General features: G+C 62.8%; 52 protein-coding genes and 3 pseudogenes (1 of these 55 cut by a window edge). 20 read left to right on the plus strand and 35 right to left on the minus strand.

The annotated features are described in order from the left end of the window. Positions 1-528, plus strand: the 3' portion of a protein-coding gene (locus tag NKJ32_RS21840) for a GntR family transcriptional regulator (protein WP_352623164.1). The gene continues 234 nt to the left of window position 1, outside the view; the window shows 528 of its 762 coding nt (coding positions 235-762); its start codon lies off the left edge, out of view; the stop codon is at positions 526-528. On the opposite strand, the gene NKJ32_RS21845 is transcribed toward NKJ32_RS21840, so the two are convergent. From NKJ32_RS21845 to NKJ32_RS21855, 3 genes are read right to left on the minus strand one after another with little or no spacing between them, the layout of a single operon-like run. Then, entirely contained in the window at positions 514-702 is a 189-nt protein-coding gene (locus NKJ32_RS21845; RefSeq protein WP_352623165.1) for a hypothetical protein, read from the minus strand. The genes NKJ32_RS21840 and NKJ32_RS21845 overlap by 15 nt on opposite strands. An 8-nt stretch (positions 703-710) precedes the next feature. Continuing rightward, the gene (locus NKJ32_RS21850; RefSeq protein WP_280952094.1) at positions 711-839 is read right to left on the minus strand and encodes a hypothetical protein; all 129 of its coding nucleotides are present in this window, start codon (positions 837-839) and stop codon (positions 711-713) included. A 5-nt stretch (positions 840-844) separates the two neighbouring features. Continuing rightward, positions 845-1,060, minus strand: coding sequence for a DUF2934 domain-containing protein (locus tag NKJ32_RS21855; RefSeq protein WP_352623166.1), 216 nt, complete (start codon positions 1,058-1,060; stop codon positions 845-847). Between the two features lie 219 nt (positions 1,061-1,279). Here NKJ32_RS21855 and NKJ32_RS21860 point away from each other — a divergent pair, with 219 nt between their 5' ends. From NKJ32_RS21860 to NKJ32_RS21900, 9 genes are all read left to right on the plus strand, one after another. After that, positions 1,280-1,678: a hypothetical protein gene (locus NKJ32_RS21860; RefSeq protein WP_352623167.1), complete on the plus strand. Its 399-nt coding sequence runs from the start codon at positions 1,280-1,282 to the stop codon at positions 1,676-1,678. Then, on the plus strand, positions 1,675-2,895 hold the full coding sequence (locus NKJ32_RS21865) for an Nramp family divalent metal transporter (protein WP_352623168.1): 1,221 nt from the start codon (positions 1,675-1,677) through the stop codon (positions 2,893-2,895). The genes NKJ32_RS21860 and NKJ32_RS21865 overlap by 4 nt, the downstream gene beginning before the upstream one ends. Further along, complete coding sequence (locus NKJ32_RS21870; RefSeq protein WP_352623169.1) at positions 2,895-3,257, plus strand: hypothetical protein; 363 nt, start codon at positions 2,895-2,897, stop codon at positions 3,255-3,257. Before NKJ32_RS21865 ends, NKJ32_RS21870 begins: the two co-directional genes overlap by 1 nt. Next, on the plus strand, positions 3,257-3,595 hold the full coding sequence (locus NKJ32_RS21875) for a hypothetical protein (protein WP_352623170.1): 339 nt from the start codon (positions 3,257-3,259) through the stop codon (positions 3,593-3,595). Before NKJ32_RS21870 ends, NKJ32_RS21875 begins: the two co-directional genes overlap by 1 nt. Positions 3,596-3,629: 34 nt before the next feature. Further along, entirely contained in the window at positions 3,630-4,916 is a 1,287-nt protein-coding gene (locus tag NKJ32_RS21880; protein WP_352593715.1) for an SDR family oxidoreductase, read from the plus strand. Next, positions 4,916-5,389 (plus strand): DUF2269 family protein, encoded by a 474-nt coding sequence (locus NKJ32_RS21885; RefSeq protein WP_352593714.1) that lies wholly within the window; start codon positions 4,916-4,918, stop codon positions 5,387-5,389. The genes NKJ32_RS21880 and NKJ32_RS21885 overlap by 1 nt, the downstream gene beginning before the upstream one ends. Before the next feature lie 268 nt (positions 5,390-5,657). Further along, on the plus strand, positions 5,658-6,386 hold the full coding sequence (locus NKJ32_RS21890) for a hypothetical protein (protein WP_352623171.1): 729 nt from the start codon (positions 5,658-5,660) through the stop codon (positions 6,384-6,386). Next, positions 6,383-6,778, plus strand: coding sequence for a phage holin family protein (locus tag NKJ32_RS21895; RefSeq protein ID WP_352593712.1), 396 nt, complete (start codon positions 6,383-6,385; stop codon positions 6,776-6,778). Before NKJ32_RS21890 ends, NKJ32_RS21895 begins: the two co-directional genes overlap by 4 nt. After that, positions 6,775-7,704 (plus strand): hypothetical protein, encoded by a 930-nt coding sequence (locus tag NKJ32_RS21900; RefSeq protein WP_352593711.1) that lies wholly within the window; start codon positions 6,775-6,777, stop codon positions 7,702-7,704. The genes NKJ32_RS21895 and NKJ32_RS21900 overlap by 4 nt, the downstream gene beginning before the upstream one ends. A gap of 295 nt (positions 7,705-7,999) precedes the next feature. Here the strand turns inward: NKJ32_RS21900 and NKJ32_RS21905 are convergent, their stop codons facing one another. The 10 genes and pseudogenes from NKJ32_RS21905 to NKJ32_RS21950 all read right to left on the minus strand — a co-directional run bounded on the left by NKJ32_RS21905 (position 8,000) and on the right by NKJ32_RS21950 (position 17,016). Next, positions 8,000-8,521, minus strand: a complete 522-nt coding sequence (locus tag NKJ32_RS21905) for a ferritin-like domain-containing protein (RefSeq protein ID WP_352593746.1) — start codon at positions 8,519-8,521, stop codon at positions 8,000-8,002. Between the two features lie 107 nt (positions 8,522-8,628). Next, positions 8,629-8,823: pseudogene (locus NKJ32_RS35535) on the minus strand (c-type cytochrome); the annotation flags it as partial. A gap of 199 nt (positions 8,824-9,022) precedes the next feature. After that, positions 9,023-9,907 carry a cytochrome c oxidase assembly protein gene (locus NKJ32_RS21915; protein ID WP_352828927.1) on the minus strand — a complete coding sequence of 295 codons (885 nt, stop codon included), beginning with the start codon at positions 9,905-9,907 and terminating at the stop codon, positions 9,023-9,025. Continuing rightward, positions 9,904-10,245, minus strand: coding sequence for a hypothetical protein (locus NKJ32_RS21920; protein WP_352593708.1), 342 nt, complete (start codon positions 10,243-10,245; stop codon positions 9,904-9,906). The genes NKJ32_RS21915 and NKJ32_RS21920 overlap by 4 nt, the downstream gene beginning before the upstream one ends. A gap of 1 nt (position 10,246) precedes the next feature. Further along, positions 10,247-10,852: a cytochrome c oxidase subunit 3 gene (locus NKJ32_RS21925; RefSeq protein ID WP_352593707.1), complete on the minus strand. Its 606-nt coding sequence runs from the start codon at positions 10,850-10,852 to the stop codon at positions 10,247-10,249. After that, entirely contained in the window at positions 10,849-12,825 is a 1,977-nt protein-coding gene (gene ctaD, locus NKJ32_RS21930) for a cytochrome c oxidase subunit I (protein WP_352593706.1), read from the minus strand. Before ctaD ends, NKJ32_RS21925 begins: the two co-directional genes overlap by 4 nt. Then, positions 12,822-13,796, minus strand: a complete 975-nt coding sequence (gene coxB / locus NKJ32_RS21935) for a cytochrome c oxidase subunit II (RefSeq protein ID WP_352502165.1) — start codon at positions 13,794-13,796, stop codon at positions 12,822-12,824. Before coxB ends, ctaD begins: the two co-directional genes overlap by 4 nt. Positions 13,797-13,834: 38 nt before the next feature. Next, positions 13,835-14,368 carry a c-type cytochrome gene (locus NKJ32_RS21940; protein ID WP_352593705.1) on the minus strand — a complete coding sequence of 178 codons (534 nt, stop codon included), beginning with the start codon at positions 14,366-14,368 and terminating at the stop codon, positions 13,835-13,837. Between the two features lies 1 nt (position 14,369). Beyond that, on the minus strand, positions 14,370-15,233 hold the full coding sequence (locus NKJ32_RS21945) for a substrate-binding domain-containing protein (RefSeq protein ID WP_352593704.1): 864 nt from the start codon (positions 15,231-15,233) through the stop codon (positions 14,370-14,372). Continuing rightward, positions 15,214-17,016, minus strand: coding sequence for a methanol/ethanol family PQQ-dependent dehydrogenase (locus NKJ32_RS21950; RefSeq protein WP_352593703.1), 1,803 nt, complete (start codon positions 17,014-17,016; stop codon positions 15,214-15,216). Before NKJ32_RS21950 ends, NKJ32_RS21945 begins: the two co-directional genes overlap by 20 nt. Positions 17,017-17,338: 322 nt before the next feature. Here NKJ32_RS21950 and NKJ32_RS21955 point away from each other — a divergent pair, with 322 nt between their 5' ends. From NKJ32_RS21955 to NKJ32_RS21975, 5 genes are all read left to right on the plus strand, one after another. Then, a complete protein-coding gene (locus NKJ32_RS21955; protein WP_502901059.1) occupies positions 17,339-18,169 on the plus strand; it encodes an SIR2 family NAD-dependent protein deacylase in 831 nt (276 codons plus the stop codon). Positions 18,170-18,253: 84 nt separating this feature from the next. After that, on the plus strand, positions 18,254-18,439 hold the full coding sequence (locus tag NKJ32_RS21960; protein ID WP_352623173.1) for a hypothetical protein: 186 nt from the start codon (positions 18,254-18,256) through the stop codon (positions 18,437-18,439). A 49-nt stretch (positions 18,440-18,488) separates the two neighbouring features. Further along, complete coding sequence (locus tag NKJ32_RS21965) at positions 18,489-19,079, plus strand: LysE family translocator (RefSeq protein WP_352641024.1); 591 nt, start codon at positions 18,489-18,491, stop codon at positions 19,077-19,079. Between the two features lie 82 nt (positions 19,080-19,161). After that, positions 19,162-19,659 (plus strand): hypothetical protein, encoded by a 498-nt coding sequence (locus tag NKJ32_RS21970; RefSeq protein ID WP_352623175.1) that lies wholly within the window; start codon positions 19,162-19,164, stop codon positions 19,657-19,659. A gap of 71 nt (positions 19,660-19,730) precedes the next feature. Then, entirely contained in the window at positions 19,731-19,898 is a 168-nt protein-coding gene (locus NKJ32_RS21975) for a hypothetical protein (protein ID WP_352623176.1), read from the plus strand. A gap of 159 nt (positions 19,899-20,057) precedes the next feature. On the opposite strand, the gene NKJ32_RS21980 is transcribed toward NKJ32_RS21975, so the two are convergent. Together NKJ32_RS21980 and NKJ32_RS21985 are read right to left on the minus strand one after the other, a co-directional pair. Next, positions 20,058-20,351 carry a DUF982 domain-containing protein gene (locus tag NKJ32_RS21980; RefSeq protein ID WP_023676145.1) on the minus strand — a complete coding sequence of 98 codons (294 nt, stop codon included), beginning with the start codon at positions 20,349-20,351 and terminating at the stop codon, positions 20,058-20,060. 125 nt (positions 20,352-20,476) lie between these two features. After that, on the minus strand, positions 20,477-20,680 hold the full coding sequence (locus NKJ32_RS21985; RefSeq protein ID WP_023676144.1) for a hypothetical protein: 204 nt from the start codon (positions 20,678-20,680) through the stop codon (positions 20,477-20,479). A 312-nt stretch (positions 20,681-20,992) separates the two neighbouring features. On the opposite strand from NKJ32_RS21985, the gene NKJ32_RS21990 reads away from it, so the two are divergent. Together NKJ32_RS21990 and NKJ32_RS21995 are read left to right on the plus strand one after the other, a co-directional pair. Continuing rightward, positions 20,993-21,556, plus strand: coding sequence for a sigma-70 family RNA polymerase sigma factor (locus tag NKJ32_RS21990; protein WP_023676143.1), 564 nt, complete (start codon positions 20,993-20,995; stop codon positions 21,554-21,556). A gap of 50 nt (positions 21,557-21,606) precedes the next feature. Beyond that, positions 21,607-21,735: a hypothetical protein gene (locus NKJ32_RS21995; RefSeq protein WP_352569237.1), complete on the plus strand. Its 129-nt coding sequence runs from the start codon at positions 21,607-21,609 to the stop codon at positions 21,733-21,735. A 189-nt stretch (positions 21,736-21,924) separates the two neighbouring features. Here NKJ32_RS21995 and NKJ32_RS22000 read toward each other — a convergent pair whose 3' ends face one another. The 10 genes and pseudogenes from NKJ32_RS22000 to NKJ32_RS22045 all read right to left on the minus strand — a co-directional run bounded on the left by NKJ32_RS22000 (position 21,925) and on the right by NKJ32_RS22045 (position 30,515). Beyond that, positions 21,925-22,143, minus strand: a complete 219-nt coding sequence (locus tag NKJ32_RS22000; protein WP_023676213.1) for a hypothetical protein — start codon at positions 22,141-22,143, stop codon at positions 21,925-21,927. Positions 22,144-22,368: 225 nt separating this feature from the next. After that, positions 22,369-23,133 (minus strand): annotated as a pseudogene (locus tag NKJ32_RS22005) (class I SAM-dependent methyltransferase); the annotation flags it as partial. After that, on the minus strand, positions 23,130-24,119 hold the full coding sequence (locus tag NKJ32_RS22010; RefSeq protein WP_031211613.1) for a GNAT family N-acetyltransferase: 990 nt from the start codon (positions 24,117-24,119) through the stop codon (positions 23,130-23,132). The pseudogene NKJ32_RS22005 and the gene NKJ32_RS22010, both read right to left, overlap by 4 nt. 7 nt (positions 24,120-24,126) lie before the next feature. Continuing rightward, the gene (locus NKJ32_RS22015; RefSeq protein ID WP_352784070.1) at positions 24,127-25,191 is read right to left on the minus strand and encodes a glycosyltransferase family 4 protein; all 1,065 of its coding nucleotides are present in this window, start codon (positions 25,189-25,191) and stop codon (positions 24,127-24,129) included. A 20-nt stretch (positions 25,192-25,211) separates the two neighbouring features. Next, on the minus strand, positions 25,212-26,144 hold the full coding sequence (locus NKJ32_RS22020; protein ID WP_352623178.1) for a glycoside hydrolase 5 family protein: 933 nt from the start codon (positions 26,142-26,144) through the stop codon (positions 25,212-25,214). Beyond that, complete coding sequence (locus NKJ32_RS22025) at positions 26,137-26,898, minus strand: TIGR04290 family methyltransferase (protein WP_352623179.1); 762 nt, start codon at positions 26,896-26,898, stop codon at positions 26,137-26,139. Before NKJ32_RS22025 ends, NKJ32_RS22020 begins: the two co-directional genes overlap by 8 nt. A 2-nt stretch (positions 26,899-26,900) precedes the next feature. Then, positions 26,901-27,701 (minus strand): nucleotidyltransferase family protein, encoded by an 801-nt coding sequence (locus NKJ32_RS22030; RefSeq protein WP_352828932.1) that lies wholly within the window; start codon positions 27,699-27,701, stop codon positions 26,901-26,903. After that, positions 27,701-28,804, minus strand: a complete 1,104-nt coding sequence (locus NKJ32_RS22035; protein WP_352623181.1) for a CgeB family protein — start codon at positions 28,802-28,804, stop codon at positions 27,701-27,703. The genes NKJ32_RS22030 and NKJ32_RS22035 overlap by 1 nt, the downstream gene beginning before the upstream one ends. A gap of 14 nt (positions 28,805-28,818) precedes the next feature. Next, complete coding sequence (locus NKJ32_RS22040; protein ID WP_352593693.1) at positions 28,819-29,415, minus strand: histidine phosphatase family protein; 597 nt, start codon at positions 29,413-29,415, stop codon at positions 28,819-28,821. After that, positions 29,412-30,515 carry an inositol-3-phosphate synthase gene (locus tag NKJ32_RS22045; protein ID WP_352593691.1) on the minus strand — a complete coding sequence of 368 codons (1,104 nt, stop codon included), beginning with the start codon at positions 30,513-30,515 and terminating at the stop codon, positions 29,412-29,414. Before NKJ32_RS22045 ends, NKJ32_RS22040 begins: the two co-directional genes overlap by 4 nt. A 159-nt stretch (positions 30,516-30,674) precedes the next feature. On the opposite strand from NKJ32_RS22045, the gene NKJ32_RS22050 reads away from it, so the two are divergent. Further along, on the plus strand, positions 30,675-32,507 hold the full coding sequence (locus NKJ32_RS22050; RefSeq protein WP_352593689.1) for a hypothetical protein: 1,833 nt from the start codon (positions 30,675-30,677) through the stop codon (positions 32,505-32,507). Here the strand turns inward: NKJ32_RS22050 and NKJ32_RS22055 are convergent. The 9 genes from NKJ32_RS22055 to NKJ32_RS22095 are packed head-to-tail and all read right to left on the minus strand — an operon-like array spanning position 32,444 to position 41,721. Continuing rightward, on the minus strand, positions 32,444-32,737 hold the full coding sequence (locus NKJ32_RS22055; RefSeq protein ID WP_031211608.1) for a hypothetical protein: 294 nt from the start codon (positions 32,735-32,737) through the stop codon (positions 32,444-32,446). The two genes, NKJ32_RS22050 and NKJ32_RS22055, sit on opposite strands and share 64 nt — an antisense overlap. Before the next feature lie 24 nt (positions 32,738-32,761). Beyond that, the gene (locus tag NKJ32_RS22060; RefSeq protein WP_352593688.1) at positions 32,762-33,808 is read right to left on the minus strand and encodes a UDP-glucuronic acid decarboxylase family protein; all 1,047 of its coding nucleotides are present in this window, start codon (positions 33,806-33,808) and stop codon (positions 32,762-32,764) included. A 23-nt stretch (positions 33,809-33,831) separates the two neighbouring features. Continuing rightward, the gene (locus NKJ32_RS22065; protein ID WP_023676130.1) at positions 33,832-34,941 is read right to left on the minus strand and encodes a CgeB family protein; all 1,110 of its coding nucleotides are present in this window, start codon (positions 34,939-34,941) and stop codon (positions 33,832-33,834) included. After that, on the minus strand, positions 34,938-36,032 hold the full coding sequence (locus NKJ32_RS22070) for a CgeB family protein (protein ID WP_023676129.1): 1,095 nt from the start codon (positions 36,030-36,032) through the stop codon (positions 34,938-34,940). Before NKJ32_RS22070 ends, NKJ32_RS22065 begins: the two co-directional genes overlap by 4 nt. Further along, positions 36,029-37,159, minus strand: coding sequence for a CgeB family protein (locus NKJ32_RS22075; protein WP_023676128.1), 1,131 nt, complete (start codon positions 37,157-37,159; stop codon positions 36,029-36,031). The genes NKJ32_RS22070 and NKJ32_RS22075 overlap by 4 nt, the downstream gene beginning before the upstream one ends. Positions 37,160-37,161: 2 nt before the next feature. Next, positions 37,162-38,265, minus strand: coding sequence for a glycosyltransferase family 4 protein (locus NKJ32_RS22080; protein WP_023676127.1), 1,104 nt, complete (start codon positions 38,263-38,265; stop codon positions 37,162-37,164). Beyond that, a complete protein-coding gene (locus tag NKJ32_RS22085; RefSeq protein ID WP_023676126.1) occupies positions 38,250-39,542 on the minus strand; it encodes a TIGR04295 family B12-binding domain-containing radical SAM protein in 1,293 nt (430 codons plus the stop codon). The genes NKJ32_RS22080 and NKJ32_RS22085 overlap by 16 nt, the downstream gene beginning before the upstream one ends. Next, positions 39,539-40,618: an NAD-dependent epimerase/dehydratase family protein gene (locus tag NKJ32_RS22090; RefSeq protein ID WP_352593686.1), complete on the minus strand. Its 1,080-nt coding sequence runs from the start codon at positions 40,616-40,618 to the stop codon at positions 39,539-39,541. Before NKJ32_RS22090 ends, NKJ32_RS22085 begins: the two co-directional genes overlap by 4 nt. Then, on the minus strand, positions 40,615-41,721 hold the full coding sequence (locus tag NKJ32_RS22095) for an NAD-dependent epimerase/dehydratase family protein (RefSeq protein ID WP_352828935.1): 1,107 nt from the start codon (positions 41,719-41,721) through the stop codon (positions 40,615-40,617). Before NKJ32_RS22095 ends, NKJ32_RS22090 begins: the two co-directional genes overlap by 4 nt. A 255-nt stretch (positions 41,722-41,976) precedes the next feature. Here NKJ32_RS22095 and NKJ32_RS22100 point away from each other — a divergent pair, with 255 nt between their 5' ends. Continuing rightward, positions 41,977-42,249, plus strand: a complete 273-nt coding sequence (locus NKJ32_RS22100) for a hypothetical protein (RefSeq protein WP_023676123.1) — start codon at positions 41,977-41,979, stop codon at positions 42,247-42,249. A 406-nt stretch (positions 42,250-42,655) separates the two neighbouring features. Here NKJ32_RS22100 and nadE read toward each other — a convergent pair whose 3' ends face one another. Next, positions 42,656-43,489, minus strand: a complete 834-nt coding sequence (gene nadE, locus NKJ32_RS22105; protein ID WP_352828937.1) for an NAD(+) synthase — start codon at positions 43,487-43,489, stop codon at positions 42,656-42,658. 385 nt (positions 43,490-43,874) lie between these two features. On the opposite strand from nadE, the pseudogene NKJ32_RS22110 reads away from it, so the two are divergent. Continuing rightward, positions 43,875-44,560 (plus strand): annotated as a pseudogene (locus NKJ32_RS22110) (IS630 family transposase); the annotation flags it as partial. Positions 44,561-44,725 lie beyond the last annotated feature (165 nt).

Raw genomic sequence — 44,725 nt, forward strand, 5'->3', positions numbered from 1 at the left:
TATCCGCAGCGCGGCAGCATGGTGGCCCCGCTCCGGATCGCCGATCTCGAAAAATCGCAGTTCCTGCGCGAATCGCTCGAAGTCGGCCTGATCAAGCGTGCGGTCGAGAGCCCGCGTCGCGCCGACCTGCTCGCCATGCTGAAAGGCGAACTGGCCGTCCAGGAGACGTTCGCCTCCATCGCGGACGACAGGCGCTTTTTCAAGTCGGACGAGCTGTTCCACCAGCATATCGCCAGCCATGCCGGCTTCCCCGGAATCTGGGCCGACATCAGCGCGGCGAAGCTGCACATGGACCGCTTCCGTTTCCTGTCTTTCCCGCGCCTCGACAGCATGTCGGTGGTTCTCGGCCAACATCGGCGGATTGTCGATACGCTCGAGCAGGCCGACGCGCTTGCGGCGGAAGAGGCGATGCGAACGCATCTTCGCCGCATCTTCGAGGTGCTCGAAATCGTCCAGGAGCGCTATCCCTATTATTTCGAGGCAAACGGCAGTGTGAGCCCGCTTTCGGCCGGCTCAATCCAAGCTTGAGCCTTTCTTGCGCGCTTCCGAAGGCGTCTTGGTCTTGCTGCCGGATTTGTCGGAAGCTGGCTCGGCTTTGCGATTTTGACCCTCGCCGCCTTGCTCCTTGCGGAGCTGCTTTTCCACTATCGATCGCGATCCTTCTGCCGGGTCTTGTTCAGGATGAGTATCGGTTCCCGTCATGTCGGCTCCTATCCATTTTGATCAATTGCGTGCGGCGTGGGCTGACCTCCGCCGCCGGTTCTGTCGCGCCCGATCATCAGCCAGGCGGCGAACAGCACGACCAGTACGACCACGATCCAGGCGACGAAACGAGGCATCGGCCTCATGTCCCTCGCCGCCGCTTACTGCCACGCGCCTCGGGACTGGAGCCGGCCCCGACCGTTGGATCGGGCACGACCGGACCGCGTTCGGCCTCGGAACCCTCAGCTTCGATCTCCTGCACGGCCTGATCCCAATGCTCGCGCTCGCGTCCTTGGGGACGGCCTTCACGCTCCCAGATCTCATGGGCTCGCTGCCTGATACGCTCTTCCCTGTCCATGACTTTTGCCTCCTCATCCCCCTAATCCGGCGATCGGTGGTTTGTTCCGGGCTGCCAAGGCAGTTCATCGCGGTTAGTTGACGTGATCACCCAGCGCTCTAGATCAAACTTCGCGCCGAAGTCGCTTGGTGCGGGGAGAACAATCGTGTGGCAGCAACGCTACAAGCCCGTATTGTAAATGCCGTTACAGCCGTCGATCTTCGACCAGACCGCCCGTGCTTGCTGCTGATAATATTTGTATTGACGGCATGCTCGCCTTCCGACCAGGTCGAGCAGCAGTCGAAAACCGCGGCTTCCGCCACACAGACCGCATCGCTGGTGCTGGATGCCTGGGCTTCAGGGGCGGCCCCCTCGAAATACACGTCGCGCACCTTGCAATCGGTCGGCAAGACGCTCGCCGATGCCCGTGCGCAAATCCAGTCGGCCAAGTCGCCTGAAGCCAGCGAGCAAGCCGGTCTGACGGCGGCAGTCGGACAGCTTTCGACGGTGGTGACACGCGCCGCGGCGGCAGTGCAGGACGGCAATCGCCCGGAAGTGGAACACGCGCAGCACGATCTTTGGGCTGCCGCTGCGGCCCTGAACGCGTCCCAGGCCAAATATTTCGCGCCGAAACCATGAAGAAGCTGCTCGAAATATCGCTTGGCGTCGTTACCAGCGTTGGCGGCTTTCTCGAGATCGGATCGATGGCAACCGCCGCTCAGGCGGGCGCGGCGTTCGGGTTCCAGCTGATCTGGGCCGTCGTTCTGGGCGTGATCTGCATCATCTTCCTGGTCGAGATGGCCGGCCGGTTCGCCGCCGTAAGCCATCACACCATCGCCGACGGCATCCGGGAACGGTTTGGCTTCAACGCCTTTCTGTGGCCGCTGCTTGCGACTTTGCTGGTCAACTTCCTGGTCATGGCAGCGGAGATTGGTGGTGTTGCCATTGCGCTCGAGCTCGCCACCGGCATCGGCTTTCAGTGGTGGGCGCTGCCGGTCGCTTTTCTGGTATGGCTGTTCCTCTGGAAAGGCACGTTCGGCTTCATCGAAAAAGGCGTCTCGATCCTCGGTCTCGTCACGCTGTGCTTCGTGGTTGGCGCTATCATGCTGAGACCCGATTGGGGGCAGGTCGCGGCCGGCGCCGTGCCCACTCTGCCGGACCACGACGCGGCCAAATACTGGTTCATGGCGGTCAGCATTCTTGGCGCGTCGATATCGCCTTACCTGTTCATGTTCTATTCGTCGGGAGCGATCGAGGATCAGTGGGACAGGAGCTATCTCGGAGCCAATCGGGCGATTGCCGGCATTGGCATGAGTTTTGGCGGCACGATCGCGATCGGTGTGCTGATCGTGGCGGCGCTCGTGCTGGCGGCGCACGGCATAGAGCAGGTCGACGACTACCATCAATTGCCGCTGATGCTGATCCAGATCTTCGGTTTCTGGGGATTCATCCTGTTCGTCGCATCGCTCGGCATTGCCTGCTTCGGTGCCGCGCTCGAAATCGGGCTGCAGCAAGCCTATCTCGTGGCGCAGGGTTTCGGCTGGACGTGGGGCGAGGACCAGAAACCGCGCGACGATCCCGGCTTCAGCACCGTCTACACTGTCTCGCTGTTTCTCGCCGCCATTCCGATCGCACTGGGTCTCGATCCGCTGAAGCTAACCATCTTTTCCATGGCGCTGACGGCCGCCAGCCTGCCGCTGACCGTGGTGCCGTTCCTTTTCCTGCTGAATGACGAGCGTTATGTCGGCGAGCACCGCAATGGCATGATCGCGAATGCCGCGGTCATCTTCATCATTGCGCTCGGTTTCGTGCTCGCGATCGTGACCATTCCTTTGCAGATATTCGGAGGCACGTGATGGATTTGCTACGCGACATTCTGGACAAGCAAGTGGTCGACCGCGAGCAGGTCAAGATCGGCAAGGTGGACGGTCTGGTGGCGGAACTCAGGCCAGGCAAGCCGCCCAAAATCGTTGCGGTCGAGCTCGGCTCGATCACGCTGGCGCGTCGGCTTGGCGAGCGACCCGGGCGCTGGATGGCGCGGGTTGCGGCAAGGCTCGGCGGCAAGCGCCATGCCGAGCCGCACCGCATCGCCTGGAACAAGGTGCGCGACATCGGCGTCGACATCGAGTTCGATATCGACGTCCGCGAAACGGCGATTTTCGACTGGCAGGACTGGCTGCGCGATCATGTCATTGGGCGTATTCCGGGAGCTGGATGATGGCCACCGTCAATCTTGAGCAATTGGCTGGCAGGAATGTGCTTTCGCAGCGCGGCAAAAGCATCGGCCGTATCGAGGAGATACGCGCCGAACCGGATGGCGACAACCTGGTAGTTGCCGATTACCATGTCGGCATCTACGCGGCCTTCGAGCGTCTGTCCGCTTCGGCCATCGGCATTGCGGTCCTCGACGCCTTTCGATTGCGCAGTCGCGACAGCGTGTACCGCATTCCCTGGGACAAGCTCGACATCTCCGACCCGGCGCGGCCGCGGTTGTTATGCACGACGGAAGAACTTTCCGGTATGAAGGGGAGTATCGAGGGCGATAAACCGGAATGAACGATACTTTCCCGCCGTCGGAGAATGGGGTCCAGTGAAAGTCCTGGTTACCGGCGCCACCGGCCTGATCGGTGCCTCCGTCGTGGCACGCCTTCTTTCCGAAAGGCATGAGGTGATCGGATTGGTCCGCAGCCCCGGCGCAAGCCGGGCCGGCAATTATCAATTGCTGGTGCTGGACATGGCGGCGGCGCTGCAGCCCGAAGACTGGCTACCGCATCTCAGGGGTGTCGACGCCGTCGTGAATTGTGCCGGCGTCCTGCAGGACAGCCCTGGCGAAAAGACGCGCGAAGTCCATCGCGATGCGGCGGCAGCACTCTTCCTCGCCTGTGCGCGGGCAGGGGTTGCCCGGGTAATCCACTTCTCGGCGATAGGCGTCGATCGGGCGCAGCCTTCGGCATTCTCGGCGACGAAACTGGCCGGCGACCAAGCGCTTATGGCGCTTGATCTGGATTGGGTGATCCTGCGCCCGTCCGTGGTGCTCGGCCGGCCGGTGTTTGGGGCCAGCGCATTGTTTAGGGGTCTCGCCTCGCTGCCGGTGCTGCCGTCCATGCCCGGCACCGGCCGGCTCCAGGTGGTACTACTCGACGATGTGGTCTCAACAGTCGTCTTCCTTCTCGATCCCGACAGTCCGTCTCGCGTCGTGTTGGAACTTGTCGGTCCCGAACAGCTGAGCATGGACGAGGTCGTCGGCAGCTATCGCCGATGGCTCGGCTGGGCTCCTGCAGCCAGGTTTGTCTTGCCGGCGGCTGTTGCAAGGCTTCTCTACCGCCTCGGCGACCTTGCCGCGATGTTCGGCTGGCGTCCACCGATGCGCACCAACGCGGCCAGAGAGATCGCCCGAGGAGCGGTTGGAGATCCCTCGGACTGGACCGCCGCGACCGGCATACGCCCGCAAACCCTGGCGGGCTTCCTCGCGCTCAATCCGGCAACGGTGCAGGAAAAATGGTTTGCCCGGCTGTATTTCATCAAGCCTGCGATCTTCGTCGTCCTGCCCGTCTTCTGGATCGTGACGGGTATTGTGACGCTGACCACCGGCTATAACGGTGGCATCGAGCTGATGCAAAGCACGGGGGCTGGCATCTTGTCGGCGCCGACCGTGATAGCCGGTGCTCTTGCCGACATCGCCGTCGGCGCGCTCCTAGCCTGGCGGCCAGCGACGCGAAAAGGCCTCTATGGCGGCATCGCGCTCTCGCTCTTCTACCTGGTCGTCGGAAGCTTCCTGAGCCCCGATCTGTGGAACGACCCGCTTGGGCCGTTGCTCAAGGTGTTGCCGATCCTGGTGCTGCACTTTGTGGCCTTGGCAGTGCTGGAGGAGCGTTGATGCTCTATTTCCTGCTGAAATTTCTGCATGTCATCGGCGCATCCGTGCTGCTTGGTACCGGCGCCGGTATCGCTTTCTTCATGCTGCTCGCCCACAGGACCGGCAATGCCGCGACGGTTGCGGCGGTGGCGCGTATCGTCGTCGTCGCCGACTTCCTTTTCACCGCGACGGCCGTGGTCGCGCAGCCTTTGACCGGAGCCGCGCTCGCCTGGCAGGCAGGCTACTCGCTGTCGGAGGGCTGGATCGTACTTTCGATCGCGCTCTATATCTTCACCGGAATGTTCTGGCTCCCGGTCGTCTGGATGCAAATGCAGATGCGCAAGCTGGCATCGCAAGCCGCCGCTGCAGGCGCGCCGTTGCCGCCGCGCTATCATAGGCTCTTCTGGCTGTGGTTCGCCTTCGGCTTCCCCGCCTTCGCTGCCGTGCTCGGGATTTTCTGGCTGATGATCGCGCGGCCTGCGATCGAGTGGTAGGTCGCAGGCAGGTCCCACTGCGATAATGCCCAGTCAAAGCACTACGGAAAAATTCCGGCCCATGCAGCGCCATGTGCCGGAGCGGACCTGCGCCTCGACCTGTAAGTCGCACCGGAGTCCGGTCTCGTATCATTTCCAACCGCGCGCTCACCGCCATCGGCACAGGACAAGATCCCGTCTTGAGGCTGGTTAGGCTTCGCTTACCAAAAAAGATGACGTCTGAGGGAACACGGGAAGCACAGGCAAGTTCGGTGCGCAGTGGAGGAGATTGCGCCATGAACAGTGTTATTTATCTCATCGGCCTTGTCGTCGTCGTGCTTGCAATCCTCTCCTTCCTCGGATTCCACTAGGAGACACCATGCAGGACCAGGACGATCAGGGCCGTCAGACGGCCGATTTCGAGACCGCCAGAAGCGAGCTTTCAGAAAGACTACAACGGGAAAAGCAGACCGCGACGGAAGCGCTCCACGATGCGCGTGACGAGATCACCAGGAAAGCCGGAGATTACGCATCGGAAGCAAAGCAAGCGTTGTTCAACAAGGCTGAGGGAACGCAGCGCGACGTGAGCGCCAATCTCAAGGCCTTCGGCGGCGCATTGCGCGCGGCAAGCGAGCATCTTGCCAATAATGATCAACGGACCGCTTCGAAATTCGCCCTTGACGCCGCAGGCGGGCTCGAGCGGCTTTCCTCGTCTCTGAAGGATAAACCGTTCGACGAGGTGCTTGGCGAAATTCAGTCGTTCGGCCGTGAAAACTCGGGGGCGCTGATCGCCGGTTCGGTATTGGCAGGCCTGGCGTTGGGGCGGTTCATCAAGAGCTCGCCACCCTCTGCCCAAACCGGAGCACCGGGCCAGTCGGGAACAGGCCGGGCGCCCGAGACGGGTCCTAGCTCGAATGAGTCGGGATGGCGATCGGTAGAGGCAGTTGAGCCGGCCCCGCTAGGATCCGATCAGTCCGGCGATGACTGGGCCAATGCAAGCCTGGAGCGAAACCCATGACTGACAATCAGGACACTCGCAGCCTGACAACCCTTGTCAGCGATCTGGCACAGCAGGTCACAACACTGCTTCAAACCGAAAGCAGGCTGTTGCGGGCTGAAATGTCGGAAAAGGTAAGCAAGGCCGGCGCCGGCGCCGTGGAGGTAATGGGAGGCGCCATTTGCCTGCTCGCCGCCCTGATGGTGCTTTTGCAGGCGCTGGTGATTGCCTTGGCGAGCGCCGGGCTGGGAGCCGGATGGTCCTCGCTGCTCGTCGGCGTCGTGGTGGGAGTACTGGGCGTCATACTCTTGCGCTCCGGCAAGGCAAGCATGGCTCCCTCAGAGTTGACCCCCGACCGGACACAAGACCAACTTAAACGCGACGCACGCGTGATCAAGGAACAGATAAGATGACCGACAAATCCGCAGCCGAGTTGGAACGCGATGCTGATATTGCGCGCGCCAGAGTGGCAGATACCGCAGACTCGATCCGCAGCAAGATGACACCGGGCCAACTGATCGACGAATTCACCGGGATGTTCAGCGGCGAGGGATCCGCCATGCTCAGCAATCTTAAGACTCAGGTCAGGGACAATCCGTTGCCGCTTACATTGGTCGGCGCGGGCCTGGCCTGGCTGATGCTTGGCAAGGGCACCTCGGTAGACAGTTCAGCACCTGGTGCCTATTCGACCGGCAGGGAACCTGACGGCAGCCGAAACGTCTCTGACGAGCGGAGCTTGGGCGGGGCCTGGCAGGACTCACGCGGCGATGAGTACGGTGCCGAGGGCGAAGCTTCCGCCGGCTCCATGCTCTCCGATGCCGCTCGTTCGGCTGCGTCCGTGGCAGGCGGTGCGACTGAGGCTGTGGCAGACGTTGCGAGCGGCGCCAAAGAAAGATTGAGAAGCACAGCCGGGCAGGTCGGCTCGGCCGCGACCGATATGACGGGCCGGGTGCGGCAGTCGGCGCAGGACCTGTTCCAGCGCGAACCTCTGGCAATGGCCGCGGTGGGCCTTGCCGTGGGCACAGCCATCGGCGTGATGCTGCCTCACACCGCCGCGGAAGACGCGCAACTCGGCCCTTACCGCGACAAGCTTCGTGACAGTGCCGAAGAAGTCTTTGAAGAAGGCGTGGAGCAAGCCAAGCAGGTCGCCGCCGAAGCATATGAGACTGTAAAGGAAGAGGCTGACCGACAGGGTTCCAGCGGCGACGCCGAGACGTTGGTCGACCGCGTCGAGAAAGTCGTGAAAAAGACGGCAAGCAAAACCGAGGAAGCCATTCGCGATCGTTTGCCGGAGACCGACGAGGCTCCCAAATCGAACGAGTCTCCCGAAACGACGTGATAGCGCTGCGGTCGTTCGTGGCGATTCCAACCGCGGGTCGCCTCGCGGTTGAACATCGAAGTCGGCGCAACCTTCCGCAGACAAATGTGATCGCGGCGCTGAAGTCATTAGCCGAGGCGCTCCGGTCCGTTCCGATTCTTCGCTTGAATCCGTTCGGTTCTTCGGGCTGCATGAAGCGTGTCTGGCCAACGGCGTGGCGTGCAGTCTTAGCAGCACTGTCCAATAAAAAAACAACCACCCCGTCAATTCGACTGGGTGGTTGCCAGGAATTCCTCTCGGCCAGCGGCGGGGCGGCTTAACTTTTGGCGGTCTCTCCCGCCTCACGCAGCCTGGCGTATTGCAAGGTGACGCCGCGCAGGTTCTGCTTCAACCAGTCGGCCATTTTCTCTTCTTCGCTGAGATTCTGCTGAAGAGAGTTGATCGCCTGATTAAACCCTCCGGCCTCCCCGAGCACGAGCAATGAGTTGTAAGCCGCGATCTCGTAATTTTCGAATGCAAAGTTGGCGAAGCTGTTCTTGAGGATTTCGTCGCCGGCTACGGAATGTCCCATCGCGGCCATGCTGCCGACCATCGACATAGCCGTATCCTTCAATGTGGAATGGTCCTCACCGAGGCGATCCAGAATGGATTCCAGGCGGGCGATCTGCCCTTCGGTCTCCGTGATATGCTGCTGCAGGCGGTCGGCGACCTGCGGATAGTTCTCGATCCGCTTGACCTGAGGCTTCATGATCGACAGTGCTTGGTTCTCCATGGCGTGGGCATTGCGCAGCCCGACAATGAAGATCGAGCGGGTTTCGGAATTGACATCAGTGTCCATAGCATTTCCTCGCGGTTTGATCGGTAGAACCAAACCTCGGCCTTGCCGATTTGTTCCTGGCGAGATGTTGCAGCCAACCCTGCTCTTCAAGAAATGCTGCAACAAAGTCATTTCAGCGAGTAGAGGTAGGCAGCGACGTCCCGCGCCTCCTGCTCAGAAATCCTGGTCGAAGGCATTGCCGTATGCGGATTGATCTCCCTTGCCCCACGGATCCACCGAATCAGGTTCTCCGGCCTATTGCGCAAGACGCCGCCGACATAGACCCGGGTGGGCAGGCTTGCGTCGAGGCGTGGACCGACTAACCCTTGCGCACCGGGAACGCCGGTGATGGTGTGGCAACCGGCGCAGCCATTGGCCATCATGATCGGTATAGCGCGGGCGCTGACACCGCCGGTCGCATTGTCGGCCTTCTGCTCGACCCGACGGCTTTGCTCGAAGTACAACGAGATCCCGGCCAAGGCTGCAACGAGCACGACAATAACCGCAGCGCCAATTACGGCTTTAGACAGCGTGAAGCGCATGCGACGCCTCCCGGTCCTTTCGGCTGCTCGAGCGAATCCACAGGCCGGCCAGCAGCAACGCGGCCCCGCCATAAATCAAGCCGGCCGGAACCCACATCACCAGACCGGCGAGCTGCTGGTCCTCGAGCGGGCTAAGGTTCCACAATTCCGCGCCTGCTGCGTTTACCGGAAACCACAGCCTTGGCGAGACCAGCAGCAGCACCCCGAGCAGGCCGGTGTGCAGCGAGGTGAAGAAAAGGTGCATGACCGCGCTGCCATAGGCTTGTTCGCGGCCTGAACGCGGCAGCAGTACCCACCAGAACAGCAGCCCCGTACCGAAGAAGCTGGCATGTTGCGCATAATGCAGGACACTCTGTGCAAGCGCCGCCTCGAACAGCGCCGGAACGTGCCACGCCCAAATCGCGACGCCGTGCAAGAAGGTCGCGGCTGCAGGGCGGCTGACGGCGGTCCAAATGGTTCGAAGCACCTTCGCGTACCCGGCTGCGCCAAATGCCAGCCGCAGCCTGATCGGCAACGCCCACATCAGCGCCGCCGCCGGGCAGGAGGCGACCAGCAGGGGTGCCGCCACCGCCATCAACAGCTCGTGCTCGATCATGTGGGCGGTGAAGACGCGCTCACCCAATGCATGGAGCGGACTGACCAGTGCTGCCGCCAAAATGGCCCAGCCGGCCGCGAACAGCACGGCCTGCCGCAGTCGCAACGGCCGGCTGCGGGCGCTCCGCCGCCACAGCCGAAAGGCGCCTGCCGCGTAAAGCACTGCGACCACGGTTAGCGGCAGCGTGATCGGCAACGCCAGCGTCCAGCCGGCCTGCGGGGCGCCGGCACCGTAGCAGATCGAGGTCGAGAAGAGCGCGTCGAAGCTCATCGCAAGCAGCCGTCAAGAATGAGCGAGGCGGCGCCTTGCATGACGATCACCAGCGCAAACAGCACCGCGCTGAGAATGCCGATATTGGCGACGAAATCCTCGGTGGCGCGCGTACGATCCGGTTTAAAGGCGGCGCCGCCTTGCTGGCGCGCCCGCCACGACAGCACGCCGCCGAGCAAGGCCAGCACTGTCAGCACCAGCGCAATGACCGGTATGACGGGAATGCCATGAGCGCACTGCCACTCCACGAACGCATAATTCAGCTGCGTCGACACCGCCCAGGCCAAAGGCCCGGACAACAGCCCGCCCCATGATGTGCCCAAGCGAAGCGCACGCATCTCAGTCAAGCCTCGGCATCCAGTAGATCAACAGATACATCGGGATCCAGGTCGCGACCACGAAATCCCAGTAGAAGACGTTGTCGCCAACGTCCCCGAAACGCCGGCCGCTATAGCCATGGCGCGTGAACATCAGGACTGTCAGCACCAGCGTGTCGCCGACGTCGGTAATCAGATGCGTTGTGTGAAGGCCGAGCAGCACCCACAGCATTGAGCCGTACGCATTGGTATCCCAATAAATGTTGAGGGCCGGAAATTCGAACCACCGCACGACAAGCGGTGCAATACCGAGCAGCGACATGACGATCAGGCCGATGCGCACAGGCACCATGGCACAGGCTTCGGCGTAGCGGTTCAGTATGTGATTGGGCACCACGCTGGCGAGCAGCAACAGCGTGACGATGGTGCCCGGCCAATGGTTGGGCGGCGGCACGCCCAATGGCCATTCGGGCGACAGATAGGCAAGGTAAAGATAGGCGCCTGCGGCGAGCGCGAAACCGATGCCCTCGAGCGCCATGAAGGCGAGGGTGCCCCACCAGGTCGGGCTGCGTGGTCCGAGCCCGAAGGTCGGGAGTTCGGAAATGTCCGCGAACGGGCGCTGTTTCATTCCTCATCCTCCGGATCGCCTTTTGGCCAGAACCAGCCGATCAGAGTGACGGCGATCGGTCCGGCCCCCCAAATCACCGCCCACGGGCTGAAAATCGAATAAAGAAAGGTGGCGCCGATCGCGAGCGCGGCGAACAATGGCCAGATCGATGGCGTCGCCGACTTCTCGCGTACATCGGCATGCGCCTCTGCCACCGTCGAAACAACAAGTTCGCGAACGTCGACGCGAAGCCCGGTCGCAACCGGCAGCGCGTCGTGTTCGGCCCAGAGCGGCTTGGAGTGGGTAACCACCGGAATCCGGGCGAAATTATAGCTCGGCGGTGGAGAGCTCGTCGCCCATTCCAGCGTGCCGGCATTCCAGGGATTGTCCCCGGCCGGGGCGCCCCTCGAGGCGCTGTACACCAGGTTTGTAGTGAACAGAACGAAGCTTAGGAACAGGATGACCGCGCCGGCTGTGATGAACAGGTTGATGTTGCCCCAGCCGAGTTCCACCGGATAGGTGTAGACCCGCCGCGGCATGCCCCACAGGCCGACAATGTGCATCGGAAAGAACGCCGCATTGAAGCCTAGGAAGGCAAGCCAGAAGTGCCAGCGTCCGAGACGTTCGCTCATCATCCGGCCGGTGATCTTGGGGAACCAGAAATAGGTCGCGCCGAGCAGCGGGAACACCGACCCGCCGATCAGCACGTAATGGAAATGCGCGACCACGAAATAGGTGTCGTGTACTTGCAGGTCCAATGGCACCGACGCCAGCATCACGCCAGTCAGGCCGCCCGCAACGAACGTGAAGAAGAAGCCGAACACGAACAGCAGCGGCGTTCTGATTATCGGGCGTCCGTCCCACAATGTCGCCAGCCAGCAGAAGATCTGCAGCCCGTTCGGGATGGCGATCAACATGCTCGAGGCGGTGAAGAAGCTCGCGCCGAGCTTCGGCAGGCCGGTTGCGAACATGTGGTGGACCCACAGGCCGAACGACAAAAAGCCGACCGCAATCAAGGCCAGTACCATGCCCAGATAGCCGAATACCGGACGCCGGGCGAAAGCGGCGATGATCGAGGACACCATGCCGGTAGCCGGGAGGAAAATGATGTAGACTTCGGGGTGGCCGAAGAACCAGAACAGGTGCTGGAAGAGCAGTACGTCGCCACCCTCGGCGGGGTTGAAGATATGGGTGCCGACCAGCCGGTCGAGGATCAGGAACGTCGACGCGATCATGACCGCTGGCATGGCGAACACGATTACGAAAGAGGTGACCAGCATCGCCCAGACGTAGAGCGGAATCTTATCGAGCGACATGCCCGGCGCACGCTGCTTCAGCACGGTTACGATGGTGGCGACCGCGACCGCCAGCGATGACACTTCGGTGTAAGTGATCATCTGCGCCCACACGTCGGAACGCTTGCCTGGCCCGAATTCAGGACCGGACAGCGGCACGTAGGAGAACCAGCCGACGTCGGGCGCCATGTCGAGTGCAAACGACACCCAAGCGAAGAGGCCACCGGAGAGATAAATCCAGAAGCTGAATGCATTGAGGCGCGGAAAGGCGATGTTGCGGGTGCCGACCATCAGTGGCACGAGGTAGATGCCGGTCGCCTGAACGATCGGCACTGCAAACAGGAACATCATGGTCACGCCATGCATGGTGAACAGCTGGTTGTAGCGGTCGGGCCCGATCAGCCCACGCTCCGGCCCCGACAGTTGGATGCGCATGGCAACGGCGCTGAGGCCACCGAGGCACAGGAAGACGAAAGCGGTGATCAGGTAGCGCCGCGCGACAATTTTGTGGTCGACGCTCGAGAGCGCACCGATGATGCCTGGCGCCGTCTGCCATGTCCGCGCCAACCAGCCGTCAAGGCTGGCGTCGTCGAGGCCGGTATCGCGAGGACCGTCGCGTTCGGGAGCTAGGTCACCCTTTTGTGCTGCGGCGCGTTGCTGGGCGAGGTCACGCCCATGGGCCAGGTCGGCGCTACTCATTTCAAGCCCTCGAGATAGGCTACGATTGCATTCAGCTCGTCCCCGTTCAGTCCCACCACGGGCATGTGGGCACCTGGCTTGATCCCTTGCGGATCGGCTATCCAGGCTGCGAGATTGCCCCGGCTCATCGCCAGCGTTCCGGCAGCGAGCGTCCGCCGGCTTGCGATATGTGTAAGGTCGGGAGCGACCGTACCGCCGGCGATGGTGCCGCCGATCTTGTGGCACATCACGCATGGCCGTTTGAGGAACAGGTCGTGGCCGGTTTTGGCCTCGGCCGACACGGGGGCGGCCGCCGGCCGCAGCTGATCGTTCAGCCAGGCGTCGAATACAGGCCGAGGTTCGGCGATGATGAAGGTGCTCATATTGGCATGCTGCGCGCCACAGAACTCGGCGCACTGGCCGCGATAGACGCCGGGTTTGTCCGCCTTCAGATCGAGAACGTTCTCGTGGCCTGGAATGAGGTCCAGCTTGCCCGAGAGGTTCGGGACCCAGAAGGAATGGATAACGTCGGTCGAGGTCACTACAAGCCGCACCGGCTCGCCCGCCGGGATGTGGATTTCATTGGCGGTCGTCAGAATGCGGTTCGGCTGATCATTTTCGTAGCGCACCTCCCACCACCATTGATGCCCGGTCACCCGGATCGTCAGCGCCGCATCCGAGCCGATAGCAGCGAGCGTCCGGTTGGCGAAGTAGCTCAGCAGGGTCAGGCCTACCAGGATCAGGGCGGTAGCGGCGAGTGCGGCGACGACAATTCGCATCTTGCTGCGCTCGGCGGCAGCGTCGAGTACAAGCGGATCGCCGAGCGGCGCCGCGCGCCGGGCCAATGGCATGATCAGCACAGCCAGCACTAGAAGCCAGACCACCGTGCACAGCGCGGTGAAGAACCAGATCAGCCACGCAAGCTCACCCGCGGCCGGGCCTTTTGGGTCGAGCGCCGATTGCCAGCCGCTGCATCCTGCAAGGAGCAGCATGCAGGCTGCGCCGCAGCACACCCTGCAAACAAGGCGGTTCACGGCGACTTCCCCAGAGTCGCGGCATCCGGCAGGCGATTTTCGGATGGATGGGGCATCATGTCGTCGTCGCGGCTCGGCGCAGCGGATTTTGGCGCGTTGCCGCTCAACGCGCGGACGAAGGCGGCAAGCTCCCAGATCTGGTCGTCCGGGATCTTGTCGCGGAAGCTCGGCATGCCGTTTGGCCGACCGTCCCTGATCGTGGCGTGGATGCTTTCGATCGAGCTGCCATAGAGCCACTTCTTGTCCATAAGGGCCGGGCCCATGCCGCCACCGCCATTGGCATGGCAACCGGAACAGTTGAACCAGTTGAACAGACGCTTGCCCTCGCTGAGGTGGAAGGCGTTGGCCTCGAACACGCCGGCCTTGGTATCGGACGAGGCCGGCCGTTGGCCGCCCGGCTCGAGGGCCGTCACGGCTGCCGGTTGGTCGCCCGAGCCGAACGCCGACTGTGGACGCGTGTCGCGTTCCTCACGCTGGCACCCGGAAACCGCGAGGATCGCGAACACCAGCAAGGGAAGACCGCGCTTCATTTCAAGGCGCTCCGACAGGATCGAGGCGGGGCACCTGGTAGGTCGCCAGGATCGCGTCGATCTCGGCGCGGTGTCTGGTCAGGGCGGCGTTCACCTCGCTGCGCAGCGTATCGTCGCCACGGCGCACGCCCATCGAGATGTCGAAGATCATCGGCAGTTGCGGGCCGTCCACGCGCGGCGAAACCGGCGTGATCCGCAGCGCCACCTTCTGCCTGGCTGCAAAGTAGCCGGCCAACGGTCCCCAGACGACGGCCATATCGATGTCGCCATTCGCGACCGCCTCAATGATGCGTGCTGGCGGGTTCGGCGCCGAATAGTCGCCATAGACGGGGAAACCGATGAGATGGCCGACGATGCCACGACGGCCAAGCGCCTGGACGGGGGGCGAGTTGGCGCCATCGTCGCCTATCAGCTGGACGCCGATGTGCAGATCGCGCAGGCGAGGATCGTTGAAGGACGTGATTTCGGGCACATCTTGGCGTGTCACGAACACATAAGAAGACCGGTAGTAGGGCGCGGTGGTGCGCAGCATCTCGAGATTGGCGGGCGTGCCGGGCACAAGATCGCACAAGCCAGCTTTCAACGTGTTGCGGACGAAGCCGCGCCGCTGTGCCCACCACGTGTAGGAAACAGTCGCACCAAGCTCCCGGGCGATGAGTTCGGCGATCTTGTTTTCAAAGCCCTGCCTGGCGGCATTGGAGAACGGCATGTTGTTGGGATCGGCGCAGATCCTCAACTCGCGCGCATTGGCAACGGCGGCAACGAGCGAGAGTGCCAGTGCGCCAACCGCGACGGCTAACCGCCGCGAACGCGTTCTCCGTGGCCCCGCAACTCGGCCGATCGTCTCAAGGCAGCCGGAACACATACAGCGTACCTCCCGGCGTGGTTACATCCTTCAGATCCTTCATGACGTTGACGAAGCCGAGCGCGGCGGTGGCGTCGCGCGGGTCGAGATCGCCGGATACGATCGCGCCGGCCCAGCCACCGACGCCCGAAAGAATCGCGACATATTGGTGCCCGTCCGGGCCGCGATAGGTGATCGGCTGGCCGATGATGCCGGACGACGTCTTGAACTGCCAAAGCAGTTCGCCGGTCCTGGCGCTGACCGCCTTGAACCAGCCTTCCATAGTGCCATAGAACACGACGTTGCCGGCGGTGGCGACGGCGCCGCTCCACACCGGAAAATTCTCCTTCAGGCTCCACGCCGGCTTGGCGGCGGCGACATCCCAGGCGGTGAAAGCACCGCGATTGCCGCCCGGCCCGGGAATCATTCGCACGTTCATGCCGACATAGGGCGTGCCGGCGATGTAATTCACCTCGACGCCTTCTTCGTCCATGCACATGTTATTGTGCGGAATGTAGAGCAGGCCGGTCTTTGGCGAGAACGCCGAAGGTTGCCAGTCCTTGAGGCCAGATGCGGTGGGACAGATGTCGCGGACGACCTTGCCGGTGCCGGTCTTCTTGTCCGGATTTACAATCAGCCGGCCGGTCTTCAGGTCGACGCCCTTGCTGGAATTGACAGGCCCGAACGGCACTGCCGACAGGACCTCGCCCGTGGTGCGGTCCAACAAATAGACGTAGCCGTTGCGTTCCGGCCGCACCAGCACCTTGCGGGGCTTGCCCTGCCAGGTCATGTCCAGCAGCACCTGCTCGTTGATGCCGTCGTAATCGTGCAAATCGTGCGGGGTCCACTGATAGAACCATTTGGCTGCGCCTGTGTCGGGATCGCGGGCAAAGATGCCGGCGGTCCATTTGTTGTCGCCAGGTCGCAGATCCGGGTTCCACGGACCGGGATTTCCGGTGCCATGGAAGATCAGGTTGAGGTCCGGGTCATAGGAGATCCAGCCCCATACATTGCCGCCGCCGATCTTCCAGGCGTCGGGCGGCCACGACGTCACGCCGAGATCCTTGCCCTTGTCCATGTCGTAATGCGGCTTGAAATCGGGGCCGATCAGCACCTCGGCGTCCGGGCCGGTATTGTGGGCCGTCCAGACGACGTGCCCGTCGCCGGCGTCGAGGGCCTTGATCCAGCCGCGTACGCCCATTTCGCCGCCGGAATTGCCAACCAGCACTTTGCCCTTCACCACCAGCGGCGCCATGGTGATGGTCTCGCCGATATTGATGTTGCCGATATGGGTGTTCCAGACCGGTTTGCCGGTGGCCGCATCGACGGCGATGGCATGGCCGTCGAGCGTGTTGAAATAGATGCGCCCGTCGAAGAAGGCTGCACCGCGGTTGACCACGTCGCAACAGGCAACGCCCTGCGCCGCGGGCTCGGGATTGGGCTCAAACTTCCACTTCATCGGCGCGCCGGGCTTGGTAAGGTCAAGCGCATAGAGGATGTTGGGAAACGGCGTCACGATGTACATCGTGTTGCCGACGACCAAGGGCGCAGCCTCCTGGCCCTTGTTGACGCCGGTCGAGAAGGTGAAGGCCACCTGCAGGTTTTTGACGTTGTCTTCGGTGATCTCCGCAAGTTCGCTGTAGCGGGTGGAGGCGTAGTTCTTTGCCGGCATCGCCCACTGGCCGTCGTCGGGCGGAGCAGCTGCGGCCGGCGGATTTATCGCAGGGCTTGATGCTGGCTGAGCAACCGCCGCGGTTATCAGTGCAAACCCCGCCAGCAGCCTCCATCCCAGTATTGCAGCCATTGGCCTCTTTCCCCTTTTGCCAGGCACCCTATTTTTCGCCGCCACCAGTCGCGCTTGCCTCATTTGCTGTCGAGTTGCCGACGTTGGCGCAGAGCTCCATTAGCTGCAGCTGCGCCGTGTTTGTTGAACACTCTCCAACGCGTGAGCGGCGCAGAAGTGCCAAATGCAACGAAATAAATGTCGGATTCGGTTGGCCAAAAGTCGGGGGCCGGGCGCTCGGGACAGCCGATCCGAGTGTCCGCACTCAAGTCGGAAGTAATTCTATTCCGGCAGTGGTCCTGGCTCGGCTGGAACGGAGCGGCACCTATCGCAGTTGTGTCGAATGCTGTCTGCAGTCGAGCAACTGGCTCAATCGGTGAAAGAGCGACGAGCTATCTTGTTCGTTGGAGCCGGGGTGTCGATGAGCGTCGGCTTGCCGTCCTGGCAAAAGCTCATCGAGCACATGCAAAACGAGCTCGGCCTTCACGAGGACATGATCGGCGCACCGGAGGCCAGCTATCAGGCCCTTGCCGAATACTACCGGCTGAAGCAGGGGAGCCTCGGCCCTTTGCGCAGTTGGATGGATCGTGAATGGAGCGTCTCGCGGGAAGAAGTGCAGCGGTCGGCAATCCACAAGCTCATCGTATCGCTCGATTTTCCGGTCATCTACACCACCAATTATGATCGCAACCTCGAGGTAGCCTTCGAGATCCATGGCCGGCCCTTTGTGAAGGTGGCCAATGCAAAGGACTTGCCCAAGACGACCGGCGAGGTGACGCAGATCATCAAATTCCACGGCGATTTCGACGACGACAAATCGCTGGTCCTGGCGGAGACCGATTATTTCGACCGGCTTTCGTTCGATTCGCCGCTCGACGCGAAGTTTCGCGCCGACGCGCTTGGGCGCACCATCCTGTTCATCGGCTACAGCATGTCTGATATGAACATCCGTCTGCTATTGCACAGGCTTTGGCAGACCTGGCGGCGGTCGGGCTACGAGAAGAGCCGCCCGAAATCCTTTATCTTCATGTCGCAGCCGAGCATCGTCCAGGAGGCTGTTCTCGGCCACTGGGGCATCGAAATGCTGACCGAAGAGGCCGACGATCCTGAGGACGCGCTGCTCGCATTCCTGAACGAACTCAAGGACAAGGTCGGCCGGCCCGACGGCGCCTGAAAAGCCTGCGCAGCGACGAAGCAGTGGGGAACCGGTTGGCCCGATGTGAGTTGGGGACGCTAAGTCTCACGGGATCAAGCATGTATGAGCGGACGCAAACACAAGCGCAGAGTGCATGCCAAGGACGGCCTGTCGGCCGAGCAGGCCTATGAGGTCAATTTCTTTGCCCGCAGGTGCGGCCTGACCAGGGACGAGGCGCTCAAGATGATGCGAGATGCCGGTCGGTTGAAGGACGGCGCGAAGGCCTCCTACGAAACCGGGGCGAAGTAGCGGCATGGATCCTGCCTCGTGGGCGGCCTTTCTCGGGACGGTCATTCTGATGCAGATGCCCCCGGGGCCTGACAGTCTGCTGGTGATGGCGCGTGGCATCGGGCAGGGCCGTGACGTTGCCCTGTTCACCGTCCTGGGAATGACCATCGGCGCCGGCATGGTCCAGCTGCCACTCCTTGCCCTCGGCATATCGTCGCTGCTCCAGGCATCGCCCGTTGTCTTTGCCATGCTTCGATGGATGGGCGCAGCCTATCTGGTTTGGCTTGGATCGCGTCTGGTGCTGCTGCCGTCGGCCGGCGTCGCCGTCGAGGAGCCGCGCAGTGTCGGGCCGCTTGTGGCCGCACGCGAAGGAATGATCGCCAATCTGATAAATCCCTGGCCGATAACCTTCATGGTGGCATTCCTTCCACAGTTCGTCGATCCCGCGCGGGGATCGGTCACACTGCAATTGCTGCTGCTCGGCGGCAGCCAAAAAATAACCGGTGTGCTGGTGCTGGGCACATATGCGCTCGCATCCGGTACGCTCGGGGCCTGGATCATGAGACGACCGAAGGTAAGGCTCTGGCAGCAGCGCGTGGCAGGCTGCTTCGTCGTCTGTCTCGGTATCCGCATGGCAGTCGGTGGTGGCGCGCACCGCTGAGGATCGAGCGATGCAGCGGCCGCCGATGGAACATCCGCCGACAATTTTCGTTGACATGCTCCACAAGGCGAAGAGGTCGAGCATGTCGAAGTTCCAAGCCGCTACCCCGGAGCGTTTGCAGCAGCTCAGGCTTGAGGCGACGGCGCACTTTGCGCCGCTCATACTGCGCGAGGCGCTGGTGCGTCTCTGCCGAGCGTGTGGAAGCGAGAGCCTCGAACGGTTCGAGAAGACCATGGTCGACCAAATCGAGGCATCGCGTGACGAAAAGGCCGATTTCGACACAATGAAGGAATTTGCCATCGAACAGCTCTATGGCTCGATTCGAGAAGTCAGGTCTTCACCGGACATGACACAGCCGCTGGAGAATGTAGACACCCGAAGGACCCCTGGCCGCTCGGAAGAGCCGCAGACGCTGGAAGACCAGCTGCAGGCGGGTCTGGAGGATTCTTTCCCCGCAAGCGACCCGCCGGCTGTTGTTTCCACCGCGATCCCTGGAGGATCGAAGAAGCTGGTCGGAACCGACGAGGTCCTCAGGCAGCAGCGGGAGAAAAAGGCCGAGGAAGCCAGCCATTCGCGATAAACGGCTCTGCGGGGAAGCAGCCTGCCGGTTCGCCCGCCGTCCGGCATGAAGGCTGTCCGGGCATGCGTGTCATGCGGCTCGCCTTCGACAAGTATCTTCGCTTCCAAAGCCGCGTCGATAAATGCTTCGCGGGCTTCCGCTGCCGTAATCTGGCCGATCTGGGCGCCGCCAATGCATCTGCCGCCATCAGCGACAACGGGGCATTGCGGGCAGGCCATTTCTCGCTTTTGAGGCAGTAAGAAGCCTCGAAAATGGAGCTGACCATTCGCGATCGTCCCGGCTTGCCGAAGTAGATGCAAACCGGAGCATCGAACTTTATCTCCAGCATGGCGGTCCTCCCGATTCAACCACCCTTGATATAAATTAGCGTCAGCGGGTCACATGGCCTGCTGGGCATTTTAGCCGACGTCGCGAACCGCAGTGGGATTGGTGCCTGCTGGTATTTCGGCGGCGACATCGTGCGCCAGAATGCCCGCCTTGCGGGCGAATGCTTCGAACGCCGCGCGCACGGTCTCGGCATCGACCTCGTCAGCCAGCCCGGCGCGACAGGCGTCGAACGCCGCCTTGTGCGCCGGGCCGCGACTCGGCCATTCGTTCAAGACGTCATAGGCCTGCCAAATATTTTCGACATGGCGAGGGAAACCAAGGCCGACGAGAATTGGAACGGGGCGGCCAAACGATTTTTTTGTCATCTGTGTCTCCGCGAAAGAGCCTGTCGCATCAACGCTGGGCGGACGCGAGGCCCATGCTCTTTAACGCGGGATTGCTGCACGGGTTGCAGCGGGTTTGTTCGATCGTGCGCCGGCCGATGCTGGCATCATTTGTTGGTCCGCATCTTTTGCCGGGGATTGATACCGCCTTGAGGCGTGGTGTCGTTCTCGACATCGCCTTCGAACGTGTTGTCGCCCTGATCGAGCCGGTCGCCCTCCTTGATCGTGCCCTTGGAACTGCCGATGCCGGGATCGTTGGCAAGGTCGCTGTCGGCCGGCGTTTTGCCTTTGGCGTGCTTGTTTCCTGTCATGGGTTCCTCCTGTTTTGAGGTGGCGGACTGTCCTTGAGGTGGCGGCCCAGGCTCGCTGCGAAAATCGCGTTTCGACACGCCAATGGCGGCGCCCCGGAATTTCGGACGGCCTGGATTCCAACTCCGCGATACCGGTGGTTGTTCCGTCAAAAATATCACCGCCGGCTGGGTTGCCCAGCCAAGCCGCTCCGGTTCCCGATCCGGGTGATTTTCGCCAGCCGGAACGATCTTTCGCCCAATGCATTTAACTGGTCTGCGCTCACGAACTCATTCTGGACGGGAGCTGGACCATTGCCACCTACAGCCTACGCCTTGGCGACTCGCGAAACCGAAGAAGTTTCCATCGTCGACCTCATACCCGCTTTGAGGGCTTTCGCCCGCACCTTCTGCCGCACTCCTGATGATGCCGACGACCTGGTCCAGGAGACGCTGACCAAGGGCCTGGCCAACATTGACAAGTTCGAAGCTGGAACGCGCATGAAGTCATGGCTCTTCACGATCATGCGCAACACCTACTACACGCGTGTCAGGGCCGCGGTGAGGGAAGCGCCCGGCCTACTCGACTGCGCTTCGCTGCGGCCGATCTCGGAAGCGACGCAGGAATGGTCCGTACAGGGCAAGGAGGTCCACCAGGCCATTCAGAGCCTTCCCGAGCACCAGCGCGAGGTTCTGATGTTGATAGGCGTTCTGGGCATCAGCTATGAGGAAACGGCCGAAATATGCGGTTGCGCGGTGGGAACCGTGAAGAGCCGGCTCAACAGGGCACGCGCCGGCGTGCTGGAATACCTTGGCGAAAGTTCCTCGCAAACCCTGATGGAAAGGCGCAGCTATCTGTCCGAAGGACAACTGGACTTCGAAGCCGAGAGGCGCCGTTAATACACGTCACGTTAGTTGCTGGTTTCGCGCAAGCGCCTTTCGATAAGCGCATGCTGCAATTCGATCGCAAGTTTGGTCAGCCGGTCAGGAACCCTTTCCTGCTCGATGGCCGCAAGCAAGGAAGCGATTTCCCGATCTATCGTCAGATCGGCACGCCTGCTGCCGGAATCTTCCCTTGAGCGAGACATCGCGTTCTCTTGGCAAATGTTGGTTCCTTCACCTCACTCTGGTGGCAACAGTGCGAGTTTGCAAGAATTTGCAGGGCGTCCATGCGACCGGCATCGGTCCTTGCACAGCTTCGTCAGCGGTTGGCTTCTCGCCGCCTTTCAATTGCTCACCGGCTGCAAGCTCGCATGCTGCCGCAACGATCAGTCTTCAGGCCGCCGATCCGCTGAATGATCCTGGTACTGCTCGGATTTGACCCGATTGCCGTCGAGCCCGCGCTCCTTGGTGTGCTGCTTCTTGTCTCTGTTGGACAAAACAGCGTTCTCGCCGATCTTGTCCTTGGGAAGATCGGTCATTGCGCCAGCGCCAGCGCCTTTGCCGTGACTGCCGCGACCGATGTGCTTCTTGCTGCCGGACGCCATCTTGTCCTCCTTCATACTGTCGAATAGCGGCTTTTCCCGTTCGGCATCCGAACCATCGTTGGGCCGCAATGTTCCGTCGGAAAGCGTAAGCAGGAAGGCATCGCCGTCCCAGTACCGGAACGGCTTTTCGCCGTCGACGAGGACTTGCATGCCATTTGCGTTGGCGAAGTTATGGACATCGGCGCGATCCAGCGCCGGCGATCCGCGATATGAATAATTCAAAAGCGCGGCCATGCCCGGCCTCTTCAGCACGCGCGCGATTTCCACGAAATGTCGCTCCGCAAGGCCGGCCAGCACCAGATAGGGAAAGCTGTCGACGGCCAGCACGCGGTCGAAGCTGGCATCGCAAAAATCGGCAATATCGAAACCGCGCGCAGGGCGGAATTCTACATTGCCGAGCCCGGCGCATCGCCGGCGGGCGATCGAGATCATCGCAGGGGATATATCGCTGCCGACGATCCGGTGCGACAGAGCGGAGAGCGCCTGTTCGAACCGACCGATACCACAGCCGATATCCAGTATGTCGCGGTCACTGCCGGTAAAGCCTCGCCTCTCCAGCCAGGCAACGATCTCAGCCGTAGCGGCAGAGAGCTTTTCCTCATTGCCCAGCGATGACAGCTGGACGCTCGCCGCCGGGGAGATCGCCGCCGCCGCGTCAAACCCGGCCGCCAGCCGCTTGACGACCGCATCGTCGGTCTCGTCCTCGCCACGCTCGTGCCGAACAGCACCGCCTGTTTTGCGCAGCGTGGCGAAGATCTCGGGCCTGCGCCGAAGCAGGTCCGCAATCCGTTGCAGTTTTGCCGTGTTTCGCGGGTCAGCCGAGTGCGTGTTTTGCGCAATCTTCGCCAATTCTGCAGCATCGATTCCTGTCTCGAAACGGAGAGCCAGCCTTGCGATGACGGCTTCGACGCCGGCACCGTCTGCCATGCAATCCTCCAGCACCCGCCTTGCTGATGTCGACCGCCGAGATTCCGGTTGGGTCGCGCTCATCGCCCTTTGCTCCGCGTCCAGATCTTGCGCATCGTCCACCGGTCTACGGCGCCCCAGCTGTACTTGTAGGCCTCTTGTCCGCGCAGAAAATCGAACTCTTCCGCGCCTTCGCAGATCGCCTGCCTTATCGCCTGGCCGATGAGCAGCGCGCCGGGACTTTCCTCGGCATAGGCCGGATCGAAGCCACCGAGATAAGCGCAAGCGCGGCCACGATGATGGAACCCGTAATAGGCGCCCACGATCGCGTTACCGATCGTGATAAGCCAGCATCGGGCAAGCACCTGTGCCACCAGTTGCGGGAGCGCCTGACGGTGGAATGCTTCCACGCGGGAATCGGACAGAACGCCGTCGCCGTGTCCGGCCCAGCGCGCGCGGTGAAGGCGGATCAGGTGGTCGAGGAATGTCTGCGGATCGGACAAAGCGGGTTCGATGGAGACACTGCCGCGTCTCGACGCGGCCCTGTGGGCGCGGCGCAATTGGCGCCTCCGCCGCGCCGGAACACAGCCTTGAAGCGTCTGGTCGCCGGCGAGGGCGAGCACCGGGCAAGCGGCGTGACCGACGGCTTGGCACGATTCGAGCGCGGCATGCCTGATGGCAAGGCCGGCGCCGCCGGGAGGCAGGTCCTGCAAGATCCACTGTGACCAGCCCACGGAAAGAACGGCGCCACCGATGACTGCGCCGACCGGTTCGGCGATCTCGGGAAGACAAAGGACATCCAGATAGTCGCTCAACGAAATGCCGAGCGGAAGCAATCGCGCGCCGGCGTCGTGGCGTTCCAGATAGAGTGGCGCCAGGCCGACCAGATCGTCGCCACGCCAGATGGCGACCGTCGCTAGCTCGCCGGGAGCAAATGTTCGCCACCATGGCAGCAACCATGCGGGAGACTGGAACGGCGTCGCCGAGGGACTGCGCGACCAGAGTTCCCACCAGTGCGGCTCGAGGGCTTCGAGGTCCGCCGGATCGTCTATGATCTCACTGCGGAGCATGTCGCGCTCACTTTGCCGTCGCGAGCTGCTCGCTGTCTGTGCCGAGCCGTGCCAGCGCCCGATAGGCGTCCATGTAGGAGGAAACCATGCGGTCGAGTGAAAAGCGCCGCCGCGCCTCGGCCCGGCACGTCTCGGGGTCCAGGCTGGGTGCGGCAGCGATGGCTTCGGCCATCTCGTCGACATCCCCGACCAGATACCCGGTCTTGCCGTGCTCGACCACATCCGGCAGTGCGCCATTCGGGAAGGCCACCACGGGGGTGCCGCAGGCGAGCGCCTCCATGGCGACGAGCGAACTGGTTTCCGCGGCAAGGCTCGGGATGACTAGGCAGCGGGCTGTGTTCAGCAGGCGCCGCTTGGCGAGAAAGCCGAGCGGACCAAGGAAGCGGCGCCGGTCGTCCAGGCGGGATTCGACCTCGTCGCGAAAATACGCTGTGTGCGTTTCATAGGGGTAGACCTTGCCACCGATGACCAGCGGGACGCTGGCCTTGTTGGCTGCGTCCAGCGCCAGATGGATGCCCTTTTCCGGGCAGACGCGGCTGAGCACGAGCGCAAAGTCGTGTTTGGCCTGCGGCTCGCTCAGCGCGTCGACGTCCACTCCGTTGGGAATCGGCCCGATCAGCCTGGCGCCCGGCGGCGCGGTTCTTTGCTGAGCCGCCGATACCGCATGCAGCCACAGATCCTCCCGCGCCGGATTGAGAGCGTCGGCAGGATACCAGTCGAGCGGCAAATGCAGGGTCACCAATGTCGGCCCGTCGCCCGGCAGATAGGCATCGAAATCGATACCGTGCAAATGGACCACGTCGATTGGCCAGCGAGCGCGTGCGGTAGCAATTGCGGCGCAATGAGAACGCTGCGCCCGGCGCTTCGCCGCTTCATCGAGCACGCCCGGTTCGGCCGGCGTCTCGATGAGGACACCCGCAGCGCTCGAGCCCTGGCAGCCGATCACGATCGAGCGGTGTCCGGCCTGTACGAGCGCCTGGTCGAGCATCGACAGCACCTGCTCGGCACCACCGACCGCATCCGGCCCGACCGGGGCGAGGGGATAGGCGACGTTGAGGACGGTGAGCATCATGGCTGGAGAGCCGAAGCTCCTCACGCTGCGGAGGCGCGCAGCCTGCCGACCGAAGGGGCAGCGATGCTGCCGGCATATCGGCGCGTCATTGCCGCGCAGAAATCGGCGAATTCCTCCGGCACCAGCGGCGGACTGCTGTGGTGCGGCATCATTCCGCGGTGTTCCGGCGTGAAGCAGAAAGTAACCGTCACGTCGAAGTCGGCCAAAGCCTCCATCTGCCGGTCGAACCAGTCAAGTGCGTTCGGCCTGAAGCTGTCGGCCCAGGAAAGCCCGGTGCGCAGATTGGTGACGCCGAGCCGTTTCATCCAGGCGACGGCGTCACCCAGCCGGTGATCTTCGAAATGGAACCACTGCACCAGTCCCATTGCCGGCGTGTGGTGCAGGAACTCCTCGAGCGCGGGCTTTGGCGTGCCGTCCTGGCGGAGCAGGCCCATGTAGAAATGGCGGTAGTAAGACGAGCCTTCCGCCTCGCGATGGCGCGTCGTCGCTTCCCACTCGCGCGGCAGGTCGTAGAGGCTATACCATTGGATGCGCGGTGCGTTGCCGATCAGCAATTCCGCGGTCCGGCGCAGGCCCCAGACCTGTACCTCCTCGGCGCCGAAGGTCGACACGCCGACCTCGCTGACCCATACCGGAAGATCGGTGACAGCCGAAATCTCGCCGATCTTCTGCGGCCATTCGTGGATCTGCCAGAGGTTCCAGTCGAGCGGAAAGCCGTGCACGGCGACAGCATCGACATGATCGAGCACGTCGAACTCCTTCATCCGTGTCATGAAACCGGCATCGATCGGCGAGATGCCGCCAAGGACCTTGGTCAAGGCCGGATTCTCCGACGCGATCGCGTCGGCGGCCAGGGTTGCCATGTTGGCGAAGCGGCTCCAGTCGGGGTCGAGCTCGGGATCCCAGTGGGATTTGTTGTTGGGCTCGTTCCAGATCATCGCGGCTTCAATCATTTATTTGTCCTTTCGACGGGTAGACGACGCCGCCACCGGCCGGCACGTCGGCGGTGCGGCAGAAATAGACCTCCTGCTCCGGTTGCAGGACGATCTCGAAGCCGGCGCTGCGCAGCATGGCTTCGGTGCAGGCGCGATTGGGAATCCACCAGTTGGTCGGGTCGTCGGCATAGCGATGCTCGATGAAATGCAGCTTTGGGAACTCCGGCCGGTCGAACAGGTCGTGGGTCCAGAAATGATAATTCTGCTCGAGCGCCGGCACGTTGGTGCTGCCGCGCTGCATCGACTGGAAGATCATCAGGTCCCGGGCGACGTGCTCCCGGATCAGATCGAGTGCGAGCAAGGGATGGCGCAAATGGTAGAGCACGCCCATGAACAGCACGATGTCGAACCGCTCATGCAGGGCGCCAACGTCGTAGACCGAGAGCTGCCGGAATTCGATGTCGCAGTCCGCCACCTCAGCGGCAAAGCGCGCCTGCGCCAGGTAAGCCTCATCGAAATCGATGCCAAGCACGCGGCCGGCGCCGCGGCGTTTCATCTCGATCGAATAGAAACCCGCATTGCAGCCTATGTCGAGCACCGCCTTGCCGGAAAGATCGGCGGGAATCGCGTCCGCGAATTTGCGCCATTTGATCAGCGGATAGTTGCCAAGGAAATGGTCGGGAGCGGTTTCGATGCCGGCCAGTTCCATATTGTGGAACCATGGGCCGAGCGCATCGATACGGCGGCGGATTTCGGCATCGGAATGCAGCATGGCTAGCCTCCTTCGCCTGCGAGGACAGGGACGTGCTGGTTGCCGGGCAGCGTAATGGCGACTTGGTCGTCCTTGGTACCGGCGGCGCTTTCAAGCAGGCGAAGTGCGGTGCGGTAGCCGTTGAAGGTGCCGACGTCGACATAGGCGGTGCCAGCCTTGATGCCATAGGCATCGCCTCCGGCGGCGAGATAGGCATTGACCAGCGTGCCGATATATTCGTCGCACCGGTCCCGTTCCCGCCACAGCGCGGCGAGCTGGTGAAGGGTGCGGCCGGGCATCTTGAACGCACCCCAGATCCAGTTCGATTGGGCATTCTGCTGCTTGACCTGGATTTGCTTCACCCGGCTGTCCTGGTCGACAACGACGGCGTCGAAGAACTCCGGCTTGTCCACCGGAAACAGCAGGAAGGACAGGCCGTCGTCCGGGAGGGCAAGGAAGCCGTCTTCGGGAAACCAGATCGTATCGGGCAACCCGACCAGAACGGTCTCATCGGCTGTGACGAGCGGTGCGGCACGGAAGATGGCGTCGCAAAGGCCGACCGGAGAGGGCTGCACCACAAACAGCGCAGTCGCGTCGGCATAGCCGGCAGAATAATATTCGAGGATATCCGACTTACCCGAGCCGATGACGAAACATATCTTGTCGGCCCCCGCGCGCACCATGCGGCGCACCAGGTATTCGCTGACCGCGCAAGGCCGCTCGGTGTTGCCGTCGATGCGGCTGCCGACCGGCAGAAGCTCCTTCGAAAAGCCGAGCGGCTGGATGCGGCTTCCCCGTCCGGCTGCGGGCACGATGCCCAACATCAAACTGCCTCCTTCAACGGCTCGCCATGCGTGGAGCCGTGCAGTGCATCGGACAGGATGCGGTCGAATTCCTTCGCGCGCCGCGCCGAGGTGTGTTCGTCCAGCACCCGCTCGCGCGCTCGGCGGCGGATAGCGTCAAGCTCGGCGTCGGACAGGTCGAGCGCGGCGACCACGTCGTCGGTGCTGTTCGCCACGACGATCTCTTCGCCGGGCCGGAAAAAGGACTCCAGTCCCGGCCATGTGTCGCTCACCATCGCGGCACCGCAAGCGGCGGCTTCGAACAGCCGGCCGGAAGGACACCAGCCCCTTTCGGCCATCGCCTCGCGGGTCACGTTCAGCGTCAGCCGTGATGATGAAAAGAAGGCGGGGTGGTCGGCCGGCGGCAGATGCCGGACGAAGAAAATATTGTCGCTCCACGGGAATTCCTGCGGATATTGTGCGCCGCCAATGATGAAGCGGCGCTCCGGCAGGCGCGCAGCCGGACTGACCAGCAGCCTCTCGACCCCGGCCTGGCGGTCTGCCGCATAGGTCCCGAGATAGGAAAGGTCGCCGGCAAACTCCGGCCTGGGCGGGGCGGGCCGGTGTCGCTCTGGATCGACATGGCCGTAGAGCGGCATGACGCGGCGCGCACCCAGCATCGACCTCAATGCGTCGATCGCGGTTCCTCCCGTGTAGCTCAGCACGAGATCGAAATCGCGAAGCCCTTCCGGCCCGAAATAGGCCGGAGGCTCACCCTGTTCGATCCGCGCCAGCGTCACCGGCGTATCCAGATCGTAGAACACCTTCAGCCCGCGACAGGCCTGGTGGGCAAGGCGCGACGCGCTCACGGCATCGGGGCAATAGGAGGTGACGATGACCACATCGGCCTCATTCATCGCCTGCTCGGCAACGCGCTGGATGTCCTCCCAATCCTGATAAAGGACGAGGTTGCCGCCATCCAACTGGTCGAGGTCGCGCGTCCCGGCATAATAGGGAGTGTTGCGTTCGAAGAAGGTGATAGACCAGCCCAGCCCGGCCATCGCCCGGATCAATCCGCGCCACAGCGTGGCGTGCCCATTGCCCCACGACGATGTCACGGTAAGACCGAAAATGACCATGCGCATCCGGCAATTCCTCGTCAGGCAGCTTCGTTGAGTCTGATCAGCTTCGACCCCCAGTCCCCCCAAACAACCGTGGTGATCGACGCTGGGTCGATATCGAAGCGAAAGCAGTTTCCCAGCGACAGGCCGAGCACCTTGCACACGGTGGCCTTGATGACGTCGGCATGGCTGACCAGTGCGACGCCCTGGTTCTGGTAGGTGCCGCGGACCTGCTCGATCAATGAGACGACGCGTTGCTGCACGTCCAGCATGGTCTCGCCGCTCGGTGTTCTCGCCTGCTGACGGTGGTCGTTCCACACCCGCCAGTCGGCATCCTGGTTCAGCTCTTCGAAGGTCTTTCCCGACCAGGTGCCGAAGTCGATCTCATCGAGTTCCTCGCGGATCACGATTTCACCGGCATTGCAGGCAAGCGCGATCGGATTGGCAGTCTCCTGCGTGCGTTCGCGCGGGCTGCAGAAGATTGCCGCTATCGCCTCGCGTGCCATGCGGTCTGCCAGATGCGAGGCCTGTGCCTTGCCGGCTTCGCCGAGGCAAACGCCCGCCATCCGTCCGGCAAGATAACAGCCGACATTGTCGTGCGCGGCGTGGCGCACCAGAAAGAACGTCGTCGTCATTCCGCGGCATCGAGCATCGGCTCGTCCTTGCCGGCGATGAAAGAGAGCGTGCGCTGGCGGGCTTCCGCGTCGGTGAACTGCTCGGGCGGCGATTTCATGAAATAGCTGCAGGGACCGGTCAGCGCGCCCGCGATACCGCGGTCGAGCGCCAGCTTGGCGCAACGCACCGCATCGATGACGACGCCGGCCGAATTGGGCGAATCCCACACTTCCAGCTTGAGCTCGGCATTCAGCGGCACACCGCCGAAGGTCGTGCCTTCGACCCGGATATAGGCCCACTTGCGATCGGTCAACCACGGCACATGGTCGCTCGGCCCGACGTGAATGTTGCCGGGCTCCAGGGGAACGTCGATCTGGCTGGTGACGGATTGCGTCTTTGAGATCTTCTTCGATTCCAGCCGCTCGCGTTCCAGCATGTTGAGGAAGTCGGTGTTGCCGCCGAAATTGAGCTGGTAGGTGCGATCGATGCGCACGCCGCGCTCGCGGAACAGGTTGGCGAGCAGACGATGTACGATCGTCGCACCGACCTGGCTCTTGATGTCGTCGCCGATGAGCGGCAGGCCGTGCTGCTCGAAGCGCCGGCGCCACTCCGGCCGCGAGGCGATGAAGACGGGTATGCAGTTGACGAAGGCACAGCCCGCCTCGAGCGCGCACTCGGCATAAAAGCGCGTTGCCTCCTCCGAACCGACAGGCAGATAGGACACCAGGATTTCGGCGCCGCTTTCGGCGAGGATCTTGCTGATGTTGGCGACGGGTTCGTCGGCCTCCTGGATCTCGTCGCGCAGATATTTGCCGATGCCGTCCAGTGTCGGCCCGCGTTCGACGCGAACGCCGGTAGGCGCCACATCGGCAAAGCGGAAAGTATTGTTCGGCGCGCTGTAGATCGCGTCTGCCACATCGCGTCCGACTTTGCCCTTGGCGACATCGAAAGCGCAGACCACCTCGATGTCTTTGACATGGTAGCCGCCAAGATCGGCATGCATCAGCCCGGGGATGGGCTCATCGCTCCTTGCGTCACGGTAATAGGTGATGCCCTGAATAAGGGAGGAGGCGCAGTTGCCCACGCCTACTATTCCGATCCGAACTTTCTTCGATCCCACGAAACCGCTGCCTATGCTGTTGAAGGTAAGTTCTTCGTGCCAAACCACCTGCCTCGCTGATTGTTCCTTGCCGGCTGCAAAAATCGTGCAACCGATGGTGGATCAAAGTAGCGCTCGCCGAGTTGTGCAGCTGGGAGTGAGGCCAACCGGGACGGAACAATGATCGTCTATGGCGACCACAAGCGAATTGAGAGCGCGCGATATGTTCGCGGCTCGGCCTGCGAAGCGGCCGGGCACATTGCGGATATGCCAAGCGGGATCGGACGGCACGCAGCCCTGGTCGGCCTGTTCATCAAGATCTCGGAATTGGTCCAGGGCCTTGCCGATGCTGAATTCGAGGCCAACGGCATGGACAGGAATTCCCGACAGCGGATCGCGGGCGCAAATCTCCTGGTCGGCTTGGCCCGGGACGTGGGCAGATCGTGGGCGGCCGGATTCGCCATCGACGGCCCGGTCGATGCCGAAGTGCCGCGAATGCTGGCCGAACTCGATTGCGATGGCGAAATCCTCATCGGCACGGCCGAGGGCTACGCCCATTACGCGCTCTATCCGGAGAGCTATTTCGTCGCCGCACGGCAGTCGGGTCTCGATGCGAACACATGCGTAATCGGCATCCGCAGCATCGGCCTGGGATTGGCAGCGATGGTGGCGGCAGCCATCGGCGCGCCGGCACCCGTCAGCGTCCGTCCGACCGGTCATCCGTTTCGCAGGCGGCTTGCCGCCGATCCGGAACTGATCGGCGGCTGGAGGACAAGGCCATCGGCCCATTTCGCTGTCGTCGATGAGGGCCCGGGCCTGTCCGGCAGCTCGTTTCACGCAGTCGTCGCATGGCTGCAAAGGCTGGGCATCGATGCCAGGCGCATCCATCTGTTCCCAAGCCATTCGGCTGGCCCGGGCCCCGAGGCATCGACGAACAGTCGGGAGGCATGGACGGTTTGCCAAAAACACAGCGTGGATTTCGAACGGACTTTCCCCGCTGGATCCGCTGTCCCGACGTTGCGGGATTGGGTGGCCAGGACGATCGGCAGCACAGCGGCCAGCCTGACCGAAATATCTGGCGGAGAGTGGCGTCGCTTTCGAGACAGGACGGAGGAACATTGGCCACCTGTTCACCGCGGCTTCGAGCGGCGAAAGTTTCTTGCTTCTGCGGGCCGGGAAAAATGGTCGGTCAAATTCGTCGGCCTCGGTGAAATCGGAATGCACAAGGCCGAGACTGCCAGGAGGCTGAATGACGCAGGCTTTGGCCCGGACATCGCCGGGCTGTGCCATGGCTTTCTCGTTGAACGCTGGATCGACGGTACAACGCTGGAGCGGGCAAGGCATTCGAAAGAAAAAATGGTCGCTCATCTCGCGCGCTATCTGTCCTGGCGCGCAGCCAATCTGCCCGCCTCCGAACAGGGCGCCTCGCTGGAGGCGCTTGCCGACATGGCCGTGCGGAATACAAGTGAGGCGCTGGGCGAAAGCCGCGCGGCGGAGCTGCAGACCTGGTTCTCGAAACAGGCTCCGCCCAAGACCATGCAGCGGGTCGAGATCGACGGGCGGCTTCATCCGTGGGAGTTCATCCTTTCGCGCGGTGGAAGGCTGGTCAAGACGGACGCCCTCGACCATTGCCGATCGCACGATCTGATCGGCTGCCAGGACATCGCCTGGGACATTGCCGGCGCCCGTGTCGAGTACAGCCTCTCCGACGCAGCGACTGCGGCACTGTGCAAAGCTGTCGAGGCGACTACGTCTCGTCCCGTCGATGCCAATCTGGTCCACTACTACGAGCCCTGCTATCTCGCCTTCCAGCTTGGCTTGTGGAGCATGGCTGAGCGATCGGGCGATGATCGGGAACAGATCCGGCTGGCGGCCGCGGCAAGACGTTACGCTGCCGCGCTGCTTCGTTTCCTGGAAAGCCAAGGCGACCTGCCGCCGCTCGAGCGGGATCAGTCCAGCCGGCGAAGCATATCCGCTTCCTTTTCGAGGATGGCCGCTACCTCCTCGCGCTGAAGATGCGTCATCATCAGGCTCACACAACATTCCAGATAGGTGATGGAGGCGCGCCGCAGGAAGGCAGCCGTCTCCTTTGCGGCCATTTGTTCGATGTCTTTGGCGGATCGCTTCGGATGCACAATCGTCTCCATGCCGGTACCTTGGCAGAACCAGAAGCTGGACGGGTTGTTCCCGCGACGAGAAAAAGTGACCAAATCCGAGACGACGGCGCTTTCCGTCGTGACCAAGCAGCGGCCAGACGCTCCCCGCCTTCAGGCCGGCAGATTTTGCAGCCGGCCTGATGCAGAACGCACGGTGGCGGCAATTCGACGTCTTCCGTCGATCATCTGCGCCGTCTCAAGCTCGGCAAAATAGCCGATTGTGCGCACCAAACCCTGCCTGAGCGGCACTTTTGGCGACCAGCCGAGAAGCTTCCTTGCGCGGGAAATGTCGGGTTGCCGACGACGAGGATCGTCTTGCGGCAGCGGCAGGAATTTCAAGCCCGATTTGGTTGCGGTCATGCCTCTCACCAGGCTCGCCAGTTGCAGGATGGTGAACTCCCCCGGATTGCCCAGATTGACGGGCTGGCTCGGATTGGGATTGACCTCCATCAACCGGATCAAGCCGTCGACCAGATCGGAAACGTAGCAGAACGACCTGGTCTGCAGCCCGTCGCCGAATATCGTCAGCGGCCGTCTCTCGAGTGCCTGCATGATCAGATTGGAAACGATCCGTCCATCCGCAGGATCCATCCTGGGACCATAGGTGTTGAAGATGCGCGCTACACGGATATCGGTTTTTCCCATTCTCAAATAATCGAAGCACAAGGTTTCGGCGGTGCGCTTGCCTTCGTCATAGCAGGCGCGGGGGCCGATGCAGTTCACGTGGCCGACATAGTCTTCCTTCTGCGGATGCTGTTCGGGATCGCCATAAATTTCGCTGGTGGACGCCTGCAGGAACCGGGCGCCATTGCGGGCGGCGAGCTCCAGCAGATTGAGCGTTCCGATGACGCAAGTCCGCGTCGTATGGACCGGGTCGGCCTGGTAACGCGGCGGCGAGGCCGCGCACGCCATGTTGAAGATGCGGTCAACCGGTTCGCCAAGCTCCAACGGTCGGCAAATGTCTTGCTTGATCAGCCGAAAATCCGGACGATCGGCGATCGATGCTATGTTCTCCATGCGGCCGGTAAGGAAATTGTCGACGCAGATCACGCGCCAGCCGGCCTGGAGCATTGTCTCGCAAAGATGCGAACCGAGGAAACCTGCGCCGCCGGCGACAAGCACGGTCTTGGTCCGTTGCGCCTTTCTTGATAGCTGCATCTCTATCTTCTCCCGTCTGCGGGTCATGCTGCGCTCTCGACGTCCAGATCGAGAACAGAACGTGGCGATTTGGCCTGCGCCAGCAGCGAAACGAATTCGCGGGCTCTTGCGATGCTTGTGTGAGCTGCGAGGATGAGCACGCGCGCCTGCCTGGCCATGGCAAGCCGGGCGCCGTCGGATTCCCCAGACAGGATACCGATTACGTCCTCGGTCCTGCGCGCCGTGTGGATCGTCCGCTCTGGAAACAGGCTGTCCAGTCCGGCCCAGCTATCGCTGATGATCGCCGTGCCGCAGGCGGCTGCCTCGAAGAGGCGCACGCTGGGCGACCATCCGGCCGCGATCATGGAACTGCGCGTGACGTTCAACGTGTAGCGTTGGCGGCTGTAAAAGGCGGCGTGATCTGCCGGCGGCAGGTGTTCGATGCGATCCACATTGTCCGGCCAGGCGATTTCGCGCGGATATTGCGAGCCTGCCACGACGAAGCGGCGCTCCGGCATGCGACGCGCCGGTTCGAACAGCAGGGCCTCTAGCGTCGCCTGGCGGTCGGGGCTGTAGGTGCCGAGATAGCCGAGATCCCAGCGGATTGGATCACCGGTTCCGTGATGCCGTTCCGGGTCGACGGAGCAGTAGAGCGGCTCGGCCCGCCTCGCGCCGAATTCCGCCGTCAGACGGGCAAGCGTCGGCCCGCCGGTGAAGGAGAAGTAGACGTCGAAATACGGGACCTGCCGCCTGGCAATGTACTCGCAATCATCGGTCGAAAGCTTTGCCAGCGTGATCGGCGTGTCGATGTCGTAGAAGCAGAACTGACCCGTGCACAGCGATGCCACGACGTCGATGATTTCAGGGCCTTCGGGAACGAAGGAGCCGACGACCACGATATCGGCATCGCGCAGACAGCGCGCAAAATTGCGGCGAAGATCATCGATCGTTTCATAGTAGCGCAAGGCGCAGAAATCGGGATCGCGCAGATCCCGGTGACTTGCGTACCACGGCACGTCGCGTTCGAGAAAAGTGACGCGGTGGCCGAGTTCGTGGAGACCTTTAAGCAGCCCCCGAAAGGTGGTGGCGTGGCCGTTTCCCCAGGATGAGGAGAGCGACAGGCCAAGAAAGACGATGTCGAGCGGCTTTGTCATTCGGCCGCCTCCACGGTCGGACGCTCGAAATGGCGCCTGAAGATGGCGTCGGCTAAAACGGCACGTGTCGTGTAGGTATGTTCGCCAAGCACGCGCCGAAGCGCCGATGTCCCGATCGCCTTAGCCCGTTCGGCACTAAGGCTTTGCATGATCTCGGCGACGTCCTCGCCATCGCGCGCGACCAGGATTTCCTCGCCGGGTTTCAGGAACAGGTCCACGCCGAGCCAGGCGTCGGTGATGAGGCATGCGCCGGCGCCCGCCGCCTCAAAAACGCGCGTCGCAGGTGAAAAGCCATTGGCCGCCATGCTGTCGCGGCTGATGTTCAGCACCGCCTTGGCCGTGACGTTCAATGCATTGTGGTCGCGCGTGCCGACATGGCCGAGCCATCGGACATTGGCGGGCATCTGCTTGTCGCCCCAGCCCGATCCGCCGAGCAGGAAGCGCTGATCGGCGGAGCGGCCGGCCGGGTCGAGGAAGAAGGCTTCGACGCGCGCCTCGCGGTCCGGCAGCCGGTTGCCGAGAAAGGCGAGATCGCAGGCAAAGCGCATGTCCTTGCCGACCGGATGATGCGTTTCCGGATCGAGCGCATTGTAGATCGGCACGCATTCGGCCGCCCCCATTGCCCGATAGGCCCAGACCACCGGGTCGCCGCCGCCATAGGTCAGCACGAGGTCGATTTCCTGCAGCGCGCGATGCAGCGGATGGTCGGGCTCGTCGCGCAACTGGCCAAGCGTCGCCGGCGCATCGACATCCCAGAATACGGTGAGCGCACCGGCACGGGCGTGATCGAGCACCGCCCGCAACAGCGCGTCGTCGGCGAAACCGACGCCGCTCGCCTTGACGACGATATCTGCCTCCGCCGCCCGCGCCGCCACCTGCATCAGCGCCTGTGGGGTCGCCTCATAGACGACGACGGCACACCAGTCCGGCGCCTCGATGTCGCGGTTCTTCTGGCGATCGTAGACATCGGGCTCATAGAAGGTGATGTCATAGCCGAGCCTGGCCAGAGCCTTGAGCAGCCCGCGGTAATAGGTGGCCGCGCCGTTCCAGTAGGACGACAGCAGGCTTGACCCGTAAAATGCAATCTTCATTCGGCGGCCTCCGTTGCAAGAATCGTGTCCGCGGCTTGGCGGCGCCCGCATTCGGCGAGCACGCCGAACAATTGATCCGCCCGGTGCCGGCATGTGTGCCGCAAGCGGATGGTCTCGAGGCCCGATGTCGCCAGAGAAGCGGCGAGATCCGCGTCGTGCAGCACGGCGCGAAGATGACGCCGCATCTCGGAACCGTTGTTTGCAAACAGAAAATCTACGCCGGGCCTGAACAGGCGTTCGACATCGGACCACGGCGCCGAAACGAGCGGGATGCCGCAGGCGAGCGCCTCGAACATGCGGATGGTCGGGATGCCGGGCAGGCTTTCGCGGTATGGACGCCTGGGGATGTGCACTGTGATGCGGTTTGCTGCAAACGCCTTCGGCACGTCGGCGTTGGCGATCCAACCTTCGTAGCGCAGGCCGGCGGCCGCAAGGTCGGCGAGCGCTTGCCGTGGATAGCGAACGCCGTGGACAGTGCCGCTCAATCCGAGCTCACGCACCGGCTCGACCAGGAATTCCCTGATTTCGGCGCTGCGCTCGTCGTCGCCCCAATTGCCGATCCAGATCAGGTCGGCGCAGCGCTCGATTTCAGGATGGGGCTCGAACAGATGGTCATCGGCTGCCTCGTGCCAGGTAAAGACCCGCTTGCCCCATCCGGCGCGAAGATAGCTTTCCCGCAGCGCCTCGCCGAAGGCGAGCACGCCGTCGTAATGTTCAAGCTGCAAGGCAGAAATCGCTTGCGTGGCCGAGATGGCGCGATGGTGCGTGTCGTGGAACAGCAGCGTGAAACGGCCGCCAGTTGCTTTCGCCTTGCCCAGCCGCGCAACAAGGTCCGGCTCGGTCCACTCATGCACGATCACCACATCGGCATCGGATATCCAGGCTTCGTGGTCGAAAGCGGCATCGTAGGTCACCGGCATCAACTCGGGGAAATCCTTCCGGAATCGCTCGATCGCGAAGGACCCTTTCTCGGCTACCAGGTTCGACCGGCTCCAGCCGTCGGCGGGTTCCAGCGCGATCGCCTGGTGCCCGCGCGCGACCAGCTCGCGCATGATGCCGCGCAGGAAATGTGCGTTGCCGTGGTTCCAGTCGGAAACGATCGAATGGGTGTAGAATAAAAATCGCATAATCAATTATCCGCCATGGTGGCCAGGGCCGCCTTGTCGTAGACGCCGCGCATGGCGGTCGCCTGCCTTGCCAGTGAAAATCTGCGGCTTCGGCGCGCCGCCGCCTCACCGAGTTCTCGCCGGCGCTGCGCGTCATTGCAAAGGCCATTGATGCAGCTGGCGAGATCGCCCGGATCGCGCACGTCGTAGAACAGGGCCGCGCCGTCCCACAGTTCCCGGTAGGTCGCGATATCGGCGAGCACCAAGGGCGTTGCCGACATTGCGGCTTCCAGCGTGGCCAGGCCGAACGGTTCGTAGAGCGACGGCGATACGAAGATACCGGCCCGAGCCATCAGCGAGCGCACTTCCTCATGTGGCACCGGCCCGAGGGGAACGGCGCCACTGAAGCCAACATGCTGGCCGTCCGGCCCTTGCTGCGAGCCGGCGACGAAGACCGGCCATTGCGTCAGGGAGGCGGCCTGGTCCAGCACCGCCGCATTCTTTCCTTCGTCCCACCAGCGCGCGGCGGCGAAAACGACCGATTCCCGTCTTTCGCTCTTCGCGCCGGGCCGCGCCCCGTTGCCGACGACGCTCAGGCGCGCGATCGGCCCGTAGCAGGTTTCGAGCATGTCGGCATGGCTGCGGCTGGGCGCAACGACCATTCCTGCTTTGTCGAGACCGCGCCGGTTGCGGTCCTTCTGCCAAGCCCATTCGCCGTCCGCCGCCTGTCCCTTGACGGCGTGGAACCATGTCACCACGCAGGAATGCGACACCGCCACGACGGGGCAGGGCACGTCGAGCCCCGCGGCCTGCGTCGGCGCGTTGAGATGGACGATTTCGACGGCGTAGTCACGTATGAGCGGGTGCAGCTCCTGCTGCAATGTGTCGAGGTCGTGCTCGTTGCGGGTCATCCAGTCGGGCGGCGTGTTGAGCCATGTCAGCGTTGCGAATGACTGGGCCTCCTCGGCCTGCTGCCTGGACGGTTCCGGACCAAGCCCGGCAAGCACGACGCTGTCGCCGCCGGCGACCAGTTGCCTGGCCAGATCGAGCGCATAGCGCCAGACGCCGCCAACCGCATCGACAGTCATCAGGATACGCCGCGGCCGCGGGCTCAGTGTCCGCAACATGTGGCCTCCAATTCGGCCAGCGGACGCGGCCGCTTCTCCTGGATGTCGCTGAACGTTCGGAAGGATGCGAGATAATGTTCATGCGCGCGCTCCCAGGCGAGATCGTCCGGCTCGCCCCAAAGTTCGCGGTAGCTCGGCGAACTCGGATAAGGATAGAGCGGCACCGGTTCGTTGGCCCAAACGCCGTTGTCGATCAGGTGCTTCCGCCAATAATCGACGAGCGCGGGATCGTCCTCGACCACGCCGATCAGATTGGCCTGCACGAACGGCACGTGGCGCCTTGCGTCGACCAGCAACGCGGCCAGCTCCTCGGTGCCCAAACGGCAGCGTTTTGCCAGCATGGCGCGGCCTTCCACCGTCAGGCTTTCGAGGCCCGCCTCGATCGAGACGCAGCCGGCGGCACCGAGCAGCTTCAGCAATTCCGGCTTCCAGAGGTCGATACGGGTCTGCACGCCGAACTTCACATCACGATCGACCAGCGCCTCCAGCAATGCCTTTTGCGGCAGGAAGATCTCGTCGATGAAATAGATGTAGCCGACGCCCTGTGCGATCAGCCGGTCGATCTCGGCGATCACTGCTTCGTGGTTCCGGCGGCGATAGGCATCGCGGAAATCGATCTTGGCGCAGAAACTGCAATTATACGGGCAGCCGCGCGACGCCTCGACCTCCGCTCCAAAGCCGACCTGGTCGTCGTCGAAGCGGTGATGATGGTGCGAATGGGCGGCAATCCAGTCTGATGGCCATTCGAGCGCTGGGTGATCGATGAACGAGCTCGCATGCACGCCGCCGTTCGAGACCAGTTCTCCATCCTCGAAGTGGGCGGTGGACGGCACCGCACTCCAGTCGTCGCGGCGGGCAAGTTCCGCGACCACTTCCTCGCATTCGCCGCGCACGACGATGTCGACGCCAAGCTTGCGCAAAGTCGGCGTCGGCGTCGCCGAGCCATGCGGCCCGACGGCGACGGTGCGACCGCCGCGCCCGGCAAGATGGTTGAGGAAATCGGCCGGCACGCGCAACTCGGGCGGTGCGCAGCGCCAGAACAGGTAGGTCGGCGCGGTGCTGACGATGGTCATGTCAGGCTCGAATGCGGCGACGCGATCGGCGAGCGCGGCGTTGTCGAGCTTCTGGATCTGCCCGTCCAGCATCAGCACCTCGTGGCGGGCTGCTTCGAGCAGCGCTTTCGAATAGCCGAGTTCGAGCGGCAGATGCGGCTGGCGGCAGCCGAAATAGATGCTGTCCTGGTACGTCCAGGACGGATTGACCAGAGCGACCCTCATGCCACGTACCTCGCCGGTTCGGGATGCGGGTCGAGGCGATGACGCTGCAGCCAGTCGGCGAGGTCGCGGATGCCGTTTTGCCACGGGACGTGCGCTTTCCACCCCAGCGCCGCCTCGATCGCGCGCGTGTCGGCGACGAAGAACGGTTGGTCGCCGGTGCGTTCGCGGTCGTAACGAATCGGAACGTCCCGTTTCGTTATGTCGCGAATCTCCTTCAGCAGCATGCGCAGGCTGACGGCGTTTTCCGGTCCGCCGCCGAGATTGAATGCTTGGCCCTTGATCGCCTCGATGCGGTCGAGCACGGCGCGATAAGCCGCGACCGCGTCGGCAACATGGAGGATGTCGCGCACCTGCTTGCCATCACCGTAGATGGTGATCGGCCGGTCGGAGAACGCGTTAAGCAGGAAATGGGCGACCCAACCCTGATCCTCCGTCCCGAACTGGCGCGGTCCATAGATGCAGCTCATGCGCAGCACCGCCGTCGGCAGGTCGTATGACTTGGCGTAGTCGAGGACATACTGGTCCGCCGCGCCCTTGGAGCAGCCATAGGGCGTGCAGAAATCGAGGCCGCGCGTCTCGTCGACGCCGTGCGCTCGGACGCCCGCGTCGCGAGGCGCGTATCTGCCGTCTTCTTCGCGCATAGCAAGGTCGGCGAGGCGGCCATAGACCTTGTTGGTGCTGGCGAAAACGACGGGGATGCGCTTGCCGCTGCGGCGAGCGGCTTCCAGGACGTTGAACGTCCCGCGCAGGTTGATGTCGAAATCCTCGTCCGGCCGAACCAGGCTCGTGGTGACGGCGGTCTGCGCGGCAAAGTGGAAAACCGCCCTCGAGCCTGCCACCAACGGCGTGAGCGCCTCGGCGTCACGGACATCGGCGATTTCGACAGCGAGGCGGTTGCCGTGCTTTTGCGTCAGCCATTCCAGGTTCTGTTCGATGCCGGGACGGCTCAGATTGTCGATGACCAGCACCGGCTCGCCGTCCGACAACAGGCTGTCGGCGAGGTTCGAGCCGATGAAGCCGCTGCCGCCGATAATGGCGACGGGCGCTTCGCGAAAATTGCGTGAATCCGGTCTCATGATACCAGCCCTCGCGCTTCGAGTTCCCGCTTCATCTCGGCGCTGCGATCGATGGCGACCGTGTTACGCACCCAGGCGACGAAATCGCCGAGCGAATGCTCCAGCCGGTGCTGCGGCTGGAAGCCGAGCAGTTCGCGCGCCTTGGAGATGTCGGCAAAGCAGTTGCGGATATCGCCGGAGCGTGCCTTGCCGAGGATTTCCGGCTGGCGCCCAGGCACGCCCATCGCTTCGGCGAGCAGCCGGGCGACCTCGCTGACCGGGTAGGCCCGCCCGCTGCCGATGTTGATGACGTGGCCGCGCGCCTGAGGCTGTTCCAGCGCCAGCCGGAAGGCGAGGGCGACATCGCGTACATGAACGAAGTCGCGCTGCTGTTCGCCGTCTTCGAAAATCAGCGGCCGCTGGCCATTGGCGATGCGCGAGGCGAAGTTCGCCAACACGCCGGTATACGGGTTGGAGAGTGCCTGTCCGGCGCCGAAGACATTGAACAGGCGCAGCGCCACCGCATCGACGCCATAGGCTTCGCCGAAGATCAGTACGGCGCGTTCCTGGGCGTATTTTGTCAATGCGTAGATCGAGGCGAGGTCGACCGGTTTCTGCTCGTCGGTCGGCAGCGGCAACAGGACTTCTCCTTCCGGCGACAGGGGATTCCATTGGCCGCTGCGGATGTCGTCCAACTGCCGTCTTGCATTGTCGATGCGCTGGCCGTCCGGCGTGGCATAGAGACCCTCGCCATAGACGCTCATCGACGAAGCAACGACGATACGTTCGATCGGGCGTTTGATCAGCACTTCCAGCAACGTGGCGGTGCCGAGGTCGTTGGCGCCGACATAGCGGGCGATCTCGTACATGGACTGGCCGACGCCCACTTCAGCCGCCAGGTGAATGATCGCGTCGACATCGTCGACCGCCTCTGCGATGGCGTCGCGATCACGAACGTCGCCTTTGATCAGCTTGGCGCCTGGCGGCAGGCTGATTGCCTCGCCGCCATGCACCTGGTCCAGCAGCGCATCGAGAATTGAAACCCCATAGCCATGTTCAACGAGTTCCTGGGCGACGTGGCGGCCGATAAAACCGCAGCCTCCCGTGACCAGTATACGTTTCACGACAACTCCTCATACGAATGGCTTTGCCGCCCCAAACTTCCGGGCGAAAGGTTTGTTCCCTTGCTTCAACAAAGTTCAGGAGGCTCGCCGGGGTAGGTTCAACCAGGCGTGGGAACATCGAAGGCTGCTTGGTGTTAGGAGCCATGTTCGACCAACCGCGCACATGCCGGGCAGCGATGCATCTGCTGGTTGTGTGGAGGCAGACCGGCAACGCGGGGGTCTCGCGGTCTGCGGTGGAATCGAAGGGAGATTGCGATGTCTGAATCGAAGACGACCACCGATCACGACGAAATCCGCCGTTGGGCCGAGGATCGCGATGGGCGGCCGGCGGTGGTGCGCACCAAGGGCGAGGGCGGCATACTGCGCATCGACTTCGGCGAGCCTGAAGAGACGTTCGAGCCCGTCGAATGGGACGAGTTCTTCAGGATCTTCGATGAGAACGAACTGGCGTTCCTCTACCAGGATGAGACCAGCGGCGGAAAGACTAGCCGCTTCAACAAGTTCGTCGAGCGCAGCCGGAAAGGCTAACATCGTCTAGTACCCCTGCATGTCGCGTTGGCCGCAGAACTATTCGAGACGACGGAAGCGATCGAGCGCGTCCTCGTCATAAGGGATGCCTCCCAACTCTCGGGGTGCGCCGAGGCTAGACTTCGCCTGGAAAAGGCGACGACGCGCATCATCGACTATGGCAGCGGCGACCTCACGCAAGAACCCTTTCACGTGAGGATCGTGCTTGCAGATGGCGTCGCCGCCTACGTCGGATCGGCCAACCTGCTCAGGCGCTCGAAGGTAGCAAACCCGAGTGCGGAATGTTATCGAGGGTCCGGCTGTTCATGCCGTCAAAGTGCTCGTCGATGCGGTTGCCAACATGGCGGAAGCAATCTCCACGAGGTGCTGACCACGAAACGGTATCATGGAACTATTGCCAATGCCGTCATGGCGAGAGTGTTAGCGCAATCGCTGTCACCGGAAGCGCGCGCTTATGTGCCGTGCTGGAATGCACATGAAGAATCCGCGTCCGCGCGGCCTCGTCGATTTCCTTGCCTTCGAGGAAATCGTCGATCTGTTCATACGTGACGCCATGGGCATCTTCGTCAGGACGAAGCGGGACAAGGTTCTCCAGGTCGGCGGTCGGGATCTTGTCGACGAGTTCGGGCGGAGCGCCCAGATGCGCGGCCAAGGCTCGCACCCTGCGTTTGTTTAGCCCCGAAAGAGGAAGGATATCGGCGGCGCCGTCGCCGAACTTGGTGAAGAAGCCCATCAGTGCCTCGGCCGCATGGTCGGTGCCGATGACCAGTCCTCGGCTGGCGCCGGCGAGCGCGAACTGGGCAATCATGCGCTGACGCGCCTTGATGTTGCCAAGCAAGAAATCCTCGCGGCCTGCGTCGCCGAACTCGACACCAGCCCGCTTGATCGAATCTAGCATTGCGTCGGCAGCCGGCTTGATGTCGACCCGATGCACTTCGTCCGCCCCTATGGTGTCCAAAGCCCGCTGGGCGTCGCTCTCGTCGGCCTGGTTGCCATACGGGAGCCGAACGGCCAGGAATTTGGCGTCGTATCCAGCCGTTCGCAGTTCCTCAACGGCCCGTTGAGCCAGAAGGGCCGCGGCAAGTGAATCCACCCCGCCGCTGATCCCCAGCACATAGGTGCTGAGCCCCGATGCACGCAGATACGTGCCGAGAAATTCGATACGCCGGCGTGCCTCCAGCGCGACGTCAACACTGGGAGCGACACCCAACGCGTTGATAATCATTTCCTGTTCGGTCATTGGCAGTGGGTGGTCCTGATATCACAGCATTCCGTCTAGTACCTCTGCACAGAGGATTCAATTGGTTCGATGGGTTGTAGCCGGGGAAGCCTATCGGGTTCGACAAGCAATTCAATGCAGCGCGCGAGGCTGGTTGCCTGCGGATCAATCCAGCGCGCTCAAGGGCGAGCACCATCTGATGGACGGAAGGTGCGGTGACGCCGAAGAAGCGCTGCATGTCGCGTTCGGCCGGCGCGCGACCGTTTAGCAGGCCGTAGATCCGGATGAAGGCGAGGTACTGGCCCTGCTTTTAGCTGAAGCAGGGTCGGTCTGGCGGCCGTCCGTCAACTAATTGATTCATTTTCTGATTCTTCCGGAACCTCCGCAACCGAAGGAGGCCTTCCGGATGAATGTACGCTATCGCGTCGATCTCGACCAACCCGAACGCGACGAACTCACAGCCATGCTGGCAGGCGGCAAGCATCCGGCGCGCAAGCTCAAGCGGGCGCAGATCCTGCTTGCTGCCGATGCCGGCCGCAGTGACGAGACCATTGCCACAACGGTGGCGGTCGGCGGCTCCACTGTCTACCGCACCAAGCGCCGCTTCGTGGAGATGGGCCTGGAGGCGGCGCTCAGCGAAGAGCCACGCGCAGGCGCGCAACGCAAGCTGACGGGCAAGGAAGAAGCCCTGCTGGTGGCACCGCCTGCTCCAGTCCGCCGCCGGGTCGGGCCCGTTGGACACTGGATCTGCTGGCCGATGCGTTCGTCAACCTGACCGAGCACGAACAGCTGTCGCGCGAGACGGTGCGCCGGCGCCTGGCCGAGAACGATCTCAAGCCGTGGCGCAAGGACATGTGGTGCATTCCAAAGGTTGACGCGGAGTATGTCGCGCGCATGGAGGATGTGCTCGACCTCTATGCCGAGGCACCGGACCCGAAGCGGCCGGTGGTGTGCTTCGACGAAAGCCCGACCCAACTCATCGGCGAGGTGCGTCAGCCAATCCCGGCCGCGCCGGGAAGGCTGGAGCGCTACGACTGCGAGTACAAACGCAACGGCACCGCAAACCTGTTCGTCTTCCTCGACGCGCATCGTAAGCGCTGTTTGCCTCGCACCTTGACCACGACGCCGTTGTGCCGTTTCGAAGACTGCCGCTGTGACGGAGATGGCAACAATGCGCCAGGGAACGAACCCGCTCGCGGGAGGGGCGCGGGGTTTGAGGCGTGAGCTTTGTTGGCAGCGTCGGTGAGGCTTTAATCG

Origin of the sequence: Mesorhizobium sp. M0159 (assembly GCF_040322295.1) — a bacterium.
GTDB lineage: Bacteria > Pseudomonadota > Alphaproteobacteria > Rhizobiales > Rhizobiaceae > Mesorhizobium.

What these genes read in the sequence shown, in the direction of transcription:
- NKJ32_RS21845 (WP_352623165.1), bottom strand. Translation starts at nt 702, where the DNA reads ATGACGGGAACCGATACTCATCCTGAACAAGACCCGGCAGAAGGATCG.
- NKJ32_RS21850 (WP_280952094.1), bottom strand. Translation starts at nt 839, where the DNA reads ATGCCTCGTTTCGTCGCCTGGATCGTGGTCGTACTGGTCGTGCTGTTC.
- NKJ32_RS21855 (WP_352623166.1), bottom strand. Translation starts at nt 1,060, where the DNA reads ATGGACAGGGAAGAGCGTATCAGGCAGCGAGCCCATGAGATCTGGGAG.
- NKJ32_RS21865 (WP_352623168.1), top strand. Translation starts at nt 1,675, where the DNA reads ATGAAGAAGCTGCTCGAAATATCGCTTGGCGTCGTTACCAGCGTTGGC.
- NKJ32_RS21870 (WP_352623169.1), top strand. Translation starts at nt 2,895, where the DNA reads ATGGATTTGCTACGCGACATTCTGGACAAGCAAGTGGTCGACCGCGAG.
- NKJ32_RS21875 (WP_352623170.1), top strand. Translation starts at nt 3,257, where the DNA reads ATGGCCACCGTCAATCTTGAGCAATTGGCTGGCAGGAATGTGCTTTCG.
- NKJ32_RS21885 (WP_352593714.1), top strand. Translation starts at nt 4,916, where the DNA reads ATGCTCTATTTCCTGCTGAAATTTCTGCATGTCATCGGCGCATCCGTG.
- NKJ32_RS21895 (WP_352593712.1), top strand. Translation starts at nt 6,383, where the DNA reads ATGACTGACAATCAGGACACTCGCAGCCTGACAACCCTTGTCAGCGAT.
- NKJ32_RS21900 (WP_352593711.1), top strand. Translation starts at nt 6,775, where the DNA reads ATGACCGACAAATCCGCAGCCGAGTTGGAACGCGATGCTGATATTGCG.
- NKJ32_RS21905 (WP_352593746.1), bottom strand. Translation starts at nt 8,521, where the DNA reads ATGGACACTGATGTCAATTCCGAAACCCGCTCGATCTTCATTGTCGGG.
- NKJ32_RS21915 (WP_352828927.1), bottom strand. Translation starts at nt 9,907, where the DNA reads ATGAGCTTCGACGCGCTCTTCTCGACCTCGATCTGCTACGGTGCCGGC.
- NKJ32_RS21920 (WP_352593708.1), bottom strand. Translation starts at nt 10,245, where the DNA reads ATGCGTGCGCTTCGCTTGGGCACATCATGGGGCGGGCTGTTGTCCGGG.
- NKJ32_RS21925 (WP_352593707.1), bottom strand. Translation starts at nt 10,852, where the DNA reads ATGAAACAGCGCCCGTTCGCGGACATTTCCGAACTCCCGACCTTCGGG.
- ctaD (WP_352593706.1), bottom strand. Translation starts at nt 12,825, where the DNA reads ATGAGTAGCGCCGACCTGGCCCATGGGCGTGACCTCGCCCAGCAACGC.
- coxB (WP_352502165.1), bottom strand. Translation starts at nt 13,796, where the DNA reads ATGCTGCTCCTTGCAGGATGCAGCGGCTGGCAATCGGCGCTCGACCCA.
- NKJ32_RS21940 (WP_352593705.1), bottom strand. Translation starts at nt 14,368, where the DNA reads ATGAAGCGCGGTCTTCCCTTGCTGGTGTTCGCGATCCTCGCGGTTTCC.
- NKJ32_RS21945 (WP_352593704.1), bottom strand. Translation starts at nt 15,233, where the DNA reads ATGTGTTCCGGCTGCCTTGAGACGATCGGCCGAGTTGCGGGGCCACGG.
- NKJ32_RS21950 (WP_352593703.1), bottom strand. Translation starts at nt 17,016, where the DNA reads ATGGCTGCAATACTGGGATGGAGGCTGCTGGCGGGGTTTGCACTGATA.
- NKJ32_RS21955 (WP_502901059.1), top strand. Translation starts at nt 17,339, where the DNA reads ATGCTGTCTGCAGTCGAGCAACTGGCTCAATCGGTGAAAGAGCGACGA.
- NKJ32_RS21960 (WP_352623173.1), top strand. Translation starts at nt 18,254, where the DNA reads ATGAGCGGACGCAAACACAAGCGCAGAGTGCATGCCAAGGACGGCCTG.
- NKJ32_RS21965 (WP_352641024.1), top strand. Translation starts at nt 18,489, where the DNA reads ATGCAGATGCCCCCGGGGCCTGACAGTCTGCTGGTGATGGCGCGTGGC.
- NKJ32_RS21970 (WP_352623175.1), top strand. Translation starts at nt 19,162, where the DNA reads ATGTCGAAGTTCCAAGCCGCTACCCCGGAGCGTTTGCAGCAGCTCAGG.
- NKJ32_RS21975 (WP_352623176.1), top strand. Translation starts at nt 19,731, where the DNA reads ATGCGGCTCGCCTTCGACAAGTATCTTCGCTTCCAAAGCCGCGTCGAT.
- NKJ32_RS21980 (WP_023676145.1), bottom strand. Translation starts at nt 20,351, where the DNA reads ATGACAAAAAAATCGTTTGGCCGCCCCGTTCCAATTCTCGTCGGCCTT.
- NKJ32_RS21985 (WP_023676144.1), bottom strand. Translation starts at nt 20,680, where the DNA reads ATGACAGGAAACAAGCACGCCAAAGGCAAAACGCCGGCCGACAGCGAC.
- NKJ32_RS21995 (WP_352569237.1), top strand. Translation starts at nt 21,607, where the DNA reads ATGCTGCAATTCGATCGCAAGTTTGGTCAGCCGGTCAGGAACCCTTTC.
- NKJ32_RS22000 (WP_023676213.1), bottom strand. Translation starts at nt 22,143, where the DNA reads ATGGCGTCCGGCAGCAAGAAGCACATCGGTCGCGGCAGTCACGGCAAA.
- NKJ32_RS22010 (WP_031211613.1), bottom strand. Translation starts at nt 24,119, where the DNA reads ATGCTCCGCAGTGAGATCATAGACGATCCGGCGGACCTCGAAGCCCTC.
- NKJ32_RS22015 (WP_352784070.1), bottom strand. Translation starts at nt 25,191, where the DNA reads ATGATGCTCACCGTCCTCAACGTCGCCTATCCCCTCGCCCCGGTCGGG.
- NKJ32_RS22020 (WP_352623178.1), bottom strand. Translation starts at nt 26,144, where the DNA reads ATGATTGAAGCCGCGATGATCTGGAACGAGCCCAACAACAAATCCCAC.
- NKJ32_RS22025 (WP_352623179.1), bottom strand. Translation starts at nt 26,898, where the DNA reads ATGCTGCATTCCGATGCCGAAATCCGCCGCCGTATCGATGCGCTCGGC.
- NKJ32_RS22030 (WP_352828932.1), bottom strand. Translation starts at nt 27,701, where the DNA reads ATGTTGGGCATCGTGCCCGCAGCCGGACGGGGAAGCCGCATCCAGCCG.
- NKJ32_RS22035 (WP_352623181.1), bottom strand. Translation starts at nt 28,804, where the DNA reads ATGCGCATGGTCATTTTCGGTCTTACCGTGACATCGTCGTGGGGCAAT.
- NKJ32_RS22040 (WP_352593693.1), bottom strand. Translation starts at nt 29,415, where the DNA reads ATGACGACGACGTTCTTTCTGGTGCGCCACGCCGCGCACGACAATGTC.
- NKJ32_RS22050 (WP_352593689.1), top strand. Translation starts at nt 30,675, where the DNA reads ATGATCGTCTATGGCGACCACAAGCGAATTGAGAGCGCGCGATATGTT.
- NKJ32_RS22060 (WP_352593688.1), bottom strand. Translation starts at nt 33,808, where the DNA reads ATGCAGCTATCAAGAAAGGCGCAACGGACCAAGACCGTGCTTGTCGCC.
- NKJ32_RS22065 (WP_023676130.1), bottom strand. Translation starts at nt 34,941, where the DNA reads ATGACAAAGCCGCTCGACATCGTCTTTCTTGGCCTGTCGCTCTCCTCA.
- NKJ32_RS22070 (WP_023676129.1), bottom strand. Translation starts at nt 36,032, where the DNA reads ATGAAGATTGCATTTTACGGGTCAAGCCTGCTGTCGTCCTACTGGAAC.
- NKJ32_RS22075 (WP_023676128.1), bottom strand. Translation starts at nt 37,159, where the DNA reads ATGCGATTTTTATTCTACACCCATTCGATCGTTTCCGACTGGAACCAC.
- NKJ32_RS22080 (WP_023676127.1), bottom strand. Translation starts at nt 38,265, where the DNA reads ATGTTGCGGACACTGAGCCCGCGGCCGCGGCGTATCCTGATGACTGTC.
- NKJ32_RS22085 (WP_023676126.1), bottom strand. Translation starts at nt 39,542, where the DNA reads ATGAGGGTCGCTCTGGTCAATCCGTCCTGGACGTACCAGGACAGCATC.
- NKJ32_RS22090 (WP_352593686.1), bottom strand. Translation starts at nt 40,618, where the DNA reads ATGAGACCGGATTCACGCAATTTTCGCGAAGCGCCCGTCGCCATTATC.
- NKJ32_RS22100 (WP_023676123.1), top strand. Translation starts at nt 41,977, where the DNA reads ATGTCTGAATCGAAGACGACCACCGATCACGACGAAATCCGCCGTTGG.
- nadE (WP_352828937.1), bottom strand. Translation starts at nt 43,489, where the DNA reads ATGACCGAACAGGAAATGATTATCAACGCGTTGGGTGTCGCTCCCAGT.